At 65.7% G+C, this 57,671-nt stretch carries 49 protein-coding genes (2 of these 49 only partly in view); 7 read left to right on the forward strand and 42 right to left on the reverse strand.

Annotation, left to right across the window (positions count from 1 at the left end; genetic code table 11):
* From BM031_RS12660 to BM031_RS12675, 4 genes are all read right to left on the reverse strand, one after another.
* Positions 1-2,663, reverse strand: the 5' portion of a protein-coding gene (locus BM031_RS12660; protein ID WP_091874933.1) for a two-partner secretion domain-containing protein. The gene continues 1,837 nt to the left of window position 1, outside the view; the window shows 2,663 of its 4,500 coding nt (coding positions 1-2,663); its start codon is at positions 2,661-2,663; the stop codon falls past the left edge of the window.
* A 9-nt stretch (positions 2,664-2,672) separates the two neighbouring features.
* Entirely contained in the window at positions 2,673-4,271 is a 1,599-nt protein-coding gene (locus tag BM031_RS12665) for a ShlB/FhaC/HecB family hemolysin secretion/activation protein (RefSeq protein WP_091874934.1), read from the reverse strand.
* 215 nt (positions 4,272-4,486) lie between these two features.
* Entirely contained in the window at positions 4,487-6,754 is a 2,268-nt protein-coding gene (locus BM031_RS12670; protein ID WP_091874935.1) for a CHASE2 domain-containing protein, read from the reverse strand.
* A 12-nt stretch (positions 6,755-6,766) separates the two neighbouring features.
* A complete protein-coding gene (locus tag BM031_RS12675) occupies positions 6,767-8,398 on the reverse strand; it encodes a GAF and HD-GYP domain-containing protein (protein ID WP_091874936.1) in 1,632 nt (543 codons plus the stop codon).
* A 204-nt stretch (positions 8,399-8,602) separates the two neighbouring features.
* Between BM031_RS12675 and BM031_RS12680 the strand changes: the two genes are divergently transcribed.
* The 3 genes from BM031_RS12680 to BM031_RS12690 all read left to right on the forward strand — a co-directional run bounded on the left by BM031_RS12680 (position 8,603) and on the right by BM031_RS12690 (position 10,271).
* Positions 8,603-9,499, forward strand: coding sequence for an MBL fold metallo-hydrolase (locus BM031_RS12680; RefSeq protein ID WP_091874937.1), 897 nt, complete (start codon positions 8,603-8,605; stop codon positions 9,497-9,499).
* 150 nt (positions 9,500-9,649) lie between these two features.
* A complete protein-coding gene (locus BM031_RS12685) occupies positions 9,650-9,910 on the forward strand; it encodes a hypothetical protein (RefSeq protein WP_091874938.1) in 261 nt (86 codons plus the stop codon).
* Between the two features lie 136 nt (positions 9,911-10,046).
* On the forward strand, positions 10,047-10,271 hold the full coding sequence (locus BM031_RS12690) for a hypothetical protein (protein ID WP_177207744.1): 225 nt from the start codon (positions 10,047-10,049) through the stop codon (positions 10,269-10,271).
* A gap of 249 nt (positions 10,272-10,520) precedes the next feature.
* Here the strand turns inward: BM031_RS12690 and BM031_RS12695 are convergent, their stop codons facing one another.
* From BM031_RS12695 to rpsF, 7 genes are all read right to left on the reverse strand, one after another.
* Complete coding sequence (locus BM031_RS12695) at positions 10,521-11,531, reverse strand: inorganic phosphate transporter (protein WP_091874940.1); 1,011 nt, start codon at positions 11,529-11,531, stop codon at positions 10,521-10,523.
* A gap of 24 nt (positions 11,532-11,555) precedes the next feature.
* Positions 11,556-12,182: a DUF47 domain-containing protein gene (locus BM031_RS12700; RefSeq protein ID WP_091874941.1), complete on the reverse strand. Its 627-nt coding sequence runs from the start codon at positions 12,180-12,182 to the stop codon at positions 11,556-11,558.
* 84 nt (positions 12,183-12,266) lie between these two features.
* Positions 12,267-13,652 (reverse strand): replicative DNA helicase, encoded by a 1,386-nt coding sequence (locus BM031_RS12705; RefSeq protein WP_091874993.1) that lies wholly within the window; start codon positions 13,650-13,652, stop codon positions 12,267-12,269.
* A gap of 106 nt (positions 13,653-13,758) precedes the next feature.
* Entirely contained in the window at positions 13,759-14,211 is a 453-nt protein-coding gene (rplI, locus tag BM031_RS12710; protein WP_091874942.1) for a 50S ribosomal protein L9, read from the reverse strand.
* 36 nt (positions 14,212-14,247) lie between these two features.
* Complete coding sequence (gene rpsR / locus BM031_RS12715; protein WP_091874943.1) at positions 14,248-14,538, reverse strand: 30S ribosomal protein S18; 291 nt, start codon at positions 14,536-14,538, stop codon at positions 14,248-14,250.
* Between the two features lie 34 nt (positions 14,539-14,572).
* The gene (gene priB / locus BM031_RS12720) at positions 14,573-14,863 is read right to left on the reverse strand and encodes a primosomal replication protein N (protein WP_091874944.1); all 291 of its coding nucleotides are present in this window, start codon (positions 14,861-14,863) and stop codon (positions 14,573-14,575) included.
* 27 nt (positions 14,864-14,890) lie between these two features.
* A complete protein-coding gene (gene rpsF / locus BM031_RS12725; RefSeq protein ID WP_091874945.1) occupies positions 14,891-15,289 on the reverse strand; it encodes a 30S ribosomal protein S6 in 399 nt (132 codons plus the stop codon).
* Positions 15,290-15,683: 394 nt separating this feature from the next.
* Here rpsF and lexA point away from each other — a divergent pair, with 394 nt between their 5' ends.
* Complete coding sequence (gene lexA, locus BM031_RS12730; protein ID WP_091874946.1) at positions 15,684-16,316, forward strand: transcriptional repressor LexA; 633 nt, start codon at positions 15,684-15,686, stop codon at positions 16,314-16,316.
* A 53-nt stretch (positions 16,317-16,369) separates the two neighbouring features.
* Here the strand turns inward: lexA and BM031_RS12735 are convergent, their stop codons facing one another.
* From BM031_RS12735 to BM031_RS12820, 19 genes are all read right to left on the reverse strand, one after another.
* A complete protein-coding gene (locus BM031_RS12735) occupies positions 16,370-17,104 on the reverse strand; it encodes a tetratricopeptide repeat protein (RefSeq protein ID WP_091874947.1) in 735 nt (244 codons plus the stop codon).
* A gap of 100 nt (positions 17,105-17,204) precedes the next feature.
* Positions 17,205-18,443: a cystathionine gamma-synthase family protein gene (locus BM031_RS12740; protein ID WP_091874948.1), complete on the reverse strand. Its 1,239-nt coding sequence runs from the start codon at positions 18,441-18,443 to the stop codon at positions 17,205-17,207.
* Between the two features lie 7 nt (positions 18,444-18,450).
* The gene (gene purF, locus BM031_RS12745) at positions 18,451-19,974 is read right to left on the reverse strand and encodes an amidophosphoribosyltransferase (RefSeq protein WP_091874949.1); all 1,524 of its coding nucleotides are present in this window, start codon (positions 19,972-19,974) and stop codon (positions 18,451-18,453) included.
* A gap of 55 nt (positions 19,975-20,029) precedes the next feature.
* On the reverse strand, positions 20,030-20,518 hold the full coding sequence (locus BM031_RS12750; RefSeq protein WP_091874950.1) for a CvpA family protein: 489 nt from the start codon (positions 20,516-20,518) through the stop codon (positions 20,030-20,032).
* A 16-nt stretch (positions 20,519-20,534) separates the two neighbouring features.
* A complete protein-coding gene (locus tag BM031_RS12755) occupies positions 20,535-21,440 on the reverse strand; it encodes an SPOR domain-containing protein (RefSeq protein WP_091874951.1) in 906 nt (301 codons plus the stop codon).
* 12 nt (positions 21,441-21,452) lie between these two features.
* A complete protein-coding gene (folC, locus tag BM031_RS12760) occupies positions 21,453-22,751 on the reverse strand; it encodes a bifunctional tetrahydrofolate synthase/dihydrofolate synthase (RefSeq protein ID WP_177207745.1) in 1,299 nt (432 codons plus the stop codon).
* 88 nt (positions 22,752-22,839) lie between these two features.
* The gene (gene accD, locus BM031_RS12765) at positions 22,840-23,712 is read right to left on the reverse strand and encodes an acetyl-CoA carboxylase, carboxyltransferase subunit beta (RefSeq protein WP_091874952.1); all 873 of its coding nucleotides are present in this window, start codon (positions 23,710-23,712) and stop codon (positions 22,840-22,842) included.
* Positions 23,713-23,905: 193 nt separating this feature from the next.
* Positions 23,906-24,703, reverse strand: coding sequence for a tryptophan synthase subunit alpha (gene trpA, locus BM031_RS12770; RefSeq protein WP_091874953.1), 798 nt, complete (start codon positions 24,701-24,703; stop codon positions 23,906-23,908).
* Positions 24,704-24,752: 49 nt separating this feature from the next.
* Positions 24,753-25,997, reverse strand: coding sequence for a tryptophan synthase subunit beta (trpB, locus tag BM031_RS12775; RefSeq protein ID WP_091874954.1), 1,245 nt, complete (start codon positions 25,995-25,997; stop codon positions 24,753-24,755).
* Positions 25,972-26,694 carry a phosphoribosylanthranilate isomerase gene (locus BM031_RS12780; RefSeq protein WP_091874955.1) on the reverse strand — a complete coding sequence of 241 codons (723 nt, stop codon included), beginning with the start codon at positions 26,692-26,694 and terminating at the stop codon, positions 25,972-25,974. Before BM031_RS12780 ends, trpB begins: the two co-directional genes overlap by 26 nt.
* Positions 26,691-27,491 carry a tRNA pseudouridine(38-40) synthase TruA gene (gene truA, locus BM031_RS12785; RefSeq protein ID WP_091874956.1) on the reverse strand — a complete coding sequence of 267 codons (801 nt, stop codon included), beginning with the start codon at positions 27,489-27,491 and terminating at the stop codon, positions 26,691-26,693. Before truA ends, BM031_RS12780 begins: the two co-directional genes overlap by 4 nt.
* Positions 27,488-30,538: a motility hub landmark protein FimV gene (locus BM031_RS12790; protein WP_229408848.1), complete on the reverse strand. Its 3,051-nt coding sequence runs from the start codon at positions 30,536-30,538 to the stop codon at positions 27,488-27,490. The genes truA and BM031_RS12790 overlap by 4 nt, the downstream gene beginning before the upstream one ends.
* A gap of 292 nt (positions 30,539-30,830) precedes the next feature.
* On the reverse strand, positions 30,831-31,973 hold the full coding sequence (gene asd, locus BM031_RS12795; RefSeq protein WP_091874958.1) for an aspartate-semialdehyde dehydrogenase: 1,143 nt from the start codon (positions 31,971-31,973) through the stop codon (positions 30,831-30,833).
* Positions 31,974-31,999: 26 nt separating this feature from the next.
* Positions 32,000-33,070 (reverse strand): 3-isopropylmalate dehydrogenase, encoded by a 1,071-nt coding sequence (leuB, locus tag BM031_RS12800; RefSeq protein WP_091874959.1) that lies wholly within the window; start codon positions 33,068-33,070, stop codon positions 32,000-32,002.
* A 16-nt stretch (positions 33,071-33,086) separates the two neighbouring features.
* Positions 33,087-33,734 (reverse strand): 3-isopropylmalate dehydratase small subunit, encoded by a 648-nt coding sequence (leuD, locus tag BM031_RS12805; RefSeq protein WP_091874960.1) that lies wholly within the window; start codon positions 33,732-33,734, stop codon positions 33,087-33,089.
* A 39-nt stretch (positions 33,735-33,773) separates the two neighbouring features.
* Positions 33,774-33,896, reverse strand: coding sequence for a lipoprotein (locus BM031_RS25080; RefSeq protein WP_143084581.1), 123 nt, complete (start codon positions 33,894-33,896; stop codon positions 33,774-33,776).
* 43 nt (positions 33,897-33,939) lie between these two features.
* Positions 33,940-35,340: a 3-isopropylmalate dehydratase large subunit gene (leuC, locus tag BM031_RS12810; protein ID WP_091874961.1), complete on the reverse strand. Its 1,401-nt coding sequence runs from the start codon at positions 35,338-35,340 to the stop codon at positions 33,940-33,942.
* Between the two features lie 275 nt (positions 35,341-35,615).
* Complete coding sequence (locus tag BM031_RS12815; RefSeq protein WP_091874962.1) at positions 35,616-37,526, reverse strand: chemotaxis protein CheA; 1,911 nt, start codon at positions 37,524-37,526, stop codon at positions 35,616-35,618.
* Positions 37,526-38,371: a protein phosphatase CheZ gene (locus tag BM031_RS12820; protein WP_091874963.1), complete on the reverse strand. Its 846-nt coding sequence runs from the start codon at positions 38,369-38,371 to the stop codon at positions 37,526-37,528. Before BM031_RS12820 ends, BM031_RS12815 begins: the two co-directional genes overlap by 1 nt.
* A 386-nt stretch (positions 38,372-38,757) precedes the next feature.
* On the opposite strand from BM031_RS12820, the gene BM031_RS12825 reads away from it, so the two are divergent.
* From BM031_RS12825 to BM031_RS12835, 3 genes are all read left to right on the forward strand, one after another.
* Positions 38,758-39,225 (forward strand): universal stress protein, encoded by a 468-nt coding sequence (locus BM031_RS12825; RefSeq protein ID WP_091874964.1) that lies wholly within the window; start codon positions 38,758-38,760, stop codon positions 39,223-39,225.
* An 80-nt stretch (positions 39,226-39,305) separates the two neighbouring features.
* The gene (locus BM031_RS12830) at positions 39,306-39,950 is read left to right on the forward strand and encodes a response regulator (protein ID WP_091874965.1); all 645 of its coding nucleotides are present in this window, start codon (positions 39,306-39,308) and stop codon (positions 39,948-39,950) included.
* A 423-nt stretch (positions 39,951-40,373) separates the two neighbouring features.
* Positions 40,374-41,168, forward strand: a complete 795-nt coding sequence (locus tag BM031_RS12835) for a Crp/Fnr family transcriptional regulator (RefSeq protein WP_091874966.1) — start codon at positions 40,374-40,376, stop codon at positions 41,166-41,168.
* 99 nt (positions 41,169-41,267) lie between these two features.
* On the opposite strand, the gene BM031_RS12840 is transcribed toward BM031_RS12835, so the two are convergent.
* The 12 genes from BM031_RS12840 to BM031_RS12895 form a co-directional block, all read right to left on the reverse strand.
* A complete protein-coding gene (locus BM031_RS12840; protein WP_091874967.1) occupies positions 41,268-42,356 on the reverse strand; it encodes a glycine zipper 2TM domain-containing protein in 1,089 nt (362 codons plus the stop codon).
* 69 nt (positions 42,357-42,425) lie between these two features.
* Complete coding sequence (gene pdeM, locus BM031_RS12845) at positions 42,426-43,076, reverse strand: ligase-associated DNA damage response endonuclease PdeM (protein ID WP_091874968.1); 651 nt, start codon at positions 43,074-43,076, stop codon at positions 42,426-42,428.
* A complete protein-coding gene (locus tag BM031_RS12850) occupies positions 43,073-45,538 on the reverse strand; it encodes a ligase-associated DNA damage response DEXH box helicase (RefSeq protein WP_091874969.1) in 2,466 nt (821 codons plus the stop codon). Before BM031_RS12850 ends, pdeM begins: the two co-directional genes overlap by 4 nt.
* Positions 45,535-47,169: an ATP-dependent DNA ligase gene (locus tag BM031_RS12855; RefSeq protein ID WP_091874970.1), complete on the reverse strand. Its 1,635-nt coding sequence runs from the start codon at positions 47,167-47,169 to the stop codon at positions 45,535-45,537. The genes BM031_RS12850 and BM031_RS12855 overlap by 4 nt, the downstream gene beginning before the upstream one ends.
* Positions 47,162-48,226, reverse strand: coding sequence for a ligase-associated DNA damage response exonuclease (locus tag BM031_RS12860; protein WP_091874971.1), 1,065 nt, complete (start codon positions 48,224-48,226; stop codon positions 47,162-47,164). The genes BM031_RS12855 and BM031_RS12860 overlap by 8 nt, the downstream gene beginning before the upstream one ends.
* A gap of 9 nt (positions 48,227-48,235) precedes the next feature.
* Entirely contained in the window at positions 48,236-49,972 is a 1,737-nt protein-coding gene (locus BM031_RS12865; RefSeq protein WP_091874995.1) for a RecQ family ATP-dependent DNA helicase, read from the reverse strand.
* 506 nt (positions 49,973-50,478) lie between these two features.
* On the reverse strand, positions 50,479-52,059 hold the full coding sequence (ahpF, locus tag BM031_RS12870; RefSeq protein WP_091874972.1) for an alkyl hydroperoxide reductase subunit F: 1,581 nt from the start codon (positions 52,057-52,059) through the stop codon (positions 50,479-50,481).
* 85 nt (positions 52,060-52,144) lie between these two features.
* Positions 52,145-52,708, reverse strand: coding sequence for an alkyl hydroperoxide reductase subunit C (gene ahpC, locus BM031_RS12875; RefSeq protein WP_091874973.1), 564 nt, complete (start codon positions 52,706-52,708; stop codon positions 52,145-52,147).
* Positions 52,709-52,974: 266 nt separating this feature from the next.
* On the reverse strand, positions 52,975-54,189 hold the full coding sequence (locus BM031_RS12880) for a hybrid sensor histidine kinase/response regulator (RefSeq protein WP_091874974.1): 1,215 nt from the start codon (positions 54,187-54,189) through the stop codon (positions 52,975-52,977).
* On the reverse strand, positions 54,186-54,791 hold the full coding sequence (locus BM031_RS12885; protein ID WP_091874975.1) for a chemotaxis protein CheB: 606 nt from the start codon (positions 54,789-54,791) through the stop codon (positions 54,186-54,188). The genes BM031_RS12880 and BM031_RS12885 overlap by 4 nt, the downstream gene beginning before the upstream one ends.
* Positions 54,788-55,579, reverse strand: a complete 792-nt coding sequence (locus BM031_RS12890) for a CheR family methyltransferase (RefSeq protein WP_091874996.1) — start codon at positions 55,577-55,579, stop codon at positions 54,788-54,790. Before BM031_RS12890 ends, BM031_RS12885 begins: the two co-directional genes overlap by 4 nt.
* A gap of 44 nt (positions 55,580-55,623) precedes the next feature.
* Positions 55,624-57,671 carry the 3' portion of a response regulator gene (locus tag BM031_RS12895; protein WP_091874976.1) on the reverse strand. It continues 1,414 nt past the right edge of the window, so only the last 2,048 of its 3,462 coding nucleotides appear in the window; its start codon lies beyond the right edge, outside the window; it ends in the stop codon at positions 55,624-55,626.

The following is a 57,671-nucleotide window of genomic DNA, read 5'->3' on the forward strand; positions in this document are numbered from 1 at the left end:
ACCTTGCCCAGGATAGTCAGCGGGCTGTGGGTCACCAGGCTGATGTTGCCGCTGCCGGTCTTCACGCCATCGCCGCCGGTTTCGGTCGGGGCCACGGTCAGGCTGCCGGTGCTCTCGATCGAGATCGCACCGCCGTTGCCGCTGCCCGCCTGTACCACGTTGCCGATGGTGAGGGCGCGGTCGTTGACGATGTTGAGCGGCGCGCTGCCGCTGCCGGTGTTCCTTGCGCTCAGATAGGTCGAGCTGGTCCGCAGCGCGCTGGTGGCGCTGCCGATGCCGCCGAGCGAGGCGAGATCCAGGTTCGTTCCCTTGTAGCTGCCGGTGCCGCCGATGAAGGCAGCATCGACCAGCAGGGCCGCATCGCTCTCGATGCTGCTGTCGGCGAACAGCGCGCCGCCGGTCAGGGAGAGCTGCGATTTGGCCTTCAGGCCGGCCACGCCGCCAACCGCGCCGACGTGCAGGTCGTCGATCCAGCGAAAGCGGAAATCGCGCTCGGAAGCGCTGCCCGCCAGTGTGCTCACCCGGTTGGCGCCCGCCATCCCGACTTCGCTGCCTTCCACCAGCAGCTTGCTGGTGGTCACGGCTGCGCTGGCGTCCTGGTTCACCGCGCCGCTGGAGCGCAGGCTCACCTGGTTGCCGGCGCCGATGTTGTGCGACAGGGCGATGCCGCCGTTGCCCGCGCTGACGTCGATATCGGTCGCGCCCAGGGCGCCGCCGACGACGACGCGGTTGGCGTCCAGCTGGATCTTCTTCACGGCCTCGATTGCGCCGCTCACCTGGATGGTGCCCGGCGTCGCGTCCGGGTGCAAGGTGGCCATGAACTGGCTGCCGGCGCCCTGCAGGCGCACCGGTGCGTTGACGTTGATCGCGCCGCGGGTGTCGAGCAGCAGGCTGCCCTGCAGGCTCAAGGCATCGTCGATGCTGATCGCAGCGTTATGCGCGCTGCTGCCCAGGTTGATCTCGTAGGCCCGGAAGGCGGCCAGGCGCGCCGGGTCCAGCGCCAGCATGCCGGCCGGTTCGAGGCCGCGCACGCTGATCGCGGTGCTGTCGAGGAAGGGGTTGAACGAGACCACCGGAAAGACCCCGCCGGCGCCGTCGATGTCGCCGGCCAGCGTCATGCGGTCGGCCTTGAGGTCGATGTAGTTCGGGGAGACCAGCCGGCCGTTCGCGCCAAGGGTCAGGCGGTTCGTGGCGCGCAGGTCGATGTCGCCGCCGGCCTTGACCAGGGCGTTCACCGTCAGGTTGTTCTTCGCCTCGGCGCGCACGCTGTGGAGCGTCTCGAGGTCGTTCTCGAAGCGCAGGTCGTTCTCGGCCTGCAGCACGATGTTCGCATTGGTAGCGAGCAGGGTCGCCGGCGCGATGCGGGTGTCGCCCGCCATCGGCGGCTTGCTGAACACATTGACGTCGCTGGCCGCGGCCGTGCCGCCGTTGGCCACGATGATGTTCCACGGGTCGAGCAGCCAGGTGCCGCTGCGGCCCGCTGCCGCGCCGGCGTCCACGCGGATGCCGTCGATATCGAGGTCGTGGCCCGAGGTTTCGACCAGGCCGCCCTGGCCCGCGCCGCTGCCGCGCACCGAAATGCTGCCGTAGGCCGCGGTGGCGCCGTCCGACCACAGCACGACCTTGCCGCCGTCGCCGCCCTGGATGGCGTCGGCGCGGATGCTGGCGTCCTTGCCGAACCAGGTCTGCTGCGCATTCGGCAGCGCCGCGTTCTTGCCCTGGTAGTCGCCGCCCACCAGCACGGCGCCGCCGCCCAGTGCGCCGCTGGCGTCCACCGCCGCATTGCCGGCCAGGCCGACGCGCTGGCCCAGCAGCTCGATCGTGCCGCCCTTGCCGGCGCCGGTGGCGCTGGTAATGGTGCCCGCCTCGAGCACCGTGTCGCGGCTCGCCTTCAGGGTGATCTTGCCGTCCTGGCCGAGCACCGCGCTGTTGGCGTTGACCACGCCGCGCTGGTTCACCAGGGCGCCGTAGATGCCGATGCGGCCGCCCTGCGCCACCACCTGGCCCAGGTTGATGGCCTGGTGGTCGGGCGCCGAGACCACGACTGTCATGTCCGGATTGCCGGCATCGACCAGCTGCACGCTGCGTCCGGCCGCCAGCACCACTTCGCCGTTCGGCGCGGTGATGACGCCGCTGTTCTCGACGTTCGGCGCCACCAGGAACACCTTGCCGCCGCTCGGGGTGGTGATGGCGCCTTCGTTGCGCACCGCGCCGGCCGCCGGGCCGGCGCTGAAGTTCTTCTTACCGGCCAGGAAGTCGGCGTCGCTCAGGTTCAGGGTCGAGGCCACCAGGCCGTTGACGTCCACCCGCGCGCCGCGCCCGAACACGACCCCGTTCGGGTTGATCAGGAAGACCTTGCCGTTGGACTGCAGCGCGCCGAGGATGCGGCTCGGGTCCTGCCCGACGATCCGGTTGAGCACCGCGCTGTCGCTGCTTTGCTGGATGAAGCGGGTGATTTCGCCCGCATTGACCGAGAAGCTCTGCCAGTTGATGATGGTGCCGGGCGTGTTCGTGATCGAGAACACGTTGCCGTCCTGGGTAAAGGTGGCCTGGCCGGTCACCACTTTCGGCAGCGTGGGCGCCGCGTGGGCGGCGCCCACGCATGCCGCGACGCACAGCGCCGCCCTGCTCAATCGGATCAATCCGTTCCTGGTCTTGCTCATGTCATTCCCCTAGTAGGCCAGGCCGACGCGCACGTGCAGCCTGTCCTTGCTGGCGCCGCCCAGGGCGCCCTTTTTCACCACATTGCCGTAGTCGAGCTGCAGGCTGGCCGCGCTGCCCACCGAGAAGCGCAGGCCGGCGCCGGCGCCGGCGATCGTGGTGCTGCGCAGTTCGCCCGGCAGCGCGTGGTTGCGCTTGCCGTAGGCGGTATCGTAGAAGGCCAGCAGGCGGCACTGCCATCCGCTCCTGCTGCACAGGTTCGGCGTGTACAGTTCCAGGTTCAGGCCCAGGCCCGAATCGGCCGCCAGTTCGCGTTCGCGAAAACCGCGCACGCTGGTCGAGCCGCCGGCGCCGAACTGCTCGCCCGGCATCAGCGCGTCGGGCGAGTACTGGCCATTGGCCAGCACCCGGGTTTGCCAGTCGCCGTCGCCGAGCGCGCGGCTCCAGGCGCCGGCCAGGCGCAGCGCCGTGTAGCCGGCTTTCGCGCCCGCGCGCGCCGCCGTGAAGTCCTGTTGCGCGCCGCGCGAGCCGCCCGGGATGTTGCGCAGCAGGGTCGCCGAGATATTCGCTTCGCCCTTGTCCAGCGCCACGCGCCCCAGGTAGCCGATGCTGGCCGGGCGCACCGTGACGTTGTTGCCGAAGTCCTGGTCGAAGAACACGACGCTGTTCTTGTAGGCCTTCACTTCCAGGCCGTAGATGAGTCGCCCTTCGAGCTCGCGCGCGCCGACGCTGCGCTTGGCCAGCACCTGGCTGTAGCGCGCGCCGTAGACCGCGCCGCGGCCGCTCACGGCCAGGTCGAACAGGCCGGCCGTGACCACGCCGGAATCGACGTCCGAATAGCTGGCGTACAGGTCGAGCGCGGCGCCCTGGCCGTACAGCGGCACGTGGTAGCCCAGGCCCCACACGCCTACCTGCGACGGCTGTTCCACCGTGGTGGTGTACTGCAGGCTGGCGACGTGGTCGCGCCCCCACAGGTTGGCATGCTGCAGCACCACGCCGGCGTGGGTGGTGCCGGTTTCGCTGGTGCCGGTGTTGTCGAAGTTCGCCATCACGCTCCACGGCCGCTCGTCGAGCACGTCGATGCGCGCGTCCACCGTGTCGTCCGCCGCCCCGCTGCCCAGGCTCAGCTTGACCTTCTTGGCCGGATTCTCGTTGGCCAGCTTCAGGTTGGCCGATACCTGCGTCAGGTTCGGCGTCTGCCCTTCGCGCAGCGCCGGCAGGCTGCGCCGGATGTTCGCTGCGCTGAAGCTCCGGTTGCCCGCCACCGTGACCCTGCCGATCTTCGTCTGCAGCACCTGCAGGCGCACCACGCCGCCATTGAGCTCCTGCTCCGGCAGCTGGACCGTCACCACGCTGTAGCCGCGCGCATGGTAGAGCGCCTCTAGCGCCTCGAGGGCGCGCTGGACGTCGCCGAAATCGCGCCCGGCGCCGGCGTGCGACGCCACGGCCTGCTCGATCTCGCCAGCGCTCAGCAGGGTGTTCCCGGTCACCTCGAAGCGGCTGATCGTGAAGCGGACGATGTCGTCCGGCGCCGCTTCCTGCGCACAGGCCGCAGTCACGGCCAGGGCAAGCACGGAGCCCGCGAACAGGCGTGCAAAACATTGATTCATTAGGTTTGCTTTACGAATGGTCGTATTTATAAGTTTTTTTTATGACAGGACGGGGAGCGCCGGCAACACCACGTCCCCTGATAAGGGGAAGTGTAGCGAGCTTTTTGTTGCAATGGAGAAAAATTCAGGTGACTAAGGAAACTTCCCCCATCGCATGGGGGAAACTCCGACAGATTCCGTTGCTCGAACGACACACCCGCCGGGCCGGGCTGGCGCTACTTGGTGTCGAAGCTGGTAACGCCGTCCCATTCGCTGCCGGGCGGGTGCGCGCGGTAATGGGCGATGCGCTGCAGGTAGAGCGCATACAGGCCGCGCGCCGGATGGGCCGCCGCCAGCGCCTCGATGGCCGGCTGCGCCGCATCCCATTGCTGGGCGCGTACCAGCGCCAGCGCCGCCTCCCACTGCGCCAGTTCATCCAGCACCCCGGGCGCCAGCGCGGCCGGCTTGCCGAGCGGCTCGAAGATCGCCACCGGCTCGTTCTTGCCCTTGACCCGCACCAGGTCCAGCTCGCGCCAGGCGAATTCCGGCGCCGCCAGGCGGGTCGCCGCCCCCACCGCGATGCCCACGCCATACACCTTGGTGATGCCCTCCAGGCGCGCGCCCAGGTTCACCGCGTCGCCCATGACGGTATAGGCGCGCCGGATTGCCGAGCCCATGTCGCCGACGTGCATCAGGCCGCTGTTGACGCCGATGCCGATCTTCAGTTCCGGCCAGCCGCGCGCCAGGAAGTCGGTGTTCAGGCGCGCCGCGCTGTCCTGCATCAGCAGCGCCGTGGCCACCGCGCGGCCGGCGTGGTCCGGAAAGCTGACCGGCGCGCCCCAGAAGGCCATCACGGCGTCGCCGATGTACTTGTCGAGCGTGCCCTGGTGGCGCGAGCGGATGTCCTCGGACATGGCCGTCAGGTACAGGTTGATGTACTCGCGCAGCTCTTTCGGGCTCAGGCCCTCGGAGATGGTGGTGAAGCCGCGCACGTCGACGAACATGACGGTCAGTTCGCGGCTCTCGCCGTCCATGTTGTAGGCTTGCGGATCCTCGGCCATCTGCGCGACCAGCTCGGGCGCCACGTATTGGCCGAAGCGCGAGACCAGCGCCCTGCCCTTGCGGAACTCGAAAAAGTAGCCCCAGGCCAGGTTCAGCACGAACAGGCTGGCCACCAGCAGCAGGCAGATGAACACGTTCAGGATCATGTCCTGTTGCGTGTACATGTAGTAGTTGAAGGCGCCGCAGGCGAGGAAGGCGCAGGCCGCGAGCAGCACCGACCAGGCCGGGGTGAGCACCGCCAGCGCCAGCGCCAGCACCACGCCGACCGCGCCCACCAGGCCCGCCTCGACCACCTGCGCCGACCAGTGGCGGGTCTTGAAGCGCCCGTCCAGCATCGACTTGATCATGTTGGCGTGGATTTCGACACCCGGGTACTCGGCGTTGACCGGCGTGGCGCGCAAGTCCTGCAGGCCGGGCGCGGTGGTGCCGACCAGGACGATCGCGCCTTCCAGCACCTCCTGCGCGACCCGGCCGGCCAGCACGTCGGCCGCCGACACATACGGAAAGGCCCCGCCCTGCGGCCCGCCGCGGCCGCGGAACTGCACGGTCGAGATCATCGCCTCGCCCACCGGGAACACCACCCGGCCGGCCTTGCGGGTAAACATCTGGATGGTGTCGAAGGCCGACGCCTGTTTGTCGCTGTCCGACAGGGTGTCGACGGTCCCGTGCATCACCGGGTTGACGGCTTTCGCATCGAGGAAGGCGGCCAGGGTCGCCAGCGACAGCGACGGGTAGTAGCCGTCGCCGATCTGGAACAGCACCGGCGAGGAGCGCACCACGCCGTCGGCGTCGGTGGTGGCGGTGAAGATCCCCGCGCCGCGCGCAGCCCCCTGCAGTTGCGCGATGTTGGCTTCGTAGCCCTTTGCCGAGTAGGCGCGGCCCTCGCGGCCATTCAGGAAGTCGGTGGTGAACAGGGGCGCGGGCAGCACGCCCTTGGCCTGGTCGCTCGAGATGTTAAAGCCCAGCACCACCGGCTGGCCGCGCAGGGCGTCGGCGAACATGCCGTCGTAGTCGAGTTGCGGCTTGAGCTGGGCCAGTTCGCGCTGCAGGGCCGGCACGTTCTTGAGTTCGCGCCCGGCCAGGCGTTCCAGCTCGGCGTAGCCGGAACTGGTGTCCGGCTCGGGGAAAGAGACGTCGAAGCCGACCGCGCCGGCGCCATAGTGGCCGGTGAGCTGGTCGACCAGCCTGGCCATGATGTTGCGGCTCCAGGGGAAGCGCCCGACTTCGTTCAGGCTCTTGCTGTCGATGTCGACGATGACGATGGCCTTATCTGGCTCGAAAGGCTCGAGCCGCACGCGCAGGTCGGCGATGATGGTGTCCTGGCGCTCGATGGTATGGCTGGTCCAGTAATCGAGCGGATACAGCACGGCGCCCAGGGTCAGCAGCAGTCCCAGCGCCCAGCGCCCTCCATACCGTGACAGCAGCTGCCTGGCGCGTTTCATGCGGCCGCGGGCTTAGGGCCGGTAGCCGGGGATCGCCGCTTCGTCGACCTCGTCGATCTGGTGCGCGTCCATGTTCTTGTGCGCGAACTGCAGGTAGACGCGGTTGCGCACGAAGATGTCGAACAGGTCCGGGTCGATGTGGCCGTTGAGGGCGAACTTGCCGAGGATCTGGAGCGACTCCGACAGCTTCTTGCCCTTCTTGTAGGGACGGTCGGCGGCGGTGAGCGCTTCGAAGATATCGGCGATCGCCATGATGCGCGCCTGCACCGACATCTGCTCGCGCGTCAGGCCCTTGGGGTAGCCCTTGCCGTCCATGCGCTCGTGGTGCCCGCCCGCGTATTCCGGCACGTTTTTCAGGTGCTTGGGCCACGGCAGCGACTCGAGCATGCGCACGGTGACGTCGATGTGGTTGTTGATGATCTTGCGCTCGTCCTCGGTCAGGGTGCCGAAGCGCACCGTCAGGTTGAGCAGTTCGTCCTCGGACAGGAAGGCCTGCTCCTGGCCGTCCGGGCCGGTCCAGCGCAGCTGGCCGATGCGGCGCACGCGCTCCTGGTCCTCAGGCGACATGCCTTCGCCGCCCACGTTCGCGCGGCGCAGGAAGTCGCGGTCGGCGCGGATGCGCGCCAGCTCGGAGCCGAGCCGGTCGTCGATCGCGGCAATGTTGGCCCCGGGCAGGCACTTCTCGCGCAGCGCGCGGATCTCGCAGTCGCGCAGCAGCACCTCGAAACGCGTGTCGACCAGGTGGATGCGGTCGAAGATGGTTTCCAGCTTGGTGGATTTGTCGACCACGTGCACCGGGGTGGTGATCTTGCCGCAGTCGTGCAGGAGCCCGGCCAGCCACAGTTCCCTGCGGTCGGCGTCCGTCATACGAAAACGCGCCAGCGGCCCGGTGCCGGTGGCGTGCACCGCCTCGGCCAGCATCATCGTCAGCTCCGGCACGAACTGGCAGTGGCGCCCGGTGTAGGGCGACTTTTCGTCGATGCCGATATTGATCAGGTTGACCAGCGATTCGAGCAGGTTCTCCAGCTGCTGGATCAGGCGCTGGTTGGTCAGCGCCATCGCCGCCTGCGCCGACAGCGCCTCGATGAAGCGCTGGTCGGTCTGGGAAAAGGCGCGGATGGTGCCGGCCCCGGGACCGCTGCGGCGGTCCTTGGCGTTGACCAGCTGCAGCACGCCCACCAGCTCGCCCTCGTGGTCGGTCATCGGCACCGTGAGGATCGACTGCGACAGGTAGCCGAAGGTCGCATCGAAACTGCGCATGCCGGAAAAATTGAAGACGTCGGCCTTGTAGACGTCCTCGATGTTCACCGACTGGTTGAAATTGGCCGCATAGGCCGCCACCGAGGCCAGGTTCTTGTTGCCGTAGCTGTCGTACAGCGGCACCGGCGCGATGTCGATCGGGGCTCCGCTGACGCCGCCCTGGTGGATCCCGAGGGTGTCGTTCAGCGAGATGTGGAAGCACAGGCTGCGCCCGTCTTCGCTCGGGCGGTACAGGGTGCCGCCGTCGGCGTCGGTCATCTGCTTGGCCACCAGCAGGATGCGGTCGAGCAGCGCGGCGGTGTCGTGCACGTCGCCCAGCGCCACGCTCACTTCGGTGAGCTGGTGCAGGCGTTGCGCGATTTGGGTGGGATTGAGCTCTTGCATGGTGGGCGGACAGGATGAGCCCACGTATGCACGCGGGAAAGTTATTTTCCAGATGGTAATTTTACGGAAGTGTAGCGGCCTTGGGCGCGGCTGTGTACATGCGCCTTCGATAAATTACAATTTTTGGATGCATTTTGGTACAAAGCCGCTATCATCCCGATGTTCTAAATGACAACGACAGTTTGGCTGGGGAGTAGAGTAGAGATGAAATTCCGCTTCTGGGGGGTGCGTGGCTCGATACCGTCCCCAGGTCCACGTACCGCACGCTACGGCGGCAATACCACCTGCATCGAAGTGCGCAGCGACAATGGCACGCTGATCATCCTCGATGGCGGCACCGGCCTGTTCCCGCTGGCCCAGCACCTGCTGGCCCGCCCGCCCGGGCCGGCGGTGGACGCCAACATCTTCATTACCCACAGCCACTGGGACCACATCCACGGCCTGCCCTTCTTCACGCCCCTGTTCATCAAGGGCAGCCGGGTGCGCCTGCATGGGGCGCATGACCCGGTCACCGGCACCGGCATCGAGCACGTGATGAACGTGCAGCTGCAGAACAGCTACTTCCCGGTCAGCGAAACCCAGATGGGCGCCACCATCGAGTACCAGACCCTCGCGCTCGGAGTGGACGTCGAGGTGGGCGACGCGGTGGTGGGCAACGTGCTGATGAACCATCCGGTCACCAACCTGGGCTACCGCATCGGCTGCGGCGGGCGGGCGCTGTTCTTCACCGGCGACCACGAGCCCTGGCACAACCCCTACCCGCCGGGCGACGCCGCCTTCGACGACTTCGAACGCCACCTGCACGAGCGCGAGCGCGCGATCGACGCCGCCATGCAGGGCGTGGATGCGCTCATCGTCGACTGCTCCTACACCCGCGAGGAATACCCGTCCAAGGCCGGCTGGGGCCACGGCACCTTCGACGCCGCCATCGAGATGGCGCTGCGGGTCGGCGCGCGCGCGCTGTACTGCACCCACCACGAACCGACCCGCAGCGACGACGACCTCGAAGCCGTGTTCGCGGCGGTGATGGCGCGCTACCAGGGGCGCCTTGGCAGCCTGCAGGTGCGCCTGGCCTTCGAAGGCCTGGAAGTCACGCTGTGAACCAGCCGGCCGGCGAGCGCTCCACGACGGCATGCCGACCCTGGAGCTGGACGATATCGAAACGTCTTCGCCGGCCTTCCCGACATCAAATGGTCAGGGCGGCTTGCATCAGCTAGCAACTACAACCCAACGCATTCCAAGGAGAACTGCATGACCACCCCGACCACCCCCGCCGGCTGCGCGCTCGCCGCCCTGCTCGCCCTGTCGCTGTCCGGATGCGCCGCCCCCACCGCGCCCGACGGCGCTCGGAAAGTCGCGCGCGACGAAGCCTACGCCCCGACCGGCACCTTCATCCCGCGCAAGAATGGCCAGGGCCTGGGCGCCGCCCCGATCACCGCCGTCGACCGGAACGCGGTCGAGAACGCGCGCGCGACGCAGTCCAATGGCGTGGCCGGCCACCCGGCGCTGTAAGTCTTCACCCTGGCGGGATAATTTCGCGCCGCGCCCCGGGATCCCGGGTTTTCGCACCAGATCGCCCTTACAATGGTTCAGGTTGTTAATTGCTTGATCACCATGTGAAAGGAGTAGCACCCCGATGAAGAAATTCATGTTGGCCGCTGTGGCCTCTACCCTGCTGGCCGGTTGCGCCACCAACGATTCCGGCGGCGCCCAGCAACTGGCCCAGGAAGAAGAACGCTACGTCCCGACCGGCAGCAACATCCCGCGCAAGAAGGGCCAGGGCACCAGTGTGGTCGGCACCCTGAGCGCGGTCGAAATCGAAAGCGCCCGCATGAACCCGGGCACCGCCCCGGCGCTGCCGCCCGGCCAATAGGCGGCGCACGAATAAAAAAACCCGGCAGCGCCGGGTTTTTTTTGCCAACTTCGGGGTCAGGTCTGACATTTGGACACGGCCTCATCTGTACAAGCACAATCCTGCCAACTAATTGTCGATTTCACTGGCCGTACGGCATTCATTGGCTGCTTACGGCAGAGCTCGTGTCCAAATGTCAGACCTGACCCCGAAGTGCGAAGTGGAATAAAAAAACCCGGCGGCGCCGGGTTTTTTTTGCGCCGCGGCGCTTTACATGATATGGGTGCCGATCCACCAGAAGACGGCCGCCATGAAGGCCGATGCCGGGATGGTGAAGACCCAGGCCCACACGATATTGCCGGCCACGCCCCAGCGCACGGCCGAAGCCTTCTGCGAGGCGCCCACGCCGACGATGGCGCCGGTGATGGTGTGGGTGGTCGAGACCGGGATGCCCCAGAAGCTCGCCATCAGGAGGGTCATCGCGCCGCCGGTTTCGGCGCAGAAGCCGCCCACCGGTTTGAGCTTGGTGATCTTCTGGCCCATGGTCTTGACGATGCGCCAGCCGCCGAACAGCGTGCCGAAGCTGATCGCCGCGTAGCACGAGATGATGACCCAGGTCGGCGGATAGGCGTCGGTCGGGTTGGTGTAGCCGGCCGCGATCAGCAGCATCCAGATGATGCCCATGGTTTTCTGCGCGTCGTTGCCGCCGTGGCCGAGCGAGTAGCCGGCGGCCGACACCAGCTGCAGGCGGCGGAACCAGACGTCGACCTTGCGCGGCGTGGACTTCACGAAGATCCACGACACCATCAGCATGATGACCGAACCGAGCACGAAGCCCAGCAGCGGAGCCAGCACGATGAACATGACGGTCTTGAGCAGGCCGGCAGAGATCAGCGCGCCGGTGCCCGACTTGGCCACCGCGGCGCCCACCAGGCCGCCGATCAGGGCGTGCGAGGACGAGGACGGGATGCCGTAGTACCAGGTGATGATGTTCCAGACGATGGCCCCGACCAGGGCCCCGAAAATCACATAGTGGTCGACCACATGCGGGTCGATGGTCCCCTTGCCGATGGTCTGCGCCACCTTCATGCTCACCACGAAGATCGCGATGAAGTTGAAGAAGGCGGCCATGGCGACGGCGCTTTGCGGCTTCAGGACGCCGGTCGACACGACGGTCGCGATGGCGTTGGCCGAATCGTGGAACCCGTTCATGAAGTCGAAGATCAGCGCGAGCACCACCAGCGCGCCCAGCACGTAGATGCTGATGTGTAGAGTTTCCATGATTATTCTTGTTCTTTGGCCGCGTTATGCGTTTTCGACGATGATGCCTTCGATGATGTTGGCGACATCCTCGCAACGGTCGGTGACGGTTTCGAGGATCTCGTAGATGGCCTTCATCTTGATCAGGTTGCGCACGTCCGGTTCGTCGCGGAACAGCTTGGACATGGCGGCGCGCATCACGTGGTCGGCGTCGGATTCGAAGCGGTCGATCTCTTCGCAGATGGCGACGATCTTCTGGGCGTTGCCCATGTCGTGCAGCATGCCGACCGCTTCCTGCACCTTCAGGCAGCACGACAGGCACAGTTCGGCCAGGCGCTTGGCTTCCGGGGTCACCGCGTGCAGGTCGTACAGCGACACGGTCTGGGCGCCGTCTTCCATCATGTCGAGGATGTCGTCCATGCGGGTGATCAGCTTGTGGATGTCATCGCGGTCGATCGGGGTGATGAAGGTCTTGTGCAGCATGTCGACGCAGGCGTAGGTGATCTTGTCGGCCTGCTTCTCGATGCTCTCCACCGCATGGGTGCGGTTTTCCAGGTCGTCGAAGTTGGTCATCAGGCCAAGCATCTCCTGGGCACCCTTCACGCACAGCGCGGCGTGCTGGTTGAACAGGTCGAAAAACTTGCCCTCGGTGGGCATCAGGCGTCCAAACATATTATTCTCCGTTGTGAATCTCTTGGGACTTCGAAACCGCCGCCACGGCTGGCGGCGGCAAAGCAATCGGTGCTACGGGATACCTTAGTCGCCCTGGTAGACGGCGAGGTTACCGCTGTAGTTACCGAACTTGGTGTATTGGCCGATCCAGGTAAGGCGGATGGCCCCGATCGGGCCGTTACGCTGCTTACCGATGATGATTTCGGCGGTTCCCTTATCGGGCGAGTCGGGGTTGTAGACCTCGTCGCGATACAGGAAGATGATAACGTCCGCATCCTGTTCGATAGCGCCCGATTCGCGCAGGTCGGACATGACGGGTCGTTTGTTGGGGCGTTGTTCCAGCGAGCGGTTCAGCTGGGACAGTGCGATGACGGGGCAATGCAGCTCCTTGGCCAGGCCCTTGAGCGAGCGCGAAATCTCGGAGATCTCGGCGGTGCGGTTGTCGCCCGGCTGGCTGCCCTGCATCAGCTGCAGGTAGTCGACGATGATCAGGCCCAGCTTGCCGCACTGGCGCGCCAGGCGGCGTGCGCGTGCACGCATCTCGATCGGGTTCAGCGCCGGCGTCTCGTCGATATAGAGCTGGGCGTCGTTCATCTTCTGGATGGCGTGCGTCAGGCGCGGCCAGTCCTCGTCGTTCAGGCGGCCGGTACGCAGGCGGTGCTGGTCGAGCTGGCCCACGGAGCCGAGCATACGCATGGCCAGCTGGGTGCCGCCCATCTCCATCGAGAACACGGCCACCGGCAGGCCGGCTTCGATCGCGACGTTCTCGCCGATGTTGATCGAGAACGCGGTCTTGCCCATCGACGGACGGCCGGCCACGATCACCAGGTCGCCCGGCTGCAGGCCGGAGGTCATGCGGTCAAGGTCGATGAAGCCGGTCGGCACGCCGGTGATCTCGCCCTGGTTCTCGCGCGAGTATAGTTCGTCGATGCGCTCGACGACTTGCGTGAGCAGCGGCTGGATCGGGTTCCAGCCCTGCTGGCCGCGCGAACCGGTTTCGGCGATCGCGAAGATCTTCGATTCGGCTTCGTCCAGCATCTGCTTGACTTCCTTGCCCTGCGGGTTGAACGCGTTGCCCGAGATCTCGTCGGCCACCGTGATCAGTTTGCGCAGGATGCCGCGGTCGCGCACGATCTCGGCGTAGCGGCGGATGTTGGCCGCCGACGGCGTGTTCTGCGCCATCGCGTTCAGGTACTGCAGGCCGCCGACGTCGTCGGCCTTGCCGAGGTTGTTGCAGGCCTCGTACACGGTGATCACGTCGGCCGGCTTGCCGCCATTGATCAGGCGGACCATCTGTTCGAAGATGATGCGGTGGTCGTAGCGGTAGAAATCGTCCGGGTTCATGAAGTCGGCGATGCGGTCCCACGCGGCGTTATCGCGCAGGAGGCCGCCGATGACGGACTGCTCTGCTTCGATGGAATGCGGCGGGATGCGCAGTGAATCGACTTGCGGATCGGATGGGGAATTCATGGCGGGCATTATACCTTTTCCGGTCACACGGCTGTCATCATTGCATAGTTTCCAGAAATAAAAAAAAGCCGGGAGAACCCGGCTTTTTCATTTATACAACAGCAGCTTACGCAGCTTCGCCGACGACAGCGATGGTGATTTCCGAGATGACGTCGGTGTGCAGCGCGACGGCAACAGGGAACTCGCCAGTGGTCTTCAGCGGGCCGGTCGGCAGGCGAACCTGCGACTTCTCGACCGCGAAGCCTTGCTTGCTCAGGGCTTCAGCGATGTCGAAGTTGGTGACCGAACCGAACAGGCGGCCGTCCACGCCCGCTTTTTGCGAGATCGTGACGGTCATGCCGCTCAGCTTGTCGCCTTGCGCCTGGGCGGCGTTCAGCTTTTCGCCGGCAGCTTTTTCCAGTTCAGCGCGCTTGACTTCGAACTCGGCCACGGCGGCCTGGGTAGCACGGCGTGCTTTCTTTTGCGGGATCAGGAAGTTACGTGCGTAACCGTCCTTGACCTTGACCACATCGCCCAGGTTGCCGACGTTAACAACTTTTTCCAAAAGGATGATTTGCATAGTTTTCTCCAGAAGTTCTGATCTGTACGACGGGAATTAACCGTGGTGCAGGTCGGTGTACGGCAGCAGCGCGAGGTAGCGTGCGCGCTTGATCGCGGTGTCGACCTGGCGCTGGTAGTGCGCCTTGGTGCCGGTCAGACGTGCCGGCATGATCTTGCCGTTTTCCTGGACGAAGTCCTTCAGGGTGTCGACGTCTTTGTAATCGACCTGTTCCACGTTTGCAGCGGTGAAGCGGCAGAATTTCTTGCGCTTGAACAGCGGGTTCTGCTGTTTACGCTTCAGTTTTTCTTTGGCTTTGTTTTTGTCGAACTTTTTACCGAATGCCATGTGAGGCTCCTGTATCTATCTAAATGATGCCGGTTTAAGCGGCACTGAAATCAATGATGTGAAACACCAGGGCTTTGCTGTTACGGTTTTTCCGGGCCAGGAATCCTTCGAAGCGGTAGGCCGCGCCGAGTTCGGCGCTGGCGAACCTGCCTGAAATCTCTCCCGCGGCAAGCGCGGTGACTTCAAACTGGACCAGCCTTGCTACACCAGCCTCTTCCTGCTGCGAACTGTGCATCAGGATGGCGCCCACGATGGGGACACCGGCCGGGGTGTAACGCAGTACGTCACGCTCCGCGATGGTCGCGATGAGCTGAAGCTGGTTCACTCCGCTATTGAATTCCCTGGAAAAACTTTAGGCAGCAGCCGGGGCAGGGGCTGCAGCTGCTGGCGCTGCGGCTTCGGCACGGTGGCTCTTGGCTGCGTCTTCGCGCTGGACCGACTTCATCATCGGCGATGGTGCGGTTTCAGCCTTCTTCATCTTGACGGTCAGGTGACGCAGGACGGCATCATTGAACTTGAATGCGGTTTCCAGCTCGACCAGGGTCTCGTTGTCGCACTCGATGTTCAGGCAGATGTAGTGGGCTTTCGGCAGCTTCTGGATCTGGTAAGCCATCTGGCGACGGCCCCAGTCTTCGACGCGATGGATGTTACCGCCGCGGCTCGACACCGTGGCTTTGTAACGCTCGATCATCGCCGGGACTTGTTCGCTCTGGTCCGGGTGGACGATAAAAACGATTTCATAATGACGCATGCATTACTCCTTGAGGACGTTTAAACAAATGCCCACCTCGGCGTCAAGACGAGTGTGGGAAGGGAAAGCCGGACATTATAGCGTGAAATGGGGGGTTGTGGGAACTGGGGTGTTGTTGGGCTAACGTGGCGCTTCGAACTTGGGTTCCGGCCTTCGCCGGAACGACGGTTTTCAATGTAGCAACTTCGTTGGCGCTTCCTCTGTCCCGCGTCCTTTGATCCGTCATCCCGGCGCAGGCCGGGATCCAATTTTGCGTGCACAGCCACCACAGTTAGCAGCAAAGCGAACCGCATTGCACAATTTTTTTCCACTTTTCCCGCGTTTCCCCTTGCGCATCCCTGAATACTGTACAAAAATACAGTCTACTCACACAACCTATTGCCGTAACACATACATGCTAAAGCTCACTGCAAGGCAAGAACAGATCCTTAACCTCATCAGGGAAGCGATCGAGAACACCGGTTTTCCGCCGACCCGCGCCGAAATCGCGGCTGAACTGGGCTTCAAGTCGGCCAATGCGGCCGAGGAACACCTGCAGGCGCTGGCGCGCAAGGGGGCAATCGAAATTTCGCCGGGCACCTCGCGCGGCATCCGCCTGATTGGCGCGAGCGTCGAACAGGTGCCGCTGGTCCCTGCCGCGCTGATGATGTCGCTGCCGCTGGTCGGCCGCGTGGCCGCCGGTTCGCCGATCCTGGCCCAGGAACACGTCGAAGCCACCTACAGCGTCGATGCCGCCATGTTCTCGGCGCGTCCGGACTTCCTGCTCAAGGTCAAGGGCTGGTCGATGCGCGACGCCGGCATCTGCGATGGCGACTTCCTGGCCGTGAAGAAGATCGACAGCGCCAAGAACGGCCAGATCGTCGTGGCCCGGCTGGGCGAAGAAGTCACCGTCAAGCGCTACCGCAAGACCGGCAACCTGGTCGAACTGCTGCCGGAGAATCCGGACTTCAAGGTCATCCAGGTGACGCCTGAAGACGAGTTCGCCCTCGAAGGGCTGGCCGTCGGGCTGATGCGCAGCTGGCACTAAGCCTTCCGCCCTGACGCGGCGCCGCCATGGCGCCGCGCGCGCCCTGCCGCGCCTTACTGGATCTTGTTGTCCTTCCAGTGCGAGTCCTTCTTGGCAGACTTCACCATTTCATTGTGCTCTGCCACATAGGCCTCGGTCGCCGAACGCCACGCGGCGAAATCGGCCAGCACCAGCTTCGAACTCACCTTCGCCTCTTCGTTCAGGTTCGCCTGCACCTGCTCCAGGTAGGCAGTCGACTTCTCGGTCTCTTCCTTGGTCATCAGCTTGGCGATATCGGCGGGAATCCGCTTGGTCAGCGGCATGGCGGCGTTCAGGTTGGTGACGTACTTGTTGTAGCAATCCTGCCAGGCCGTCACGTTGCCACCGATGCGGTCGATGTCGGCATTGATCTTCGACATCGCCGGGATGCGCGGCGCCACGCAGCGGAACTCGCCCGATTTCAAATCTTCGCCGTCGTAGCCCTTGATCCAGTAGTCGATGTCCTTGCGGCGCTTGACGCGCTGGTCCATCAGCTCGAGCGAGGCCACCGCCACCTTGTTGCCCTTGGCAGCCGCCTTCTTGAACAGCGCCTCGGCCTTGGCCTCATCCACCTGCCCCGCTTCGCCATACCAGTACATCTGGCCCAGCGCCTGCTGCGCGTCAGCGTTGCCGGCATTGGCCAGCTTGGTATAGAGCTTCATTGCCCCGGCGTAGTCCTTCTTCGCGAACAGGGCGTTGGCGTCTTCCAGCTCGCCGGCGAAGGCGGAGCCGCACAACAAGAGGGAAAGGCAGAACAGCGTGGTCTTCATGGAAGCAGTCAGGTAAGAGAAGGAATGTCCATGATAGCGGCAATCCGGCGCAGTACTCAACGGCTGAAACAAAAACGGCAGCCCTGGGCTGCCGTCGTCTTTACGCGTCCAGCGCGTTGCGGAAGTCCGCCAGCAGATCCTCGGTATCCTCGATGCCCACCGAGACGCGGATCAGCGACTCGGCGATGCCCATGCTGGCGCGCCGCTCGGCGCCCATCTCGAAGAAGATCGTGTGCGCCACCGGGATCACCAGGGTGCGGGTGTCGCCCAGGTTGCTGGCCGGGATGCCCAGCTGCAGGCGGTTCAGGTAGTCGAAGCAGTCGATGGCATCGACCAGCTCGAAACTGAGCAGCGAACCGCCCGTCCGGAACAGCTCCTGCGCGATGCCGTGCTGCGGGTGCGAAGCCAGGCCCGGGTAGTGGACCGCGGCCACCCGTTCATCGGCTTCCAGCATCCGCGCCAACGCCAGCGCATTGGACGAAGTACGCTCCATGCGCAGCGCCAGCGTTTCCGCACCCACCGCGATGTGGTGGGCCGCTTCCGGGCCGAGGGCCGCGCCGAAGTCGCGCAGTGCCTTGGCGCGCAGCTGGGCCAGGCCCTGGGCCTGCGGCGGCTGCTTGCGGAAGTTCGGCGCGATGTGCGGGTAGGCGCTCCAGTCGAACAGGCCGGTGTCCGTCAGCGCGCCGCCCAGCGCATTGCCATGGCCGCCGATCGACTTGGTCAGCGAATTGACCACCAGGCCGGCGCCGACCGCCTTCGGGCGGAACAGGTAAGGCGTGGTCATGGTGTTGTCGACCACGTACAGGATGCCGCGCTCGCGGCACAGCTGGCCGATGCGCGCGAGGTCGGCCACCTGCGTGCGCGGGTTGGCGATGGTCTCGACGAAGACCATGCGCGTGTGCGGCGTGAGCGCCGCCTCCACGTTGGCGACCGCGGTGGCGTCGACAAAGGCGACATCGACGCCCTGCCCCGCCACCGTCTGCCACAGGCTGTTGGTATTGCCGAACAGGAAAGACGACGACACGATATGGTCACCGGACTTGAGCAGCGCCTGGAACAGCGCGCCGATCGCGCCCATGCCGGTGGCGAAGCACAGCGTGCCGACGCCGTCTTCCATCTTGCTGATCTTGTCCTCGAGCGCGCTGACCGTCGGGTTGCCCTGGCGGCCGTAGCGGAAGCCCGGCTCCTTGCCCTGGAAGACCGAGGCCAGCTGGCGCGCATCGTTGTAGCCGAAGGCGACCGAGGTGTGCACCGGCTTGTGCAGCGAACCCTGCTCGACCGTCTTGCGGCGGTCGTTGTGCACGATGGTGGTGGTGAAACCGTACTTGGTGTCGCTCATGCGTGGCTTACTCCGCGGTGGCCGGCGAGTTCAGGTTCAGCTGGGTGCGCACCGGGTCTTCGACCTGGTTCTTCTTCGGGCTGTGGCGCGCCGATTCCTGGCGGTCCAGGTATTCGGGGGTGACGTCGCCGGTGACATACACGCCGTCGAAGCACGAAGCCTCGAAGTTGGTCAGGGCCGGGTTGACGTCCGAGATGGCGCGCTTGAGGGCGTCGACGTCCTGGTACACCAGGCGGTCGGCGGTGATCTCGGCGCACACTTCTTCCACCGTGCGGCCGTGGGCGATCAGCTCGTCGCGGGTCGGCATGTCGATGCCGTACACGTTCGGGTACAGCACCGGCGGCGCGGCCGAGGCGAAGAACACCTTGCGCGCGCCGGCGTCGCGCGCCATCTGCACGATCTCGCGGCTGGTGGTGCCGCGCACGATGGAATCGTCCACCAGCAGCACGTTCTTGTCCTTGAACTCCGAGACGATGGCATTGAGCTTCTGGCGCACCGACTTCTTGCGCATGCCCTGGCCGGGCATGATGAAGGTGCGGCCGATGTAGCGGTTCTTGATGAAGCCTTCGCGGTACTCGATGCCCAGCTTCAGCGCCAGCTGGATCGCGGCCGGGCGCGAGGAATCGGGAATCGGCATGACCACGTCGATTTCTTCGATCGGGATCTCCTGGCGGATCTTGTCGGCCAGGTATTCGCCCATGCGCAGGCGGGTCGCGTACACCGAGGCGCCGTCGATCACCGAGTCCGGGCGCGCCAGGTACACGTACTCGAAGGCGCACGGGTTCAGCGACGGGTTCTCGGCGCACTGCTGCTCGTACAGGGTGCCGTCGTTGGTGATGAAGATCGCCTCGCCCGGCGCGATGTCGCGCACGAAGCGGAAACCGAGGCCTTCGAGGGCCACCGATTCGCTGGCCACCAGGTATTCGGTGCCGTGCTCGCCCTCGTTCATGCCAAGGCACAGCGGGCGGATGCCGAACGGGTCGCGGAAGGCCAGCATGCCGTGGCCGGCGATCTGCGACACCACGGCGTAGGCGCCGCGCACGCGGCGGTGCACCGCGGCCACCGCCTTGAACACGGCATCCTTGTCGAGGTTGAAGCCATCGGCCGCTTCCTGGATTTCATGGGCCAGCACGTTGAGCAGCACTTCCGAATCGGAATCGGTGTTGATGTGGCGGCGGTCGTTGCGGAACAGCTCATCCTTGAGCTGGGCCTGGTTGGTCAGGTTGCCGTTGTGGGCCAGGGTGATGCCGAACGGGGCGTTGACGTAGAAAGGCTGCGCTTCTTCCTCGCTCGACGAACCTGCGGTCGGGTAGCGGCAGTGGCCGATCCCGGTATTGCCCTGGAGCGAACGCATGTTCCGGGTGCGGAACACGTCGCGCACGAGGCCATTGGCCTTATACATCGAGAACATGCTGCTGTGATTGGTTGCAATGCCCGCAGCATCCTGGCCGCGGTGCTGCAGCAGCAGCAACGCGTCGTACAAGAGCTGGTTGACGGGATTGTTCGAGACGACGCCGACGATGCCACACATGGTGCGCTCCTAAAAGCTGGACTGCCTGATTACAAAATTGTCGAGTACAAATACATCAAAATCTGACGTGCTGCGAAAGCGCAGCCGGGAGGAAAGGCTTGACCGTTCGCGCGCCGGTTTCCGCCATCGGCGAGAGCAGCGCATTTCTCCAGAAATCCTGTTGCGGGATGGAAGTCATCCCGCTCAATATGACGGCGGCGAGCACGATTACAATGCCGCGCGCCAGTCCGAATAGTCCACCCAGGCCCCGGTCCGCCAGGCTCAGGCCGGCGGCGGTGATGAGGGCCCCGATCGCCAGCGACAGCAGGCCCATGAGAATCCGCACGCCCAGGAACAGCACCACGTAGGCCGCGATCAGGCGCGACGCTTCGCCCGGCAGCAGATCGGGCAGCATGGGCGCCAGCTGCGCGCCGTAGGCATTGGCCACCACGAAGGCCACGACCCAGCCCAGCAGCGACAGGATTTCCTTGACCAGCCCGCGCAAGGTGGAGATGACGACCGACGAAACCAGGACGAACAGGACCAGGTAATCGAAAATCGTCACGCCGCCGAACCTTGCATCAGAGCGGGACCATGCTGCCCGACAGGCCCATGGCGATCAGTTTCGAGCGGATCTTCTCGCCCTCTTCCTTGCTGTAGGGGCCGACCCGCACGCGGATCAGGTCTCCCGACTTTTCGGTGAACGAGGATACGCCCGCCGCGCGCAGGCGGCCCTGCAGTTCGGTCACTTTTTCCTGGGTCGCCAGCGCCGCCACCTGCACCACGTATTTCTGGGCCGGGCCTTCGGCCTTCACGGCCGGCTTGCCTTCCAGGATGGCGGTGGCGCGGGCGGCATCGTCCTTCGGCACCGGCGGCTTGGCGGCCGGCTGCTCGATTTTTTTCGGCGCCAGGTCGGCGACCTTCGGGTGCGTGGCCTCGGGCTCAGGCTTGCGTTTCGGTTCCGGCTTGGGTTCGAGCTTCGGCTCGATTTTCGGCTCGATTTTCGGCGGCGGTGGCACGGGAATCGGCGCGGCGCGGGTGGTGTCGACGGTGCGCAGCGGCGGCGGGTCGGCCGGCGGGGCGGCGATCGGCTCGTCCGACGCGGCGGCGGAATCCGGATCGATGATTTCCTCGCCGCTGTCGACGGTGGCGGCGGCCGGCACCGGCAGCGCGGCCGCCTTGTCCTTGGACGGGATGTTGATGGCGATGTCGGCGCCGAGCGGTTTGGGCTCGGAGTCGAGCAGCATCGGCAGCCCGACCGCGGCGGCGAGGGCCAGCGCGATGGCGCCGACCAGGCGGCGGCGGGCGCGCTTCTTCTCGGGCAGGATCGGGTCGACCGGGCGGCTGCGGCGCTCCGGCGCACCGGCGTTGGACGCGCGCTTGGCGCGGGCCTGCTGGCCGTAGGCGGCGTCGTCGTCCTTGACGAAGTGGCCGCTGTCCTGGACAGTGTCTTGCTTGTTTTTGCTACCGAACGAGAACAAGCCCATGCGTTTCTGTTATCAGTGAAGAGAGGATTTGCGGGCCGCCATGACGCCGGCGACCGTATAGAACGAGCCAAAGACCACAATTCTATCATTCTCGCCTGCACGGCTCACGGCGTTTGCATAGGCGTCGGCCGGCGAGGCGAAGGCGGTGACCGAAAAATCGCCCTCCTTGGCCCCTGCGGGACGCAATTGCTCGAGCTTTTGCGCCAGCTGGGCGGTATCGGCCGAACGCGGCGACGGCAGCGGCGTCACGCACCAGTGGTCGACCAGTTCGCGCATCGGGGCGATCACGCCCTCGATGTCCTTGTCTTCCATGATCCCGAACACCGCATAGGTAAAGCGGTGGAAGCCCATATTGCCCAGGTTCTGGGCCAGGGTTGCGCTGGCGTGCGGGTTGTGCGCCACGTCCAGCACCTGGGTCGGGCGGCCCGGCAGCACCTGGAAGCGGCCCGGCAGTTCGACCATGGCCAGGCCCGCGCGCACTTCCTGCGCGCCGCAGGGCAGCTGCATGCGCAGCACCTCGAGCGCGGCCAGCGCGGCCGAGGCGTTGAGCAGCTGGTTGGCGCCGCGCAGGGCCGGATAGGCCAGCGAATTGCGGCGCTGGCCGCGCCCGCCATAGCTCCACTGCTGCTGGTCGCCCTGGTAGTTGAAATCGCGCCCGATCAGCCACAGGTCGGCGCCGACGTCGTCGGCATGCTTGACCAGCGAGGCCGGCGCGACCGGGTCGCTGCAGATCGCGGTTTTCCCGGCGCGGAAGATGCCGGCTTTTTCGAAACCGATTTTCTCGCGCGTGTCGCCCAGGTAGTCGGTATGGTCGATGTCGACGCTGGTGACGATCGCCACGTCGGCGTCGACCACGTTGACCGCATCGAGCCGCCCGCCCAAGCCCACTTCGAGGATGGCGACGTCGACGCCGGCCTGCGCGATCAGGTGCATGATCGCCAGCGTGGTGAATTCGAAGTAGGTCAGGGAGACCTCGCCGCGCACCGCCTCGACCGCGCCGAAGGCCGCGACCAGGGCTGCGTCGCTGGCCATCTCGCCGTTGATGCGGGCGCGCTCGTTAAAGTCGAGGAAGTGCGGCTTGATGTACAGGCCCACGCGGTAGCCGGACTGCAGCAGCACGGCCTCCAGCATCGCGCAGGTCGAGCCCTTGCCGTTGGTGCCGGCCACCATGATCACGGGGCAGCTGAAGGCCAGCTGGAGGCGTTCCTTGACAGCGCGGACGCGGTCCAGGCCCATGTCGATATGGGTTTCGGCGTGGCGTGACTCGAGCAGCGCCAGCCAGTCGGGCAAGGTGGTCGGGAGGTTTGGCATGGGGCGTGGGGACGTCAGGATGGGTGCGCGGGGCACGCGTGTGCAGCGCCTGGGGCGCCGCACACCGGAAACAGGGATGGCTGCGGGATCAGGCGAGGACTTCGACGGCCTGGTTTTGCAGCAGGGCCAGCAGGCGCGCGATTTCTTCGCGCATCTTGCGGCGGTCGACGATCATGTCGACGGCGCCCTTCTGGACCAGGAACTCGGCGCGCTGGAAGCCTTCAGGGAGCTTTTCGCGCACGGTGTTCTCGATCACGCGCGGGCCGGCGAAGCCGATCAGGGCCTTCGGTTCGGCGATGACGACGTCGCCCATGAAGGCGAACGAGGCCGAGACGCCGCCCATGGTCGGGTCGGTCAGCACGCTAATGAACGGCAGCTTCTTTTCCGACAGCTTGGTGAGCATCGCGGTGGTCTTGGCCATCTGCAGCAGCGACAGCAGGCCTTCCTGCATGCGCGCGCCGCCGGTGGCGGTAATGCAGATGAACGGCACCTTCTGCTCCAGCGCCACCTGGGCGCCGCGGACGAAGCGTTCGCCCACGACCGAACCCATCGAGCCGCCCATGAATTCGAATTCGAAGCAGGCCACGACCACCGGCAGGCTCATGATGGAGCCACCCTGGACGATCAGCGCATCGGTTTCACCGGTGGCTTCCATGGCCGACTTGAGGCGGTCCGGGTACTTCTTGCTGTCCTTGAACTTCAGGGTATCGACCGGCAGGGTTTCCTGGCCGATGTCGTAGCGTCCGCCTTCATCGAGCAGGCCATCGAGGCGCGCGCGGGCGCGGATGCGCATGTGATGGTCGCATTTCGGGCAAACGTGCTGGTTCGCATCCAGGTCGGCGCGGTACAGCACCGCCTCGCACGACGGGCACTTGACCCACAGGCCTTCCGGCATGGTCTTGCGGTTGGCGGCATCGGAGCGCTGGATCCGTGGGGGCAGCAGTTTTTCTAGCCAACTCATCTTTTCTCCTTGCGGCAGTTCTTCGAGGTGGCGGTAGTGTAGCCGCAAGCGTGCCGCTTGTCGAATCGTAGCAGGCTGACAATTGGCGATTCGACATCATTGATGACCTGTTTGCTGGGCCGCAAAAAGGACGCTGCGTTGCGTTAAAGTAGGGTGACCGGCGGAGCCGGCCACCCTGCACGAGACGCTCTACTCAGCTATCCAGGGCGCTGCGGATGCCGGCGGTAAACGTACGCACCGCTGCCACGGCCTGTTCCGGCGGCACCGATTCGAGCTCCTGGATGATGCGGCTGCCGATCACCACCGCATCGGCCACTTCGGCCACCGCGCGGGCGGTGGCGCCGTCGCGGATGCCGAAGCCCACGCCGATCGGCAGCTTGACGTGCTCGCGGATCGCGGCCACGCGGCGCGCCACGTCGGCGGTGTCGATGGCGGCCGAGCCCGTCACGCCTTTCAACGAGACGTAATAGCTGAAGCCGCTGCCATAGCGGGCCACCTGCTGCACGCGCGCCGTGGTTGACGTGGGGGCCAGCAGGAAGATCAGGTCCAGGCCGTTGGCGCGCATGGCGTCGGCGAAGGCGGCGCATTCTTCGGGCGGGTAGTCGACCACGATCGCGCCGTCGGCCCCTGCTTCCCTGGCGCAGCGGATGAAGTTGTCCGGGCCGATGCGCTCGATCGGGTTGGCGTAGCCCATCAGGACGACCGGGGTCGTGGTGTCGGTCTGGCGGAACTCGCGCACGAAGTTGAAGACGTCGGGCAGGCCGATGCCGAACTTGAGCGCGCGTTCACAGGCGCGCTGGATCACCGGGCCCTCGGCCATCGGGTCGGAAAACGGGACGCCCAGCTCCAGGACGTTGGCGCCGCCCGCGACCAGCGCGTGCATCAGCGGCACCGTCAGCTCGGGGGCCGGGTCGCCGGCGGTGATGAAGGTGACCAGGCCGGTCTTGTTCTGCGCCTTGAGGGCGGCAAAGGTCGATGCGATACGGGACATGCGGTTCTTTCAGGAAATTGGGTTCACGGGAGAGCGGAGAAAAAAACGGTCAGCTGAAATCCAGCCCCATCTTCTCCGCCACCGTGTGCATGTCCTTGTCGCCGCGGCCCGACAAATTCACCAGGATGAGCTGGTCCTTCGGCAGCGTGGCGGCCAGCTTCACCGCGTACGCGATCGCGTGCGAGGACTCCAGCGCCGGAATGATCCCTTCGATGCGGCAGCAGTCGTGGAACGCCTTCAGGGCCTCGTCGTCGGTGATCGACACGTACTGGGCGCGCATCGAATCCTTCAGCCACGCGTGTTCCGGCCCCACGCCCGGGTAATCCAGGCCAGCCGACACCGAATGGGTCTCGATGATCTGCCCGTTCGCATCCTGCAGCAGGTAGGTGCGGTTGCCGTGCAGCACACCCGGGAAGCCGGCCGTGAGCGAGGCCGCGTGCTTGCCCGAATCGAGCCCCTCTCCCGCCGCCTCGACGCCCACCAGCTTCACGCCCGGCTCGTCGATATACGGGTAAAAAATGCCCATCGCATTCGAACCGCCGCCGATGCAGGCCACCACGTAGTCGGGCTGGCGCCCGGTCATGGCCGGCATCTGCACCCGGCATTCCTCGCCGATCACCGACTGGAAGTCGCGCACCATCATCGGGTAAGGATGCGGGCCGGCCACGGTGCCGATGATGTAGAAGGTGTTCTCGATGTTGGTGACCCAGTCGCGCATGGCCTCGTTGAGCGCGTCCTTCAGGGTGCGCGAGCCCGATTCCACCGGCACCACGGTCGCGCCGAGGAGCTTCATGCGGTAAACGTTCTGGGCCTGGCGCTTGACGTCTTCGCTGCCCATGTACACCACGCATTCCAGGCCGAAGCGGGCGCAGATGGTGGCGGTGGCCACGCCGTGCTGGCCGGCGCCGGTTTCGGCGATGATGCGCTGCTTGCCCATGCGGCGCGCCAGCAGGGCCTGGCCGATCACGTTGTTGATCTTGTGCGCGCCGGTGTGGTTCAGGTCTTCGCGCTTGAAGAACACTTGCGCGCCGCCGGCGATCTCGGACCAGCGCTTGGCGTGGTAAACCGGGGACGGGCGGCCGACGAAGTGGGCCAGCTCGTAGCGGAATTCTTCGAGGAATTCGGGGTCTTGCGCGTAGCGCGCGTAGGCTTCGTTCAGTTCACCAAGCGCGTGCGACAGGGTCTCGGCGACGAAGCTGCCGCCGTAGGGGCCGAAGTGGCCGCTGGTGTCGGGCAGCTGATAATCGGTGGTCTTGAACAGCGCGCCGTTAGCGCGGGTCGGTAATTCTTTCATGGGATGTCTCGCTCGAAATGGTGGCGTCGGCCGCCCGCACCGCGCCGATGAATTCGGCGAGCTTGCGGGCATCCTTGATGCCTTTCTGCGCTTCGACGCCACTGCTGATGTCGACCGCGAAAGGACGTACACGTACCACCGCGTCAGTCGCGTTTTGTACGTTCAAGCCACCACTCAAAACGACCCGAGGCGCGAGCTCTTTTGGGATGAGAGACCAATCGAAGACCTTTCCAGCGCCACCATACGCGTCCACATAAGTATCGAGCAGGACACCCGAGAACCAGGGACTGGCGGCGCGGTTTGCACGCTCATATTCTAGCAGCTCGCCTGCGGTCGTGTCGGGCCGGACGCGGAAGGCCCGCACATACGGCCGCGCTACCGCGGCCGCGATGGCCGCGCATGCGTCCATCGTTTCGTCGCCGTGGAACTGGATCAGCGACAGCGGCATGCGCTGCGCCACCGCTCTCACCTCGCCCAGCGTCGGGTTGACGAACAGCGCCACCGCGCTGACATACGGCGGCAGCGCGGCGCACAGCAGGGCCGCCTGCTCCGGCGTCACATTGCGCGGGCTCTTCGGGTAGAACACGAAGCCCAGCGCATCGGCGCCAAGCGCGACGGCCGCGCGCAGGTCTTCTTCGCGCGTGATGCCGCAGATCTTGATACGGGTACGGTGCATGGCGGTTTCCTGGTGGCTCATAGCCACGGTAGCGGCGACGCCGGCTCCTGCGGCAGTCCCCACCTTGGATCGTAATCGATCCTGGCCAGGTACAGGCCGTCCGGCATGAAGGTGGGCGCGGCGACGTCGCGCGAGCGGCTCTGCAGCACTTCCAGCATCCACCCGGGCTGCTGGCGGCCGATGCCGACATAGATGAGCGAGCCGACGATGTTGCGCACCATGTGATGCAGGAAGGCGCTGGCGCGCACCGTGAACACGATCACGTCGCCAAAGCGCTGGATGCTCACTTCGTGCATCAGCTTGACCGGGGTATTGGCCTGGCAGCTGGAGGCGCGGAAGGCCGAGAAATCGTGCTCGCCCAGCAGGTGGCGGGCTGCTTCGCGCATCCGGTCCACGTCGAGCGGACGGAAGGTCCACCCGGCCCGGCCGCTGAGCAGCGCCGACGGCGTCGGGTGGTTGTAGAGCACGTAGTGGTAGGTGCGCGCGCGCGCCGAGAAGCGCGCGTGGAAATCCTGGCCATCCAGGCCGCCGGAGACGTCATGCGCCCAGCGCACCGCAATGGTCTCGGGCAGGAAGGTGTTCACGCCGCGCACCCAGCTTTCCATCTTGCGGTCGAGTTCGGTATCGAAGTGGATCACCTGCTCGATGCCGTGCACGCCGGTATCGGTGCGGCCGGCGCAGGTGGTGGCCAGCTGGGTGCAGGCGAACTTCTCGAGGGCGATCTCGAGGCGGTCCTGCACCGTGTTGCGGTCGGGCTGCTTCTGGTAGCCGTTCCAGCCCGTTCCTACGTACTGGATACCGAGGGCGATGCGCCTCACGCGAGCAGGGAGCGCATCGCGCTGGCCTTGCTCACCTGTTCGCTGCTGCCACCCTTGATGACTTCATCGAGCAATTCGCGCGCGCCTTCCTTGTCGCCGATTTCCTGGTAGGCGAGCGCGAGATCGAGCTTGGTTTCCATTTCCATGTGCTCGGGCGAGAGCGCAGCCGGCTCGAGCGCTTCGCCGGCATCGGCCAGGCCTGCGTCACTGCCCGCGGCCGGCTGGTCCAGCGATGGCAGGTCGAGGTCGATGTCGCTCAGGTCGAAGGACGGCTCGAGCGGCACGCCGGGCGTCGGCGCCGCTGCATTCGCCGGGGCGATGGCCGGCACTTCGGGCAGGGCGAACGGGTCTTCGCCGCCGGCTGGCGCCAGGTCGAAGTCGACGCTGTCATCGGCCACCGGTGCGGCAGCAATGGCTGGCGGCGCATCGAAGTCGAACGACTCGACCGCTGCCGGCGCCGGGGCGGCAGGCGATGCCTCGCCCGGGCTGCCGAAGTCCATGGTGTCGAGGTCGAACAGCGGATCGTCCGCCAGGCTGGCCGCCGCCGGGGCGCCGCGGATGGCCGGCACCTCTTCGTGGAACGGGGTTGCCTCGGCCACGGCAGCCGGCGCTGCCGGGGTGGCCGGCAGGCCGAAGTCCATCGCGTCGAGGTCGAACAGCGGATCTTTTTCGCCGCTGGCCGGCGTGTGCTCTTCCACGGCAGGCAGCGGCGGCAGGTCGAAGTCGGCGGCCAGGCCGGCCATGCCGGCGTCGTGCTGCGCCGCCAGGGCGGTCTCGCGCGCGTCAGGCTGGGGCGCGGCTTCCTCTTCGCCGAAGCTCATGTCGAAGGCCAGGTCGAACGGCTCCTCGCTGCTTGGCGCAGGCGCCGCCGTGAGGTCGGCATGCGTCACCGGGTCGAGCGCGAAATCGAGGTCCGGCACGGCGGTCTCGTCCTGGGTATCGGGGGCCGCCATCGCGACCGGCTCGCTGCCGCCGACCGGTTCGAAGCTCAGGCCGCCGAGGTCGAAGTCGAGCGAGTTGTCGTCCTGGCGCTGCTCCGCGACCGGCGCGGCGGCCGGCAGCGCGGTGGCGTCGAAACGGTCGTCGTCCATCGACGCGTAGGCCGCGCCGGCCACGGCAGCGGCGCCCAGGCCTGCCGCCGGCGCGCCGCCGCGGAAGGCGTCTTCCAGCTGCGCCGACAGCAGCGACTGCTGGTCGCGTTCCTGCGGGCTTGGCGCCGGGGTCACGGGCGCCGCGCCGTTGGCACTGGCGTACAGCGGATTGGCCGGGTCGATGCCCAGGCCCAGCGCCGCGGCCTGGGCCCATTCGTCGCCCTGGCCGCGGGTGAGGCTATACAGCTCGCTGGCCTGGGTCTCGAAGGCACGCAGGTCCTTGCGGGCCGCATAGATTTCGAGCAGCTTCAGGCGCACCGGATGGCGTTCCGGATGGGTGCGCAGCGCTTCCTTGAGGATCTCTTCGGCCTGGGCGTCGCGGCCGTAGGCGATGTAGACGTCGGCTTCGGCCACCGGGTCGACTTCATTGGTGTCGAGCTGCGAGGCCGAGGGTGCGAAGCTGGAATTGAACACGCTGTTGCTGGTGTCGACGCTCTGGCCGCCCGCTTCCGCGAACAGCGAGTGCGCGGCCTGGTTCGGCACGCCCAGCACCGAAGGCTCGGCGACGATGGACTTGCCGCCGTCTTTCTTTTTCTTGCGGCGCGAGGCGGCCAGCGCGGCCAGCAGCAGCAAGGCGGCGCCGCCGGCGATGTAGTTGATGTTGTCCATCAGCGTGTCGGCGAAGCTTTTCTCTTCCTGCTTCGGCTTCTTCGCCGGTTTCGGCTTGGCCTTCTCGGCCGGCTTGGCGCTTGGGGCCGCCGGGGTGTCGACCGCCGCGCCGGCGACGGCGCCGGCCGCACCGGCTGCCGCGGCGCCCTGCACCTCGGTGCCCGAGCGGCTCTTCACCGTCATCATCTCTTCGAGCTCGTTGACGTTGCGCTCGAGCTCCTTGACGCGCGCCTGTGCCTGCGCCAGTTCGCGCTCGCGCGCGATCGCGTCTTCGGCATTGGCGTTCGTGCCCTGCGCGCCGGTCGTGGCCTGGGTGGCCTTGGACAGGCGCAGCTGGTCCTGCGATTCGTTGGCCGCGGTCGGGCGTTCCTCGACCTTGGCGGTGATCTTGCCGGCCGCGCTCTGGCCGGCCTGCGGGGTGCGCTGCGGCGCGGCGTTGGCGACCTGCCCCGCCAGCTTGTTGCGGTAGGCGTTGAAGTCGGCCGCGTGGGCCACCACGATGCCGCGCGCTTCGCCCTCGCCAGTGCCGCGCAGGCTGTCGGCATCGGGCACCGACAGGATCTGGCCCGACTTCAGGCGGTTCATGTTATTGCCGATGAATGCGTCCGGATTGGCGCGGTACAGGGCCACCAGCATCATGTCGAGCGAGATGTCGGCAGGACGCAGCTTGGACGCGATCTTGCCGAGGGTATCGCCCTGGCGTACGCGGTAGTTCGACGACGCGCCTGCGTCGGCGCGCGAGGCCGGTGCGGCGGCCGGGGTGTCGCGGCGTGGCTCCTGGGCGACCGGCGCGGCAGGCTGCGGCGCGGCGGCGCGCGCCGGGGCTGGCGCTGCGGCGGCGGCCGGGCGCTGGCTCTCGGCGGCCAGCTGGGCCGGCTGGGTCGCGCGCAACTCGGCCGGGTCGAGCAGGAAGGTGTACTCGCGTACCAGGCGGCCGTTATTCCACGACAGCTCGAGCAGCATGTCGACGAAAGGCTCGTTGAGCGGCTGCGAGGAGGTCACGCGGATGAACTGGCGGCCGGCGCGCTGCTCGACATTGAAGCGCAGCGACAGCAGCGCCGGGTTGAATTCGATGTTCGCCGTGCGGAAGGCTTCCGGGGACGCCAGTTTCACTGCCAGGCTGGAGACATCTTCGCCGGCGGTCGTCGTCAGTTCGATCTCGGCGCGCAGCGGCTGGCCGAGGGCCGACAGCACCGTCAGCTTCCCCAGGCCGGCAGCCGAAGCCGCAGGCGCCAGGAGCACGGCGCTTGCCACGGCCGCATTGACGGTTTTCAGTGCAAACGCCATAAGCGCAGGACGATGGGAAAAGGACATAATTGGCAGTGAAGATAGTTGGCTCTAAGCAAGAAACGCCCGGGGAGTCTCAACATAACATCATGCTTTGGAGCATGCAAGCCTCCCACGCACATCGGTCGTGCAGGACATGGGGATGTGTGGCCATAATCGCCGATCCGGGCCCGCTTTGATAGCGTTTGATTACAAGCGCTTGGCATAATTGCAGCAGCTATGGCAAAGCTGCCAACATGCCGTTTCCAGCCCCGCGTCCGGACGGGAGCGGGCCCGTCCGGCGCAGGTCGTCTTACTTGTCCAGCACGATGCGCAGCATGCGGCGCAGCGGCTCGGCCGCGCCCCACAGCAGCTGGTCGCCGACCGTGAAGGCCGACAGGTAGTCGTCGCCCATCGACATCTTGCGCAGGCGTCCCACCGGAATCGTCAAGCCACCGGTGACGGCGGCCGGCGACAGCTCGCGCATCGAGGCTTCGCGCGTGTTCGGCACCACCTTCACCCACTGGTTGTGCGACGCGATGATGTCGTTGATTTCATCGAGCGGAACATCCCTGGTCAGCTTGATGGTCAGCGCCTGCGAATGGCAGCGCATGGCGCCGATGCGCACGCACAAGCCGTCCACGGGGATGGCCTTGTTTGCGTCACCCTTGCCGGCAAAGCCCTCTCCGCGGCCGAGGATCTTGTTGGTCTCGGCGCCGGCCTTCCACTCTTCCTTCGACTGGCCGTTGCCCAGGTCCTTGTCGATCCACGGGATCAGGTTGCCGGCCAGCGGCACGCCGAACTGCTTGGTTTCGTCCGCGCTCAGGCCATGCTGGGTCGCCAGCACGGTACGGTCGATCTCGAGGATGGCCGAGGCCGGGTCGTCCAGCAGCGGCTTGATGGCGCCGTTGATGGTGCCGAACTGGGTCAGCAGTTCGCGCATGTGCTGGGCGCCGCCGCCGGAAGCGGCCTGGTAGGTCATGGAGCTCATCCACTCGACCAGGCCCTGCTCGAACAGGCCGCCCAGGCCGATCAGCATGCACGACACGGTGCAGTTACCGCCGATGAAGTTCTTCACGCCGCGCGACATGGCGTTCTTGATGACTTCCTTGTTGACCGGGTCGAGCACGATGACGGCGTCGTCGTTCATGCGCAGGGTCGATGCGGCGTCGATCCAGTAGCCGTTCCAGCCGCTCGCGCGCAGTTTCGGGAACACGTCGCTGGTGTAGTCGCCGCCCTGGCAGGAGATGATGATCTCGCACTTGGAGAGTTCGGCGATGTCGGTCGCGCTCTTGAGTTTGGCCTCGTTCTTCGCCATCTTCGGCGCGGCGCCGCCCGGGTTCGAGGTGGTGAAGAACACCGGCTCGATGTGGTCGAAATCGCCCTCTTCCTGCATGCGCTGCATCAGGACCGAACCCACCATGCCGCGCCAACCTACCAGGCCTACTAATTTCATATCATCCCTCAGCTTGTAAAAATATTCTATTGAAGCGCCGCGACGACGGCATTGCCCATTTCTTCGGTACCGACCTTGATGGTGCCTGCTTCGTAAATGTCCGGCGTGCGCAGGCCTCGGGCCAGCACGCGCTTGACCGCGTTCTCGATACGGTCGGCTTGCTCAAGGCGGCCAAACGTAAACTTGAGCATCATCGCGCTGGATAAAATGGTCGCCAGCGGATTGGCCATGCCCTTGCCGGCGATGTCCGGGGCCGAGCCGTGCGAAGGCTCGTACAGGCCCTTGTTGTTCGCGTCCAGCGAGGCCGAAGGCAGCATGCCGATCGAGCCGGTCAGCATGGCGGCGGCGTCGGACAGGATGTCGCCGAACATGTTGCCGGTGACGATGACGTCGAATTTCTTTGGCGCGCGCACCAGCTGCATGGCGGCGTTATCGACGTACATGTGTTCCAGTTCGACGTCCTGGTATTCCTGGTGCACCTCGGTGACGATGTCGCGCCAGAACTGGAAGGTCTCCAGCACATTGGCCTTGTCGACGCTGGTCACGCGGCGACTCCGTTTGCGCGCGGCCTGGAAGGCCACGTGGGCGATGCGGCGGATCTCTCCTTCGGCGTAGCGCATGGTGTCGAAGCCTTCGCGCTGGCCCGCAAACGGCCCGTCCGGGCATTCGCGCACGCCGCGCGGCTTGCCGAAATAAATGTCGCCCGTCAGTTCGCGGATGATCAGGATGTCCAGGCCCGACACCACTTCGGGCTTGAGCGTGGAGGCGCCGGCCAGCTCCGGGTACAGGATGGCCGGGCGCAGGTTGGCGAACAGGCCGAGCTCGCGGCGCAAGCCGAGGATGGCCTGCTCGGGACGCAGCGCCCGTTCCAGCTTGTCGTACTGGTAGTCGCCGACGGCGCCGAACAGCACCGCGTCGGCCTCCTTGGCCAGCTTCAGGGTGCCGTCCGGCAGCGGATGGCCGTGGGCCGCGTAGCCGGCGCCGCCGACCTGCGCGGTCTCCAGCTCGAACGGTTCGCCCAGGGCATTGAGCACCTTGACCGCTTCGTTCATGATTTCCGGGCCGATGCCGTCACCCGGCAGGATTGCGATTTTCATGCGGTCCCTTGTATTTTCAAATCGTGTTGGCGAGCCACGGCTGGGCAGCCAGGTGAGCTTGTTCGAATGTGCGGATCTCGTCGGCGTGGCGCAGGGTCAGGCCGATGTCGTCCAGGCCGCTCAGCAGGCAGAACTTGCGGAAGTCGTCGATGGCGAAGCCGTGCGAGACGCTGCCATCCGCTGTGCCGATGCGCTGCTGTTCCAGGTCGACCACCAGCGTGAAGCCGGGGTTCGCTTGCACCGCCTGGAACAGGCCTTCGACCTCTTCTTCGGACAGCACGATCGGCAGCAGGCCGCTCTTGTAGCAGTTGTTGAAGAAGATGTCGGCGAAGCTCGGCGCGACGATGGCGCGAAAGCCAAACTGCTGCAGGGCCCAGGGCGCGTGCTCGCGCGAGGAGCCGCAGCCGAAGTTCTTGCGCGCCAACAGGATCGAGGCGCCCGCGTAGCGCGCCTGGTTCAGCACGAAGTCCGGGTTCACCGGTCGATCCGTGCATTCCTGGCCGGGCTCGCCGTGATCCAGGTAGCGCCATTCGTCGAACAGGTTCGGGCCGAAGCCGGTGCGGCGAATCGATTTCAGGAACTGCTTGGGGATGATGGCGTCGGTGTCGACGTTGGCGCGGTCCAGCGGCGCCACCAGGCCTTCGTGTACGGTGAATTTATCCAAATCGTGCCCCTCTCGCTGCGCGTGCAGCCTGTTCGTTGATTACTTGCCGCCGGCGCCGGTGACGACCTGGCCGACCTTCTGCACATCGCGGCCGATGCCCGAGATGGTGTTGCAGCCGGTGAGTACGATGGCGGTGAGTAGGAGGGCGATGACTTTTTTCATGATGTTCCTGGTTCAGTGTTACGGTTAAAACGGTATTAACGCTTCAAAGTGCGCGTACGTCGACAAAGTGGCCGGCAATCCCCGCCGCCGCCGCCATCGCGGGCGACACCAGGTGGGTACGGCCGCCCTGCCCCTGGCGTCCTTCGAAGTTGCGGTTCGAGGTCGAGGCGCAGCGCTCGCCCGGCTCGAGCCGGTCGGCATTCATGGCCAGGCACATCGAGCAGCCCGGCTCGCGCCATTCGAAGCCGGCGTCGAGGAAGATGCGGTCCAGGCCTTCACGCTCGGCCTGTTCCTTCACCAGCCCGGAACCCGGCACCACCATCGCCAGCTTGACGTTGGGGGCGCGCTGGCGGCCGCGCACGATGTCGGCTGCGGCGCGCAGGTCTTCGATGCGCGAGTTGGTGCAGGAGCCGATGAAGACCTTGTCGATCCGGATCTGGTCGATCGGGGTGTTCGGCGCCAGGTCCATGTAGGCCAGGGCTTTCTCGATGGCGCCGCGGCGCACGGCGTCGGTTTCGTCGCGCGGGTCGGGCACGCGGCCGTCCACGGAGGTGACCATCTCGGGCGAGGTGCCCCAGGTGACCTGCGGGCGGATGCTGGCGGCATCGAGCTTGACCACGGTATCGAAGGCCGCGCCTTCGTCGGTGTGCAGGGTGCGCCAGTAGGCGACGGCCTGCTCCCACTGTGCGCCCTTCGGCGAGAACGGACGGCCCTGGACGTAATCGATGGTGGTGTCGTCCACCGCGACCATGCCGGCGCGCGCGCCCGCTTCGATCGCCATGTTACAGACCGTCATGCGGCCTTCCATCGACAGCGCGCGGATGGTCGAGCCGCCGAATTCGATCGCGTAGCCGGTGCCGCCGGCGGTGCCGATGACGCCGATCACGGCCAGCACGATGTCCTTGGCGGTCACGCCTGGCGGCAAGTCTCCGTCGACCTGCACCAGCATCGATTTCGATTTCTTGGCCAGCAGGGTTTGGGTGGCCAGCACGTGCTCGACTTCCGAGGTGCCGATGCCGTGCGCCAGGCAGCCGAAGGCGCCATGGGTCGAGGTGTGCGAGTCGCCGCAAACCACCGTCATGCCCGGCAGGGTCGCGCCCTGCTCCGGCCCGATCACGTGGACGATGCCCTGGCGCTTGTCGTTCATGTTGAAATAGGTCAGGCCAAAGCTTTTCGCGTTGCTGTCCAGGGTCTCGACCTGCAGGCGCGAGGTCGGGTCCGCGATGCCGTGGGCCCGGTCGGTGGTCGGCACGTTGTGGTCGGCCACGGCCAGGTTGGCGGACGTGCGCCATAGTCCGCGCCCGGCTTCGCGCAGGCCTTCGAAGGCCTGGGGGCTGGTCACTTCGTGTACCAGGTGGCGATCGATATAGAGGACAGTGGTGCCATCGGCGTCGGCACGCACGACATGGGAATCCCAGAGTTTGTCGTAGAGCGTTTTTTGCATGGTTGGTCCGGTAAGCGCGGTCCCTTATGCGGGGACGGTTTTTGATTATGCCATAATTGTGCACTGCCGCACCAAGAGGGGGCAACGCATTTTTCTGCCAATCAATGCCAAACCGTGCAAATTATATTTGCATATACAACTCAGGATGCAAATAAAAAAAGCCTGTGCGACCTGCACAGGCTTTTGTATGCGCTTTTGTCACCGTACACGCGGATGGTGCGTATTGCGCACTGCGTCACGTGTGGCTGGACGCGCGGTCGGCAAAGCCGACCACCCTACGCAGCGAGGCGCACCGTGCTGCGGGAGCCATCCATCAGGAAGGACAGGCCCACCACCAGCACCAGTTCGCCCTCGGCCGAACGTGCGGTACCGGTGATGCCTTCCACCGACAGCGCCGTCATCGGCTTGATCACCAGGTCGGCCGTGCCATCCACCGCTTCCACGGCCAGGATGTAGGGCTGCGGGGCGTTGATGACGATGCCGACCCGTTCCGAGCAGGCTTCGTAGCCCAGCGCGAGGGCCAGCGAGCGCACCGGCAGCGGACGGCCCTGGTCTTTCAGCACCGGGGCGCCGCCCACGCACTGGAACTCTTCCGGCAGTTCCACCACGCGCTCGACGACGGCCATCGGCAGCGCCAGCGAGGCGCTCGAGGTCGACACCAGCATGGTCGGCACGATCGACAGTTCGATCGGCAGGCGGATCGCGAACTTGGTGCCGTGGCCGAGCGAGGAATCGATGCGGATCGCGCCGCGGTTCTTCTCCACCGCGGTCTTGACCACGTCCATGCCCACGCCGCGGCCCGAGACCGAGGAAGCGACTTCCTTGGTCGAGAAGCCCGGCAGGAACACCAGCTGGTAGGCGTCGTCGTCGTTCGGGGCGCCGTTCTCGCCGATCAGGCCCTTGTCGACCGCCTTCTTGCGCAGCTTGATCGGGTCCATGCCCTTGCCGTCGTCCTGCAGCACGATCATGACGCTGTTCGCCTCCTGCCATGCTTTCAGCAAAATGAAAGCCTTGGCCGGCTTGCCGGCGGCGACGCGTTCTTCGGGCGACTCGACACCGTGGTCGAGCGCGTTGCGCAGCATGTGCACCAGCGGGTCGTACAGGCTGTCCACCACGACGCGGTCGACTTCGGTCTCGGCGCCTTCGATGGTCAGTTCGACGTCCTTGCCGAGGTCCTTGGCCAGCTCGCGCACCAGGCGCGGGAATTTCTGGAACAGGCGGCCCACCGGCTGCATGCGGGTCGCCAGCGTGGCGCGCTGCAGTTCGGCCGAATAGCGCGAGGCGCGTTCCAGGGTTTCGGTCAGGGTCGCCATCAACACGGCGGCCTGGCCTTCGAACTTGAACTGCTGCAGGCGTTCCAGCAGCACGGCGGCCTGGTTGGCGGCCTGCACCGATTCGCCCGCCACTTCCAGCAGCGCGTCGAGCTTGACCGCATCGATACGGATGCTTTCGTCCTTGGCCGGCGCGGCGGCGGCGCGCGCGTCGGCGACCTTGTCCTGCTGGCGGCGGTCGACGCCATCCCAGCCGGCGGGACGGCCGGCCGTCGCGGCGGCAGCCGGTGCGGCGGCGGCAGCGGCCGGCGTGTCGGCCACCGGAGCGGCGGCAACAACGGCGGCCGGCGCCGAGCCGGCGGCGATCGCGGCGCTGGCAGGCACCACGGCGTTGAACATGCCGACCCAGTCCAGGCCATCGGCGCCGGCAAGCGGCGCGGCCGGTGCTGCTGTCGCGGCGACAGGCGCTGCAGGGGCAGCAGGGGCAGCAGCCACCGGCGCCGGTGCAGGCGCGGCAGCGGGCTGCTTGCCCTTGCCTTCGATCGCATCGGTCAGGATGCGCTCGAGCGCTTCCGGCATTTGCGCCAGGCCTTCCGGCGGGGTGCCGTTGTTCAGGTCAGTGAGCTGGTCGGCCACGAAGCCCGAGGCTTCGAGCGCCGCTTCGATCGCCAGCGGGGTCACCGGCGCTTCGCCGGTGCGCAGTGCGTCGAACAGGTTTTCGGTCAGGTGGCAGGCCGCGACCAGTGCCGGCAGGCCCATGAAGCCGGCGCCGCCCTTGATCGTGTGGAAGGAGCGGAACACCGCGTTGAGCGTTTCCTTGTTTTCCGGATCGCGTTCGAGGCGCAGCAAATGTTCTTCAACATTTACTGCAAGGTCCATCGCCTCGACGACGAAGTCCTTGAGCATATCGTCCATTAGAATCCCAGATCGGCGAGAAGGTCGTCAACGTTGTCCTGGTCCAGTGCCGCTTCCGGCACCGACGGGCCCTGCATCAGCGGTTCAGCGGCAGGCGGGGCTTCTTTCCTGGCCAGCTTTTCCTTCAGGTCGGCCGGAGCGTTGTCGCGCAGCAGCTGCGCCAGCTCCGATTCCACCGTCTGGGTGATCTTGACCACTTTCTTGATCAGCTGGCCGGTGATGTCCTGGAAGTCCTGGGCCATCATGATCTCGAGCAGGCGCGCCTTCTCGGCTTCGGTCGCTACGTTGACGGCGGCGGCGAACTGGCGCGAGTCGCCGGCCAGGGCCTTGAACTCGTCCAGGCTCAGCTTGCCCGAGAACAGATCGCCCCAGCGGTTTTCCATGTCCTTGGCCTGCTTAGACAGCAGGTCCTGGGCCGGCATGCCTTCGTCCAGGGTGTTGAGCACCTTGTTGGCGGCCTGCTCGGTCAGCGAGGCGACGTATTCCAGGCGGTCCTGGGCGTCGACGATGGCCGACGAAGCCTCGGTCAGCGCCTTGTCGTAGCCCAGTTCGCGCAGCGAGTCGTGCAGCAGGCGCACGATGCCGCCGAGGCGTTCGAACATGCCATTCTCGGGTTCGCCGCTGGCGGCAGGCGCTGCAGCGGCAGCAGGGGCTGCGGCAGCGGCGGGGGCGGCTGCCACGACCGGTGCGGCGCTGGCCGCCACCTGGTCGAACAGCGATTCGAGGTCGTCTTCATCGGCGACGGCGGCGGGCGCAGGCGCAGGCGCCGGGGCGGCGGGCGCGCTGGCGCGCTGCGCCGCCACTTCCTCGAATAAGGCGTCGAAATCGTCAGCGGCGTCAGTCATAATCCCAGCTTCTCCATGGTGTATAAGTTCGCAATGAGCGTTGCAATTCGGTCGGTCGTGCGACCATCCGGCCGCGCGGCGGCGGTAAAGACGGATGGTTCAAGTCTGCATGGGAGTGTAGCAGCGTGGTTGCCGTAGGTAAATCTCGGCGAGGGCGCTGCAACAAATTGGACAGCGAAACTTAATTCCGCGACAATTAAATGCCCCGGTTCCTGAGTGTTTACACAAGCCAGGTGTTGTTTTTCGTAACGTAGCCGCCGTTGAACCGATGTTGTCGTGCACTGGAATAAGGCAAAGAAGTTTGATCGAGCTCAACAGTTTGCGTTCTTGCAATCACTGCCACGTCCCGGACGCCCCAGAATGGCGTGGCCATTGGAGGAGTCATCATGTACCGCAAAATCCTGATTACTACCGACGGCTCGGCCGTGTCGCAGCATACGGCCTGCGCCGGCGTCAAATTCGCGCAACAAATGGGCGCGGAAGTGCTGGCCCTGTTCGTCGCGCCCGATTACCAGTATCCGGTGTACGTGGAAATCATCCCGCCCTCCTACCCCAGCGAAGAGGAGTACGTGGCCCAGATGCGCCGCCTCGGTGAAGAGTACATGGGCAAGATCATGCGTTCCTGCGCCGGCGCCAACCTGCAGCATGCGTGCATGACCGCGTTTTCCGACACCGCGGCCCTCAAGATCGTCGACGTCGCCGAGCAGGAAGGGTGCGACCTCATCTTCATGGGCTCGCACGGCCGCAGCGGCTGGGGCCAGCTCCTGCTGGGCAGTGTCACCAATAAAGTGTTGTCGCACACGACCAAGCCAGTGCTGGTGCACCGCCTGATCAGCGAGCCGGCGTCCGGTTGAACCACCAGACGAAAGCACGACAATTGCCTTGGTGAACTTGTGCTAGCCTGAGATTGTCGCTTTCACCATGAAGGAAGATTATGATTCGCATTGTCATTGCCGACGACCACACCATCATGCGCGAAGGGCTCAAGCGCATCCTCGATGGCGCACCGGATATCGAGATCGCCGGTGAAGCGACCAATGGTTTCGAAGTCCTGGCCCAGGTGCGCCAGGGCGGCTTCGACCTGTTGCTGCTCGATTTGTCGATGCCGGGCCGCAGCGGCGTCGACCTGATCCGCCAGGTGCGCAGCGAAGCGCCCAAGCTGTCCATCCTCATCCTGACCATGCACGAGGAAGAGCAGTATGCGGTGCGCGCGATCCGCGCCGGGGCCCAGGGCTACCTGACCAAGGAAAGCGCGGGCACCCAGCTGGTGGGCGCGATCCGCAAGGTGGCCTCGGGGCGCCCCTATATCAGTACCGAGGTGGCCGAGCAGCTGGCCCTGAACATCATGGCGCCCAATGAGCAGTTGCTGCACAAGCAATTGTCTGACCGGGAGTTCGAGGTGTTTTCGCACCTGGTGGGTGGGAAATCGATCACCGAGATCGCCAATGGACTACACCTGTCAGTCAAAACGGTCAGTACGCACAAGACCAGGATCATGCAAAAGATGGGCATGACCTCGCTGTCCGAGATGGTGCAATACGCCGTGGCGCACCGCCTGTTGTCGCCGATGAAGGCATAAGCTTAAAAGTTTTAGACAGTTTGGCGCGGCTTTTGTGCCACTTTCCCCCGCCATGGGGGGCGCCAGCCGCTTCCCTCCGGCATCGCGCCGCCTCACCGCCCGCCCTGCTTCTCTCTCTCTGTAAACTGTCGAGGTAGTCGGATTATTCCTACAAGCCTGACAACCCTCCTACCTACATATTCAGCCTTCGCTGATATCCGTGCCGGACTCGTGTTGGCATACTGAATTCAGCGTTTCGACTTGCTTGCGATCCAAGTCCCAGCGTGAGCCAGCCTGCAGCGGGGTTCGCCTCCACAGTGCCGGTTGCCAGCTCCGCCCCTGTGGTCGCCGCCTGAAACCCGAGTCTTTCACCTGGAGATGAGCATGCAGTCCCAGCCACCGTCAGAACAACGCAATGTCACCCAGCCGACCATGCACTCCCCCATGGAAGCCGGCCGCCAGCGCCAGGGACGCCTCTGGTCCAATCTCAAGGAAGTCTGCGACCTGCTCCGCATCCCGGCGAGCGTTTCGGTGACCTCGGAAGAACTGTTGTTCCAGCACGTGCAATTCAAGACCGGGCAGCGCGTCCACACCATCGGCCAGGCTTTCGACACCCTGTACATCGTCAACTCGGGTTTCCTCAAGACCGTGCTCATCGACGAATTCGGCAACGAGCAGGTGCTGAGCTTCCCGATGAAAGGCGACATGCTGGGCGTGGACGGCATCCACACCCGCCACTACGCCTCGGAAGCTGTGGCCCTGTCCGACTGCGACCTGATCCTGCTGCCGTTCAAGAAGCTCACGGCCCTGGGCCGCGTGCACGCCGAACTCGAGAACATGATGTACGGCGTCATGAGCCGCGAACTGGTGCGCGAGCAAACCATGATCGGCATGCTCGGCGCCCTCTCGGCCGAAGCGCGCGTGGCCCGCTTCCTGGTGTCGCTGGCCGACCGCTTCGCCGCGATGGGCTACTCCAGCAAGCTGTTCAACCTGCGCATGACCCGCCACGAGATCGGCAGCTACCTCGGCCTCACGCTGGAAACCGTCAGCCGCACGCTGTCGGCTTTCAATGAAATCGGGCTCATCACCGTCGACCAGCGCACCATCGGCATCAAGGACCCGGAATCGCTCAAGACCCTGCGCCGCCTGCCACCCTCGCGCTCGCGCACCAAGGGCGGGGCCAAGCAGAAGGCCGAGCTCGAGGCGCCGGGGGACGACCAGGTGCTGGCGACGGCTTGATTCCTCCGCGTCATATAGCAAAGGCCGGCTTCCCTACGGAAGCCGGCCTTTGTCGCGTTGGGTGGTCGGCTTCGCCGACCGCCCTACCGCAGCACATCGTTATTGATCGCGCGCCAGCACGCCATTGTTCACGCGCACCCGGTCACCCTGGCGGAAGCCCGGATCGTTCTCGAACTGCAGGGTCTGCGTTGCGCCGCTGGTGGTATACCGCACCACCACCTCATAGCGCTCGCCGCGCTTCATGTTGCGCTCGATATTGCGGCCGGCAAGGCCGCCCGCCACCGCACCGGCCACCGAGGCGGCGGTACGGCCGCTGCCGCTACCGATCTGGTTGCCGAGCAGGCCGCCCACCACGGCGCCGCCCACGGTGCCCAGGTAGTTGCCATTACCCGACACTTCGATCACATTCACCGCTTCCACCGTCGCGCAATTGGTGCAGTAGCGCGCCTGGCGCGGCTCGGTGGTGCGGGTGGCCGCCAGCAGCGGACGGCCCAGCACCGAGGTGGCGGTACGGCCGTTGGCGCGGATGGTGGCGGTCACGCGGCTGTCGCGGTTGATGCGGTCCGCGTTGCGGATGGTGTAGACGGCGTCGTATTCGCCGGGGCGCACTTCAGGCAGGAAGAATACGCCGCGGGCGCCGGTGATCGCCAGCTCGACGCGGGCGCCAGGGGTGGCGAATACGGTGAAGCGCAGCTCGTTGCCTGGACCCAGGTCGGGGCTGGCCTCCACCTCGAAACGCTGGATCGCCAGGTTCGCGGCCAGCTGGCCACGACGTTCGCCGCGCGGCGCATTCGACTGCAGCAGCGACTCGCGCAGCAGGTTGGTCGCGACCTGGTTGCCCAGGCGCAGGTTGGCGGTGACGCTGCTGTCCGCGCGGATACGGTCGCGGCTGCCGATGGTATAGGTGCCGGTGTACTGGCCCGGTTCCACTTCGGTCAGGTTCAGGTTGCGGGTGGCGCCATCGATGCGCAGGGTGGCGCTGCCACCGGGGCTGCCGTACAGGTCGAAGTGCAGCTCGACGCCCGGCACCAGGCGGCGCACTTCTTCCACGTTGAATCCACTGATGGCCGGGCCATAGGCGCGGTTGTTCTGGTATTGCTGGGCCTGGACGGCGGCGCCGCCCAGGGCGACGGGGCCGAGCGCCACGGCGGTGGCGAACACGGCTTGCAACAGTTTGCGGAAGTGCATGGCTTCTCCTTTGTCATTGGTATTTAGTCCTCAACCAACTTACGCTTCGGCACAACAGGTGTCAGTACGCTAACGAACGCAGTGGACGGCGTCGCCCGACGTCACGTAGATGGTGTCGCCCGCCTCGGGCCGGATCGCATGGCCGCCGGTGAAGGAGCCGAAGGAAGGCAGGATCATGCGCTCCCGCCCGACCACGAAGCACGGCAGGCGCAATGCGTCGAAACGGGTGGCCAGCACATACACCGGATGGATGTGGCCGGCCAGCGCGTAGCCGGGCGTGTCCAGGTCCGGATGGTGGCAGAACGCGAACGGGCCGATCGCATGCGGCTCGTCGACCAGCGCAATGGACAGCGCCCTGGCGGGGTCGCCGGCGTGGCGGTCGTGGTTGCCGCGCACGAGGGTCAGGGCCAGGTCGAGGCGCCGCTGGCGCCAGGCCAGCATCGCCTGCTGGGTGGCGCTGGCGTGGGCCGCGCGCGCGTGCAGGAAGTCGCCCAGGAACACGATGTGGCGCGCCCCATGCGCATCGACCAGGGCGTCCAGGCCCGCGAGGTTCTCGGTGGTGGTCCCGCGCGGCACCGGCACGCCCAGGGAACGGAAGGCGGCCGCCTTGCCGAAGTGGATATCGGCGATGATCAGCATTTTCTCCGCCGGCCAGTACACCGCCTTCTCGGGCAGCAGCAGCATCGATTCGCCGGCAATGCGGACAGCGGTCCCCGTCATGCGGCGGCGGCCTTTTCAAGTTCGCGCACCATGCGCGCGACGCGGTCGGACAGCTTCTCGGTACTGACCTTCTCGCGGAAGCGCTCGACCATCAGCGCGAAGCCGAAGGGCGTGGCGCGCCGCACTTCGCGGAAAGCCACGCGGCGCCCGTGCAATTCATCGAGCGTCTCGCGCAGGCGCGTCAGTTCCAGTTCCTGTTCCAGCACTTCGCGCTGCGCTTGCGTGAGCAGCAGGTTGCCCGCGTCGTGTTTGCGGAAGACCTCGAAGAACAGCGAGGACGAGGCCTGCAGCTGGCGGTTCGATTTCGGCTGCCCCGGATAGCCCTGGAAGATCAGGCCGGCGATGCGCGCGACTTCGCGGAAGCGCTGCTGCGACAGCTGGGTGGCGTTCAGGCTGCCCAGCACGTCTTCCAGCAGGCACTCGGTGGTGAACAGGTCCACCTTGCTCCCCATCGCGCCGGCGAAGATGCGCGGCCAGTCCACCGGCTCGGGGCTGAGCAGCTCGAAGCCGTAGTCGTTGATCGCAATCGAAAAGGTCGAAGGCTGCATGCGCCCGACCCGGAATGCGAACAGCGAGGCCAGCCCCATGTGCACCGAACGTCCTGCGAACGGGTACACGAACAAATGGTAGCCTTCGCGGCTCTTCATGCTTTCCAAAACCAGGGTCTCGCTGGTGGGCAGCGCCGACCAGCGGCACTGGATCTCGATGAGCGGGTGCAGCGCCTGCATTTCCGGGCCTTCGAAGCGCCCTTCTGCCGCCAGGCGCAGCTCTTCCAGCGCGGCGTGCGCCAGTTCCGACGACATCGGCATCTTGGCGCCCTGCCAGCGCGCGATGGCGCCGCGGTTGGTGGTGGCGCGCTTCACGAAGGCGGTCATCTCGTGCACCCGCACGAATTCCAGGATGCGCCCGCCGAACAGGAAGTGGTCGCCCGGCTTCAGGCGCGAGATGAAGGATTCCTCGACGCTGCCGATGCGGCCCCCGCTCATGTACTTCACCGAGATCGACGAGTCGGACACGATGGTGCCGATGCCCATCCTGTGGCGGCGCCCGATGGCGCTGTCCGGCACGCGGTACACGCCCTCCTCGTCCGGCAGCACGCGCCGGTATTCCGGATACACGGTCAGGCTCTGGCCGCCGCGCGCGACGAAATCGAGCGCCCACTGCCACTCTTCTTCGTTCAGCTTGCGGTAGGACCAGGCGCGCCTGACTTCCTCATACAGTTCGGCGGAGATGAAACCGCCGCCCAACGCCACCGTGACCAGGTGCTGCACCAGCACGTCGAAGGGTTTGTTGGGCACGTAGCGCCCTTCGATGCGGCGCGCCGCCACCGCCTTCTTGGCGCCGGCCGCTTCCAGCAGTTCCAGGCTGTTGGTCGGCACCAGGGTCACGCGCGACACCCGCCCTGGCGCGTGGCCGCTGCGCCCGGCCCGCTGCAGCAGGCGCGCGATGCCCTTGGCGCTGCCCACCTGCAGCACGCGCTCGACCGGCAGGAAGTCCACGCCCAAATCCAGGCTGGCGGTGCAGATCACGGCTTTCAGCTCGCCCTTCTTCAGGCCCATCTCGACCCACTCGCGCACCTCGCGGTCGAGCGAGCCGTGGTGCAGCGCGATCACGCCGGCCCAGTCGGGGCGCGCCTCCAGGATGTTCTGGTACCAGACCTCGGACTGCGAGCGGGTATTCGTAAACACCAGGGTGGCGTTGTAGTGCTCGATCTCGTCGATCACCGGCTGCAGCATCTGCAGGCCCATGTGGCCGCCCCAGGGAAAACGCGCCACGTTGGCGGGGATCAGGCAGTCGACCTGGATCTGCTTGCGCAGGTCGCCCTCGACCAGCACGCCCTCGTCGCCGCCCAGCAGTACCTGGCGCGCCAGGTCGAGGTTGCCCATCGTCGCCGACACGCCCCACACCAGCAGTTCCGGGCGCCACTGGCGCAGGCGCGCCAGCGCCAGCTGCACCTGCACCCCGCGCTTGCTGCCCATCAGTTCATGCCACTCGTCGATGACGATCATGTCGAGGTGCTTGAACTGTTCGGCGGCGGCCGCGTGGCTGAGCATCAGCGACAGGCTTTCGGGCGTCGTCACCAGCGTGGCCGGCATGCTCCTGGTCTGGCGCGCGCGCTCGGCCGAACCGGTATCGCCGGTGCGGGCGCCGATTTTCCACTCCGGCATGAGCTGGGCGGCCGATTCTTCCAGCGCGCGCTGGGTGTCGGCGGCGAGCGCGCGCATCGGCGTGATCCACAGCACGCGCAGGCCCGCCGTATGGCGGCCGGACTTGAGCCCGGCGCGCTGCAGGGCGGCGAACCACACGGCGAAGGTCTTGCCGGCGCCGGTGTTCGCATGCAGCAGGCCCGACTCGCCCTTCAGGGCCGCCTTCCACACGTTGCGCTGGAAGGGAAAGACCTTCCAGCCACGCGCTTCGAACCAGGCGTCGATGCGTTCGGTAACGGGATTCTTTTTACTCATGCACCGGCAGCGGCCAGCAGGCCTTTCAGGGTATCGAGGGTGTCGGCTTCGTCCACCGGCTTGTCCTGGCGGCGCCGCAGAATGCGCGGGAAGCGTACCGCGACCCCGGCCTTGTGGCGGGTAGAGAGCGCAATGCCCTCGAAGCCCAGTTCGAACACCATGGTCGGTTTGACGGAGCGCACCGGCCCGAATTTTTCAATCGTCGTCTTGCGCACCACATTGTCCACCTGCGCGATCTCGGCGTCGGTCAGGCCGGAATAGGCTTTGGCGAAGGGCACCAGCCTGCGTTCCTCGCCTTCCCCATCCCACACGGCGAAGGTATAGTCGGTATAGAGCGAGGCGCGGCGCCCGCTGCCGGCCTGGGCGTAGATCAGCACCGCGTCCACCGTGTAGGGGTCGACCTTCCATTTCCACCAGGTGCCGACATCCTTGGTGCGGCCCACGCCGTACTGGGCGCTGCGCGCCTTGAGCATCATGCCTTCCACCCCGCGCATGCGCGATTCCGTGCGCAGCGCCGCCAGCGCATCCCAGCTGTCAGCCTTGATCACGGGCGATGCGCGCAGCTGGGGCGATGCGGCGGCGGCCACTTCGGTTTCCATCAGCGCGCGCCGCTCGTGCTGGGGCAGCGCGCGCAGGTCGACGCCGCCGAACTCCAGCAAGTCGTAGCAGCACAGCACCGCCGGCAGTTCGCCCAGCAGCTTGGCGCTCAGGGTCTTGCGGCCGATGCGCTTCTGCAGGTCGGCGAAGGGCGCCGGCGCGTCGCAGCCCGGCTGCCAGATCAGCACTTCGCCATCGAGCACCGTGCCTTCCGGGATGACGACCCGCGCCAGCTCCGGGAAGCGTTCGGTGATCAGGTCTTCGCCGCGCGACCACAGGTAATTCTGGCCGCCGCGGCGCACCAGCTGGGCGCGGATGCCGTCGTACTTCCATTCCACCTGCCAGTCGTTGATCTCGCCCAAGGCGGACGGTTCGCCCTGCAGCTGGTGGGCCAGGAAGAAGGGATAGGGCTGGCCGCCGCGCAGCTTGTGCTCTTCATCGGACTGCTCGGCGATGAGCTGCAGGAAGCTGGTGGCGGTGGGCCGCACCGAATTGTCGGTCCAGCCCATCAGGCGCTGGGCGATCAGCTTGCTGTCCACGGCCGCAATGGCCGCCAGCGCGCGCGTGACCAGCAGGCGCGAGACGCCAACCCGGAAGCCCCCGCCGATCAGTTTCACGAACAGGAAACGCTCGCGCCAGTCCAGTTCATCCCAGGCCGCAAAGAGCGCTTCGCGGATGGTGCCCGGATCGGCGCCGCGCAGCGGGCCGATGCGCTCTTCCATCCACTGCGCCAGTCCGAGGTCGCTGCGGCGGCTGGGCGGCGGCAGGATGTGGGCGATGGTCTCGGCCATGTCGCCGACCGCATGGTAGGACTCGTCGAACAGCCATTCGTCCAGTCCCGCGTATTGGATCGCATACTGGCGCAGCAGCTTGGTCGGCACCGCCTGGCGCGGCTTGCCGCCAGCGAGGAAGTACACGGCCCACGCCGCGTTTTCCGGTGCGGCCTGCGAGAAGTACTGCTGCAGGGCGTCGAGCTTGCGGGTGGTGGAGGTGGTTTCGTCGAGGTCGGCGTAGAGGCGGGCGAATTCACGCATCGGGCGCTCCCGCTTGCGGCTCCGGCTCGGCCTTCGACGCGGCGGCGCCTGCGGGCGGCGTGGACTCGTCTTCTTCCTCGTCGCCGTATTCGGTATCGAAGCCCTTGGCGTCCAGCCCGTTCTGGCACAGCCAGCGCACCATGGTGGGAATCGAGCCATGGGTGACGATGACCTGCTCGGCCTGGGTAGCCTTGATGGCGCTCATCAGGCCGGGCCAGTCGGCATGGTCCGACAGCACGAAGCCGCGGTCCACGCCACGCCGGCGCCGCGCGCCGCGCAGCAGCATCCAGCCGCTGGCGAAGGAATCGCTGTAGTCGCCGAAGCGCTTCATCCAGGGCGAGCCGCTGGCCGAGGGCGGCGCGATCACGATGGCGCGCCGCAGCGCCGCCTTGTCGATGTCGCTGACCATGACGGTTTCCGGCAGGTCGACGCCGCCGGCGCGGTAGACGCGGTTGAGCGGCTCCACCGCGCCATGGCAGACGATCGGGCCAATGCTCGGATCGAGCCGCGACAGGATGCGCTGGGCCTTGCCGAAGGAATACGCGAACACCACGCTGCAACGCCCGTCGTCGGCATTGCGGCGCCACCAGGCGTTGATCTCGTCGATGGTCTGCTGCTCGGGTTCCCAGCGGTAGATCGGCAGCCCGAAAGTGGATTCGGTGATGAAGGTGTCGCAGCGCACCGGCTCGAAGGGAGCGCAGGTTTTATCCGGTTCCACCTTGTAGTCGCCCGAGGCCACCCATACTTCGCCGCCGCACTCCATGCGCACCTGGGCCGACCCCAGCACGTGGCCGGCCGGGTGCAGCGAGATGGTGACCCCGTTGTGGGTCACGGTGGCGCCGTATTCGATGCCGTCGATGTTGATGTCTTGCCCAAGGCGCGAGCGCAGCACGTTCACGCCGGCAGACGTGGACAGGTAATGGCCATGGCCGACCCGCGCATGGTCGCCATGGGCGTGCGTGATCACGGCCCGGTCCACCGGGCGCCAGGGATCAATATAGAACTGGCCGGGTACGCAATACAGCCCCTCCTTGCGGACGACTACCATGTCTCCCATGCGTTCCTTTCATTGTTGCGGCGCCGCCTGGGCGGGCTTGAGCGGCTTGAGAAAACCTGCCAGGAAGGTGCGCGGCTCTTCCTGGCCGGGAAACTCCAGGGTTACCTGGTCGCCGGCGACGGCCACCACGATGCCCTCGCCGAACTTCGGCGACCTGGCGCGCCCGCCGATTTCAAAGTGCGGACCGCTCGGTGCCGGCGCCGGCTCGCGGTCGAACTCGTCGTCGCGGATGATGATGTCGTCAAGCAGCGTCAATGCCGGTGGATTCAGGCAGTTATCGCACTTGCAGCAGTGTTCGAAGCCGTCAACTTCGTCGCCAAAATAGTCCAGCAGCAGCTTCCAGCGGCAAAATCCGCTTACTGCGTAGCCTACCATTTGATCGAGCGCCACACGGTCCCGTTCAGCCTTCTGAACATAGACCTCAGCTAATTTCTCGAACACTCCCGGTTCAGGCTCCTTGCTCGAAGGCACGAACTCGAGCTTGCGGTTCTGGCGCAGCAGCTTGCCGTCCTTCAGCAGCTTCAGGCAGACCTTGAGCTTGGCCTCGCCCGCCTCTTCCAGCGCGCTTTCCAGGCGCTCGCAGCTCAGCGGACCTTCTTGCGCCAGTTCGCGCGCGACCGTGTAGACAGTCTGCAGCTCGGCCGCTGCCGGGTAATGCTTGACCAGGAAGAATTGCTGGATGCGCTTGTCGTCCTGCAGGAACAGCAGGGTGCAGTGGGCGTCCAGCCCGTCACGGCCGGCGCGGCCCGACTCCTGGTAATAGGACTCGAGGTTGGCCGGGATCTGCAGGTGGATGACAAAGCGCGTATCGCTCTTGTCGATGCCCATGCCGAAGGCATTGGTGGCCACCATGACGCGGCGCTCGCCGCTCATGAACATGTCCTGGTTATGCTTGCGCTCGGCGGACGGTAATTTGCCGTGGTAGATCGTGACCGACTCGCCGGCTTCTTCCAGCACGGCCAGCATTTCCTCGGCCACCTTGACGGTGGCGGCGTAGACGATGCCGATGCCCTCGTTCTGCTGCACCAGCCTCAGTGCCTGCTGCAGCTTTTCCTGGGCATTGGTGACCTGCACCACGCTGTAGTGCAGGTTCGGGCGGTAGATGCCGGTATTGATCACATTGAGCTTGCGGCCCAGCTGCTTGCCGATGTCGGCGATGACCTCGTCGGTGGCGGTGGCCGTGAGCGCCAGCACCGGCGGCTTGCCGAGGGCGTCGATGGCGGCGCCCAGGCCGATGTAAGCGGTGCGAAAATCGTGGCCCCACTGCGAGATGCAGTGGGCTTCGTCGATCACGACGATGTCGAGCGTGACGGTTTTCAGCAGCGCGATGAATTCGGGCGAGACCAGGCGTTCCGGCGTGCAGAACACGATTTCGCAGGATTGGCTGGCGATCGCCTCGAGCGCGCCGGCTTCTTCTTCCGCATTCAGGCTGCTGTTGACCTGGACCGAGCGGATGCCGAGCTCGTCGAGCTTCTCGAGCTGGTCTTTCATCAGCGAGATCAGGGGCGAGACGACGATGGTGATCCCGACAAGCATCTTGGCGGGAATCTGGTAACACAGCGACTTGCCGCCGCCGGTTGGCATGATGGCCAGGGTGTCCTTGCCGTCAAGGACACTGTCGATCACGCGTTGCTGGCCGTCGCGCAGTTGCTCGATCCCGAAAGTCGAGCGCAGCAGGCGACGGATGGTGTTGCGGCGCACGGCAAGCATGCCGCGGTGCAGGAGGGTGGGTTCGTATGTGGTCATGATGCGCACCACTGTATGCCCCCGGCATCGCGCTCACTATAGGACGCAGCCTACCTCGCCCGTAGGAAGTCAACTTTTTTGCGGTAACTCACAATCACCGTGACAATGTCACAAGGTTTATTCCTACAACTCCACGGAGGTTTTGACTATGGTTAAGGCCGGAAAGGCGTCCTAAGATGGGAGCCATCATCACGACACATCTATCGATCAGGGAGTCTCATCATGGCACGCCATCATCCAATGACCTGGACCGCAGTCCACCTGGCCCTGGCCAGTGCGGCCACCTGGCTGCTGCTGGAAACCGAGGCGCTGACCGGGGCGTTGCTGGTGGCGTTTCACTGATTTGCACGCAAAATTGGGGCCTGGCCTGCGCCGGGACGACGTGCCGGGGCTAACGCTTAGCGCATGTGTTGATCGATGCTCGTAGCACCGTCGTACCGGCGAAGGCCGGTACCCAAGTCAAAAAACAAACGCCATGTCTCAACAGAGAACATGGCGTTTTTGCATCAAGCCGCCTTCGCTTCCACAACGTCCTCTTCCACCGGCTGCCGCATCAGGTAGTCAAACGCCGCCAGCGACGCCTTGGCCCCCTCGCCCACCGCGATCACGATCTGCTTGAACGGCACCGTGGTCACGTCCCCGGCCGCGAACACGCCCGGCACCGAGGTCTGCCCACGCGCATCGACTTCGATCTCGCCATGCGCCGACAGTTCCATCGTGCCCTTGAGCCATTCGGCATTGGGCACCAGGCCGATCTGCACGAACACGCCTTCCAGGTCGATCCGGTGCAGCTGGTTCGTATTGCGGTCCTTGTACGACAGGCCGTTGACGATCTGGCCGTCGCCGTGCACCTCGGTGGTCTGCGCCGACTTGATGACGGTGACGTTCTTCAGCGAGTTCAGCTTGCGCTGCAGGACCGCGTCGGCGCGCAGCTCGGCGCCGAATTCGATCAGGGTCACTTCCTTGACGATGCCCGCCAGGTCGATCGCCGCCTCGACGCCCGAATTGCCGCCGCCGATCACGGCCACGCGCTTGCCCTTGAACAGCGGGCCGTCGCAGTGCGGGCAGTACGCCACGCCCTTGTTGCGGTATTCCTTCTCGCCCGGCACGTTGATTTCGCGCCAGCGGGCGCCGGTGGCCAGGATCACGGTCTTGCTCTTGAGGACAGCGCCGGTTTCCGTATGCACCTCGATCAGCTTGCCCTGCACCAGCTTGTTGGCGCGCTGGGTATTCATGATGTCGACTTCGTAGTGCTTGACGTGCTCTTCCAGGGCGACGGCGAATTTCGGGCCGTCGGTTTCCTTCATCGAGACAAAGTTCTCGATGGCGAGCGTGTCCAGCACCTGGCCGCCGAAGCGGTCGGCCAGCACGCCGGTACGGATGCCCTTGCGGGCGGCGTAGATGGCCGCGGCCGCGCCTGCAGGGCCGCCGCCGACGATCAGCACGTCGAACGGGTCTTTGGTGTTCAGTTCGGCAGCCTTGCGGGCGCCGGCCTTGGTGTCGATCTTGGCGAGGATCTCTTCGACGCTGGTGCGGCCCTGGCCGAAGTGCTGGCCGTTCAGGAACATCATCGGTACCGCCATGATCTGGCGCGCTTCGACTTCGCTCTTGAACACGCCGCCGTCGATGGCGACGACCTTGATGCGTGGATTAATCACCGACATCGAATTGAGCGCCTGCACCACTTCAGGGCAGTTATGGCAGCTCAGCGAAATGAAGGTCTCGAAGACGTAATCGCCTTCCAGGTTGCGGATCTGCTCGATGACCGACGCGTCGAGCTTGATCGGGTGGCCACCCACCTGCAGCAGCGCCAGCACCAGCGACGAGAATTCGTGGCCCAGCGGGAGGCCGGCGAAACGCACGCCGATATCGGTGCCCACGCGCTGGATCGCGAACGAAGGCTTGCGCTCGTTGGCGTCGTCGCTCTGGCGCACCGTGATCTTGTCGCTCAGCGCGGCAATTTCAGCCAGCAGCTCATCCATTTCACGTGCTTTGGGGGAATCATCCAGCGATGCAACGAGCTCAATTGGCTGCACCACTTTTTCCAGATAGGCCTGCAATTGCTTCTTGAGGGTTGCGTCCAGCATGGTATTTTCCTTAATTGGTGTTAACGAGAGCAGAAATGCACCGGGCCGCCGCGGCGGCCCGGCAGGGTACTACTCAAGCAGGTGCTTAGATCTTGCCGACCAGGTCCAGCGACGGGGTCAGGGTTTCAGCGCCTTCGGTCCACTTGGCCGGGCAGACTTCACCTGGGTGCGAAGCGACGTACTGGGCTGCCTTCACTTTGCGCATCAGTTCCGATGCGTCGCGGCCGATGCCGTTGTCGTGCACTTCCATGACCTTGATCTGGCCTTCCGGATTGATCACGAAGGTACCGCGCAGTGCCATGCCTTCTTCTTCGATCATGACTTCGAAATTGCGCGACAGGACGCCGGTCGGGTCGCCGATCAGCGGGTAGTTCACTTTCTTGATGGCTTCCGAGGTATCGAACCATGCCTTGTGGGCGAAGTGGCTGTCGGTCGACACGCCGTACACCTTCACGCCCATCTTTTCGAATTCCGGCTGGAACGCAGCCAGGTCTTCCAGTTCGGTCGGGCAAACGAAGGTGAAGTCAGCCGGGTAGAACATGACGACCGACCAGGTGCCCTTGAAGTTCTCTTCGGTCAGATCGATGAATTTGTTGTTGCTGAAAGCGGTTGCTTTGAACGGCTTGATCTGGGTGTTGATAAGGGACATGTAATCTCCTGTTTCGGGGTTGATGAAGTTGATAGACGCCAGTGTACCGCTCTGGTCGACTTTTGTGAAATTGATTGATACGATACTGCCGATTGATTTTGACTATCAGTGGCGCAGCCCGTGCAGTGTGGACGAAATGACAGCGGGGTGCAACCCGCGCTGTGAGTCAACGTAGGGTGGTCGGCGCCGCCGACCGCGCGTTCACATCATCATGAGCCGCTTGAACGCGCGGCCGGCAAGCCGGCCACCCTACGCTATCGGATCAATCAGGCGGTAGTGGCAGCGCCGACCGTCTGCTCGCAAGTCGGCAGGATCAGCGTAAAGGTCGAGCCCTCGCCCGGCTTGCTGGTCACGCGCAACTCGCCCCCATGCGACACCGCCAGCTGGCGCGAGATGTACAGGCCCAGGCCGAGGCCCTTGGGCTCGCCGTTGCGCGCGCCGCGTTCATAGGGCTCGAAGATGCGATCCAGGTCGCTCGGGGCGATGCCCTTGCCTTCGTCGCGCACGTCGATGCGCACCGTGTCGCCGGCGTACTGCACGCTCACCTCCACCGGCTGGCCGCCGCCGTAGCGCAGCGCATTGGTGAGCAGGTTGACCACCACCTGCTCGATGCGGAACTCGTCCCAGCAGCCCTGCACCGGATGGTGCGGCCGCAGCGCCAGCGTGGTGCCCATGCTGGAGGCCTGCAGCGACAGGTCGCTGACGACGCGCTCGAGCAGGTCGATCAGTTCCACCTGGGCCGGACGGATCGACAGCTGGCCGCTGCGCATGCGCGAGACGTCGAGCATGTCGTCGATCAGGCGGATCATGGCCTTGATCTGGCGTTCGTCGCGCTTGATCATGGCGTCGAACTGGTCGGGATTGATGGTGGCCAGCGTGCCGCGCTTGAGCTGCAGGCTGCGCATCTGCGCTTCCAGGAACAGGGTATTGAGCGGCGTGCGCAGTTCGTGCGCCACCAGCGACATGAATTCGTCGCGCATGCGCAGCGAGCGTTGCAGCTCTTCCTGGGTCTGGTTCAGTTCGCGCAGCAGGGTTTCCTGCTCCTGGCGGCTGCGCTCCAGCGCCGCCATCTGGCGCTGCATCTGGCGGCGCTGCTGGTCGAGCGTGACGAACACGCTGGCCTTGCTGCGCACCGCGTCCGGGTCGAGCGGCTTGTACAGGAAGTCCACCGCGCCGGTCTCGTAGCCCTTGAAGGCGTAATTGAGTTCGCGCCCGGCGGCCGACACGAACACGATCGGGATGTTGCGGGTGCGGTCGGTACCGCGCATCAGTTCGGCCAGCTCGAAGCCGTCCATGTCCGGCATCTGCACGTCGAGGATGGCGAGCGCGAACTCGTGTTCGAGCATCAGCGCCAGCGCCTCGTCGCCGCTCGATGCCTGGAACACGAGGCGCTCAGGGGCCCGGATCAGGGCGTCGAGCGCACGCAGGTTTTCCGGCAGGTCGTCGACGATGAGGAGTTTGGTTGGATCTTGGACGCTCATTGGGTCTCCAGCATGGGAAGCAGTGTCCGGATGCCGGACAGTGGGAGCACGAGATGGGGTGCACAGCGGCGGATGGCTTCTCCGGGCATCGCGCTGGCCTGGGCCTCTTCAGGGTCCTGCACCACGGTCAGGCCGCCGCGTTCGCGGATGCGGCACATGCCGTCGGCGCCATCGTGGTTGGCGCCGGTCAGCAGGATGCCGGCCAGTGCGGGACCGTAGGCGATGGCGGCGGACTCCATCAGCACATCGATCGCAGGGCGGGCGAAATGCACGGGCGGTTCGCAGCTCAGCGAAAAACAGCGCTCGCGCTCGACCGACAGATGATACCCCGAACCGGCGAAGTAGATCACCCCGCCCTCGATGGCTTCCTTGTCGCGCGCTTCGCGCACCGGCAGCGCGCTGCGCTGGTCGAAAAGCTCGGCCAGGCGGCTGTCGCGGTCGGCCGGCACGTGCAGGATGCACACCACTGCCGCGCTGAAGCCGCGGGGAATCGCCGGCAGCAGCCCGACCAGCGCATCGACCCCGCCGGCCGAGCCGCCGATGACGACCAGTTCGATGTGGCGCCCGCGCAGCGCCTCCTTGACGTCGTCCTGCGCCGTCACATCGCACCCTTGCGGAAGATGCGCTCGCGCCGCGCCAGTACGTCGAAACGGTCGGCATGGCTGGAGAAATCGATACTCTCCTTGCTGCCCAGGCCCAGGAAGCCGCGGTAGCACAGCGACTCGTGGAACAGGCCGAGCACGCGGTCCTGCAGCTTGCGGTTGAAGTAGATCAGCACATTGCGGCAGCTGACGAAATGGGTCTCCGAGAACACGCTGTCGGTGGCCAGGCTGTGGTCGGCGAAGGTCACGTTCTCGACCAGCACGCGGTCGAACAGCGCGCCGTCGTAGGCGGCCGTGTAGTACTCGGAAAACGCGCGCTTGCCGCCGGCCTTCTGGTAGTTCTCGGTGTACAGGCGCATGCGGTCGAGCGCGAACACGCCGCGCCGCGCCGCTTCCAGCGAGGCCGGGTTGATGTCGGTGGCGTAGATGATGCTGCGTTCGAGCAGACCTTCTTCCTGCAGCAGGATGGCCAGCGAATACACCTCTTCGCCGGTGCTGCAGCCGGCCACCCACAGCTTGAGCGACGGGTAGGTCTTCAGGAAGGGCACCACCTGTTCGCGGATCGCGAGGAAGTACTCGGGGTCGCGGAACATCTCGGTCACGGGAATCGTCAGGAACTGCAGCAGCTGGGCGAAGCCGTCCGGCGCGTGCATGACCTTCTCCTGCAGCGCGGAGACGGTCTCGCATTCCATCTCGCGCATGGCCACCAGGATGCGGCGCTTCTGCGACGCGCCGGTGTAGTCGCGGAAGTCGTAGTTGTACTTCAGGTAGACCGCTTCGACCAGCATTTTCAGCTCGATGTCGAAGTCGTCCGGCTGGTTGACTAGCGTATTCAAATGCGCTCCAGGGTCGGCATCCAGACCCGCAGCAGCGAGTACAGGCGGCCCAGGTCGATCGGCTTGGCCAGGTAATCGTTGGCGCCGGCGGCCAGGCACTGCTCCTGGTCGTCCTTCATAGCCTTGGCCGTGATGGCGATCATGGGCAGGCGGTCGAAGCGGCCGTCGGCGCGGATGCGGCGCATTGCTTCCAGTCCGTCCATCCCCGGCATCATCACGTCCATCAGCACCAGGTCGATCGAGGCCACCTCGTCGAGCTTGGCGATCGCCTCGAAGCCGTTGCGGCCCACTTCCACTTTCGCGCCGCGCGACTCCAGCGCGCTGGTCAGGGCGAACACGTTGCGCACGTCGTCGTCCACCAGCAGGATGGTGCGGCCCTCGAACACGCGGTCGCGCCCGCGCACGGCCTTGAGCATGGTCTGGCGCTCGGACGACAGTTCGCTCTCGACCTTGTGCAGGAACAGCGTGACTTCGTCCAGCAGGCGCTCGGGCGAGCGCGCGCCCTTGATGATGATCGAGCGCGAATACTTGAGCAGCTCGGCTTCTTCGTCGCGCGTCAGGTTGCGGCCGGTGTAGACGATCACCGGCGGGAACGAGCACAGTTCTTCATGCGACATGCGCTCGAGCAGCTCCCTGCCCTGCATGTCGGGCAGCTTGAGGTCGATGATCATGCAATCGAAGATCTGCTGGTGCAGCAGCGCCAGCGCTTCGCCGGCGGTGCCGACCGCATTGATCTCGACGTCCGCGTCGGCGATAAGGCGCACCACGCTCTCGCGCTGGCGCTCGTCGTCCTCGACCAGCAGCACGCGCTTGATCTTCTGGCTCGATTTTTCCTGCAGCTTGCGGAATACCTCTTCCAGGTCCTCGCGCGAGGCGGGTTTAAGCGCATAGCCGATCGCGCCCAGGTGCAGGGCCTCGCCGCCGTTTTCCACGCTCGAGACGATGTGCACCGGGATGTGGCGGGTCGATGGGTTGTCCTTGAGCTGCTGCAGCACCGACAGGCCGGAGCCGTCCGGCAGCCGGATATCGAGCAGCACCGCGTCCGGCTTCTGGCTGGCGGCCAGCGCCAGGCCTTCGCCGGCGCTCAGGCCCACCAGGCAGCGGTAATCGAGTTCGTGCGCCAGGTCGAACAGGATGCGTGCGAATTCCGGCTCGTCCTCGATCACCAGAACGGTGCGGGTGCCCGCGGCCGGCAGGTCGCGGTCGTCCGGGAAGCTGGCCGCCGGCTCGGTGTGCGCCGGGGCCGCGGCCGGCGCGGCGGTCGCCGCCATCGGCATTGCGACCGGCATGCTCGGCGCCGGCGGCGGCGACGCGGATACCGCGCCGCTGCGCGGCAGGCTCAGGGTGAACTGGCTGCCCTCGCCCGGGGTGCTCGACACGCCCAGGCTGCCGCCCAGCAGGTTGGTCAGGTCGCGCGAGATCGACAGGCCCAGGCCGGTGCCGCCGAAACGGCGGCTGGTGGTGCCGTCGGCCTGGTGGAAGGCATCGAAGATCTTGTCCTGCTGCTCGGGCGCGATGCCGATCCCGGAATCGCGCACGCCGAACTGCACCCAGCCTTCCGGCGTGACCGACACCGTCATGCGCACTGCGCCGCTGTCGGTGAACTTGACCGCGTTCGACAGCAGGTTCTTGAGGATCTGCTCGAGGCGCTGGCGGTCGGTGACGATGGTGGCCGGCACGTTTGGATCGATCGACACGCTGAAGTCGAGCGACTTCTGGCGCGCCAGCGGCTCGAAGGTGCGCGCCATGCCTTCCACCACGCGGCGCAGCGGCAGGTCTTCCGGCACCAGTTCCAGCTTGCCCGCTTCGACCTTCGAGATGTCGAGGATGTCGTTGATCAGGTGTAGCAGGTCGTTGCCGGCGCCGTAGATGGTCTGGGCAAAGCGCACCTGCTCGTCATTGAGGTTGCCGGTGGTGTTATCGGCCAGCAGCTTGGCCAGGATCAGCGAGCTGTTGAGCGGCGTGCGCAGCTCGTGCGACATATTGGCCAGGAACTCGGACTTGTAGCGGCTGGCGCGCTCCAGCTCCAGCGCGCGCTGGCGCA

Source organism: Massilia yuzhufengensis, from assembly GCF_900112225.1.
Classification (GTDB): domain Bacteria; phylum Pseudomonadota; class Gammaproteobacteria; order Burkholderiales; family Burkholderiaceae_D; genus Telluria; species Telluria yuzhufengensis.

Bases quoted from the DNA above. Each gene is read 5' to 3' on its own strand.
- BM031_RS12665 (WP_091874934.1), bottom strand. From the start codon at position 4,271: ATGAATCAATGTTTTGCACGCCTGTTCGCGGGCTCCGTGCTTGCCCTG.
- BM031_RS12670 (WP_091874935.1), bottom strand. From the start codon at position 6,754: ATGAAACGCGCCAGGCAGCTGCTGTCACGGTATGGAGGGCGCTGGGCG.
- BM031_RS12675 (WP_091874936.1), bottom strand. From the start codon at position 8,398: ATGCAAGAGCTCAATCCCACCCAAATCGCGCAACGCCTGCACCAGCTC.
- BM031_RS12680 (WP_091874937.1), top strand. From the start codon at position 8,603: ATGAAATTCCGCTTCTGGGGGGTGCGTGGCTCGATACCGTCCCCAGGT.
- BM031_RS12685 (WP_091874938.1), top strand. From the start codon at position 9,650: ATGACCACCCCGACCACCCCCGCCGGCTGCGCGCTCGCCGCCCTGCTC.
- BM031_RS12690 (WP_177207744.1), top strand. From the start codon at position 10,047: ATGTTGGCCGCTGTGGCCTCTACCCTGCTGGCCGGTTGCGCCACCAAC.
- BM031_RS12695 (WP_091874940.1), bottom strand. From the start codon at position 11,531: ATGGAAACTCTACACATCAGCATCTACGTGCTGGGCGCGCTGGTGGTG.
- BM031_RS12700 (WP_091874941.1), bottom strand. From the start codon at position 12,182: ATGTTTGGACGCCTGATGCCCACCGAGGGCAAGTTTTTCGACCTGTTC.
- BM031_RS12705 (WP_091874993.1), bottom strand. From the start codon at position 13,652: ATGAATTCCCCATCCGATCCGCAAGTCGATTCACTGCGCATCCCGCCG.
- rplI (WP_091874942.1), bottom strand. From the start codon at position 14,211: ATGCAAATCATCCTTTTGGAAAAAGTTGTTAACGTCGGCAACCTGGGC.
- rpsR (WP_091874943.1), bottom strand. From the start codon at position 14,538: ATGGCATTCGGTAAAAAGTTCGACAAAAACAAAGCCAAAGAAAAACTG.
- rpsF (WP_091874945.1), bottom strand. From the start codon at position 15,289: ATGCGTCATTATGAAATCGTTTTTATCGTCCACCCGGACCAGAGCGAA.
- lexA (WP_091874946.1), top strand. From the start codon at position 15,684: ATGCTAAAGCTCACTGCAAGGCAAGAACAGATCCTTAACCTCATCAGG.
- BM031_RS12735 (WP_091874947.1), bottom strand. From the start codon at position 17,104: ATGAAGACCACGCTGTTCTGCCTTTCCCTCTTGTTGTGCGGCTCCGCC.
- BM031_RS12740 (WP_091874948.1), bottom strand. From the start codon at position 18,443: ATGAGCGACACCAAGTACGGTTTCACCACCACCATCGTGCACAACGAC.
- purF (WP_091874949.1), bottom strand. From the start codon at position 19,974: ATGTGTGGCATCGTCGGCGTCGTCTCGAACAATCCCGTCAACCAGCTC.
- BM031_RS12755 (WP_091874951.1), bottom strand. From the start codon at position 21,440: ATGGGCTTGTTCTCGTTCGGTAGCAAAAACAAGCAAGACACTGTCCAG.
- folC (WP_177207745.1), bottom strand. From the start codon at position 22,751: ATGCCAAACCTCCCGACCACCTTGCCCGACTGGCTGGCGCTGCTCGAG.
- accD (WP_091874952.1), bottom strand. From the start codon at position 23,712: ATGAGTTGGCTAGAAAAACTGCTGCCCCCACGGATCCAGCGCTCCGAT.
- trpA (WP_091874953.1), bottom strand. From the start codon at position 24,703: ATGTCCCGTATCGCATCGACCTTTGCCGCCCTCAAGGCGCAGAACAAG.
- trpB (WP_091874954.1), bottom strand. From the start codon at position 25,997: ATGAAAGAATTACCGACCCGCGCTAACGGCGCGCTGTTCAAGACCACC.
- BM031_RS12780 (WP_091874955.1), bottom strand. From the start codon at position 26,694: ATGAGCCACCAGGAAACCGCCATGCACCGTACCCGTATCAAGATCTGC.
- BM031_RS12790 (WP_229408848.1), bottom strand. From the start codon at position 30,538: ATGGCGTTTGCACTGAAAACCGTCAATGCGGCCGTGGCAAGCGCCGTG.
- asd (WP_091874958.1), bottom strand. From the start codon at position 31,973: ATGAAATTAGTAGGCCTGGTAGGTTGGCGCGGCATGGTGGGTTCGGTC.
- leuB (WP_091874959.1), bottom strand. From the start codon at position 33,070: ATGAAAATCGCAATCCTGCCGGGTGACGGCATCGGCCCGGAAATCATG.
- BM031_RS25080 (WP_143084581.1), bottom strand. From the start codon at position 33,896: ATGAAAAAAGTCATCGCCCTCCTACTCACCGCCATCGTACTCACCGGC.
- leuC (WP_091874961.1), bottom strand. From the start codon at position 35,340: ATGCAAAAAACGCTCTACGACAAACTCTGGGATTCCCATGTCGTGCGT.
- BM031_RS12815 (WP_091874962.1), bottom strand. From the start codon at position 37,526: ATGGACGATATGCTCAAGGACTTCGTCGTCGAGGCGATGGACCTTGCA.
- BM031_RS12820 (WP_091874963.1), bottom strand. From the start codon at position 38,371: ATGACTGACGCCGCTGACGATTTCGACGCCTTATTCGAGGAAGTGGCG.
- BM031_RS12825 (WP_091874964.1), top strand. From the start codon at position 38,758: ATGTACCGCAAAATCCTGATTACTACCGACGGCTCGGCCGTGTCGCAG.
- BM031_RS12830 (WP_091874965.1), top strand. From the start codon at position 39,306: ATGATTCGCATTGTCATTGCCGACGACCACACCATCATGCGCGAAGGG.
- BM031_RS12835 (WP_091874966.1), top strand. From the start codon at position 40,374: ATGGAAGCCGGCCGCCAGCGCCAGGGACGCCTCTGGTCCAATCTCAAG.
- BM031_RS12840 (WP_091874967.1), bottom strand. From the start codon at position 42,356: ATGCACTTCCGCAAACTGTTGCAAGCCGTGTTCGCCACCGCCGTGGCG.
- pdeM (WP_091874968.1), bottom strand. From the start codon at position 43,076: ATGACGGGGACCGCTGTCCGCATTGCCGGCGAATCGATGCTGCTGCTG.
- BM031_RS12850 (WP_091874969.1), bottom strand. From the start codon at position 45,538: ATGAGTAAAAAGAATCCCGTTACCGAACGCATCGACGCCTGGTTCGAA.
- BM031_RS12855 (WP_091874970.1), bottom strand. From the start codon at position 47,169: ATGCGTGAATTCGCCCGCCTCTACGCCGACCTCGACGAAACCACCTCC.
- BM031_RS12860 (WP_091874971.1), bottom strand. From the start codon at position 48,226: ATGGGAGACATGGTAGTCGTCCGCAAGGAGGGGCTGTATTGCGTACCC.
- BM031_RS12865 (WP_091874995.1), bottom strand. From the start codon at position 49,972: ATGACCACATACGAACCCACCCTCCTGCACCGCGGCATGCTTGCCGTG.
- ahpF (WP_091874972.1), bottom strand. From the start codon at position 52,059: ATGCTGGACGCAACCCTCAAGAAGCAATTGCAGGCCTATCTGGAAAAA.
- ahpC (WP_091874973.1), bottom strand. From the start codon at position 52,708: ATGTCCCTTATCAACACCCAGATCAAGCCGTTCAAAGCAACCGCTTTC.
- BM031_RS12880 (WP_091874974.1), bottom strand. From the start codon at position 54,189: ATGAGCGTCCAAGATCCAACCAAACTCCTCATCGTCGACGACCTGCCG.
- BM031_RS12890 (WP_091874996.1), bottom strand. From the start codon at position 55,579: ATGCTGGTCGAAGCGGTCTACCTGAAGTACAACTACGACTTCCGCGAC.